The sequence below is a fragment of the Luteibacter sp. NPDC104163 genome (genome assembly GCF_055584245.1).
The window spans coordinates 57,672-114,244 of sequence record NZ_JBVJMK010000012.1 but is presented as its reverse complement, the minus strand read 5'-3'; the positions used below and the strand labels follow the sequence as shown (position 1 = coordinate 114,244).

General features: G+C 66.1%; 53 protein-coding genes (2 of these 53 cut by a window edge). 17 read left to right on the top strand and 36 right to left on the bottom strand.

Annotation, left to right across the window (positions count from 1 at the left end):
* Together ACZ6YI_RS15270 and ACZ6YI_RS15265 are read right to left on the bottom strand one after the other, a co-directional pair.
* A protein-coding gene (locus ACZ6YI_RS15270) for a copper chaperone PCu(A)C (RefSeq protein ID WP_465779407.1) crosses the window boundary here: on the bottom strand, positions 1–295 show its 5' portion. The gene continues 152 nt to the left of window position 1, outside the view; only the first 295 of its 447 coding nucleotides appear in the window; it begins with the start codon at positions 293–295; its stop codon lies beyond the left edge, outside the window.
* A 4-nt stretch (positions 296–299) separates the two neighbouring features.
* Complete coding sequence (locus tag ACZ6YI_RS15265; RefSeq protein WP_465779406.1) at positions 300–911, bottom strand: SCO family protein; 612 nt, start codon at positions 909–911, stop codon at positions 300–302.
* 81 nt (positions 912–992) lie between these two features.
* Between ACZ6YI_RS15265 and ACZ6YI_RS15260 the strand changes: the two genes are divergently transcribed.
* Positions 993–1,382 (top strand): DUF423 domain-containing protein, encoded by a 390-nt coding sequence (locus ACZ6YI_RS15260; RefSeq protein ID WP_465779405.1) that lies wholly within the window; start codon positions 993–995, stop codon positions 1,380–1,382.
* A gap of 130 nt (positions 1,383–1,512) precedes the next feature.
* Here the strand turns inward: ACZ6YI_RS15260 and ACZ6YI_RS15255 are convergent, their stop codons facing one another.
* The 3 genes from ACZ6YI_RS15255 to ACZ6YI_RS15245 are packed head-to-tail and all read right to left on the bottom strand — an operon-like array spanning position 1,513 to position 4,134.
* A complete protein-coding gene (locus ACZ6YI_RS15255) occupies positions 1,513–1,701 on the bottom strand; it encodes a type II toxin-antitoxin system antitoxin (protein ID WP_465779404.1) in 189 nt (62 codons plus the stop codon).
* A 3-nt stretch (positions 1,702–1,704) separates the two neighbouring features.
* Entirely contained in the window at positions 1,705–2,574 is an 870-nt protein-coding gene (locus tag ACZ6YI_RS15250) for an SPFH domain-containing protein (RefSeq protein WP_440326375.1), read from the bottom strand.
* A gap of 54 nt (positions 2,575–2,628) precedes the next feature.
* Complete coding sequence (locus tag ACZ6YI_RS15245; protein ID WP_465779403.1) at positions 2,629–4,134, bottom strand: transglutaminase-like domain-containing protein; 1,506 nt, start codon at positions 4,132–4,134, stop codon at positions 2,629–2,631.
* A 125-nt stretch (positions 4,135–4,259) separates the two neighbouring features.
* Here ACZ6YI_RS15245 and purT point away from each other — a divergent pair, with 125 nt between their 5' ends.
* The 5 genes from purT (at position 4,260) to ACZ6YI_RS15220 (ending at position 10,999) form a co-directional block, all read left to right on the top strand.
* Positions 4,260–5,441, top strand: a complete 1,182-nt coding sequence (gene purT, locus ACZ6YI_RS15240) for a formate-dependent phosphoribosylglycinamide formyltransferase (protein WP_465779402.1) — start codon at positions 4,260–4,262, stop codon at positions 5,439–5,441.
* Between the two features lie 65 nt (positions 5,442–5,506).
* Positions 5,507–7,219, top strand: a complete 1,713-nt coding sequence (locus ACZ6YI_RS15235) for a hypothetical protein (protein ID WP_465779401.1) — start codon at positions 5,507–5,509, stop codon at positions 7,217–7,219.
* A gap of 6 nt (positions 7,220–7,225) precedes the next feature.
* Positions 7,226–8,059 (top strand): SDR family oxidoreductase, encoded by an 834-nt coding sequence (locus tag ACZ6YI_RS15230; RefSeq protein WP_465779400.1) that lies wholly within the window; start codon positions 7,226–7,228, stop codon positions 8,057–8,059.
* 88 nt (positions 8,060–8,147) lie between these two features.
* The gene (mrcB, locus tag ACZ6YI_RS15225) at positions 8,148–10,484 is read left to right on the top strand and encodes a penicillin-binding protein 1B (RefSeq protein WP_465779399.1); all 2,337 of its coding nucleotides are present in this window, start codon (positions 8,148–8,150) and stop codon (positions 10,482–10,484) included.
* Positions 10,485–10,486: 2 nt separating this feature from the next.
* Positions 10,487–10,999 (top strand): tetratricopeptide repeat protein, encoded by a 513-nt coding sequence (locus ACZ6YI_RS15220; RefSeq protein WP_465779398.1) that lies wholly within the window; start codon positions 10,487–10,489, stop codon positions 10,997–10,999.
* An 87-nt stretch (positions 11,000–11,086) separates the two neighbouring features.
* Here ACZ6YI_RS15220 and hemE read toward each other — a convergent pair whose 3' ends face one another.
* The 4 genes from hemE to ACZ6YI_RS15200 form a co-directional block, all read right to left on the bottom strand.
* Entirely contained in the window at positions 11,087–12,160 is a 1,074-nt protein-coding gene (gene hemE, locus ACZ6YI_RS15215; protein WP_440327401.1) for a uroporphyrinogen decarboxylase, read from the bottom strand.
* On the bottom strand, positions 12,150–12,413 hold the full coding sequence (locus ACZ6YI_RS15210; RefSeq protein WP_247334218.1) for a WGR domain-containing protein: 264 nt from the start codon (positions 12,411–12,413) through the stop codon (positions 12,150–12,152). The genes hemE and ACZ6YI_RS15210 overlap by 11 nt, the downstream gene beginning before the upstream one ends.
* A 198-nt stretch (positions 12,414–12,611) precedes the next feature.
* A complete protein-coding gene (gene aroB, locus ACZ6YI_RS15205) occupies positions 12,612–13,685 on the bottom strand; it encodes a 3-dehydroquinate synthase (protein ID WP_465779397.1) in 1,074 nt (357 codons plus the stop codon).
* Positions 13,685–14,215 (bottom strand): shikimate kinase, encoded by a 531-nt coding sequence (locus ACZ6YI_RS15200; RefSeq protein WP_465779396.1) that lies wholly within the window; start codon positions 14,213–14,215, stop codon positions 13,685–13,687. The genes aroB and ACZ6YI_RS15200 overlap by 1 nt, the downstream gene beginning before the upstream one ends.
* 7 nt (positions 14,216–14,222) lie before the next feature.
* Between ACZ6YI_RS15200 and ACZ6YI_RS15195 the strand changes: the two genes are divergently transcribed.
* A complete protein-coding gene (locus ACZ6YI_RS15195; RefSeq protein WP_465779395.1) occupies positions 14,223–15,068 on the top strand; it encodes an NAD-dependent epimerase/dehydratase family protein in 846 nt (281 codons plus the stop codon).
* An 87-nt stretch (positions 15,069–15,155) separates the two neighbouring features.
* Here the strand turns inward: ACZ6YI_RS15195 and ACZ6YI_RS15190 are convergent, their stop codons facing one another.
* Complete coding sequence (locus tag ACZ6YI_RS15190; protein WP_465779394.1) at positions 15,156–15,965, bottom strand: kinase; 810 nt, start codon at positions 15,963–15,965, stop codon at positions 15,156–15,158.
* 24 nt (positions 15,966–15,989) lie between these two features.
* Between ACZ6YI_RS15190 and pdxH the strand changes: the two genes are divergently transcribed.
* Together pdxH and ACZ6YI_RS15180 are read left to right on the top strand one after the other, a co-directional pair.
* Entirely contained in the window at positions 15,990–16,577 is a 588-nt protein-coding gene (pdxH, locus tag ACZ6YI_RS15185; protein ID WP_440327396.1) for a pyridoxamine 5'-phosphate oxidase, read from the top strand.
* A gap of 7 nt (positions 16,578–16,584) precedes the next feature.
* The gene (locus ACZ6YI_RS15180) at positions 16,585–17,025 is read left to right on the top strand and encodes a secondary thiamine-phosphate synthase enzyme YjbQ (protein WP_440327395.1); all 441 of its coding nucleotides are present in this window, start codon (positions 16,585–16,587) and stop codon (positions 17,023–17,025) included.
* Positions 17,026–17,182: 157 nt separating this feature from the next.
* Here ACZ6YI_RS15180 and ACZ6YI_RS15175 read toward each other — a convergent pair whose 3' ends face one another.
* The 9 genes from ACZ6YI_RS15175 to ACZ6YI_RS15135 all read right to left on the bottom strand — a co-directional run bounded on the left by ACZ6YI_RS15175 (position 17,183) and on the right by ACZ6YI_RS15135 (position 26,134).
* On the bottom strand, positions 17,183–17,809 hold the full coding sequence (locus tag ACZ6YI_RS15175; RefSeq protein ID WP_465779393.1) for a response regulator: 627 nt from the start codon (positions 17,807–17,809) through the stop codon (positions 17,183–17,185).
* Entirely contained in the window at positions 17,806–19,380 is a 1,575-nt protein-coding gene (locus tag ACZ6YI_RS15170; RefSeq protein WP_465779392.1) for a sensor histidine kinase, read from the bottom strand. Before ACZ6YI_RS15170 ends, ACZ6YI_RS15175 begins: the two co-directional genes overlap by 4 nt.
* Before the next feature lie 197 nt (positions 19,381–19,577).
* Positions 19,578–20,483 carry a tetratricopeptide repeat protein gene (locus ACZ6YI_RS15165; protein WP_465779391.1) on the bottom strand — a complete coding sequence of 302 codons (906 nt, stop codon included), beginning with the start codon at positions 20,481–20,483 and terminating at the stop codon, positions 19,578–19,580.
* A 133-nt stretch (positions 20,484–20,616) separates the two neighbouring features.
* Entirely contained in the window at positions 20,617–21,411 is a 795-nt protein-coding gene (locus ACZ6YI_RS15160; RefSeq protein ID WP_465779390.1) for a cobalamin-binding protein, read from the bottom strand.
* 40 nt (positions 21,412–21,451) lie between these two features.
* Positions 21,452–22,153: an arginyltransferase gene (locus ACZ6YI_RS15155; RefSeq protein WP_440327387.1), complete on the bottom strand. Its 702-nt coding sequence runs from the start codon at positions 22,151–22,153 to the stop codon at positions 21,452–21,454.
* A 37-nt stretch (positions 22,154–22,190) separates the two neighbouring features.
* Positions 22,191–23,768 (bottom strand): GAF domain-containing protein, encoded by a 1,578-nt coding sequence (locus tag ACZ6YI_RS15150; RefSeq protein ID WP_465779389.1) that lies wholly within the window; start codon positions 23,766–23,768, stop codon positions 22,191–22,193.
* Positions 23,761–24,405, bottom strand: a complete 645-nt coding sequence (locus ACZ6YI_RS15145; RefSeq protein ID WP_465779388.1) for a biliverdin-producing heme oxygenase — start codon at positions 24,403–24,405, stop codon at positions 23,761–23,763. The genes ACZ6YI_RS15150 and ACZ6YI_RS15145 overlap by 8 nt, the downstream gene beginning before the upstream one ends.
* Positions 24,406–24,798, bottom strand: coding sequence for a hypothetical protein (locus ACZ6YI_RS15140; protein WP_465779387.1), 393 nt, complete (start codon positions 24,796–24,798; stop codon positions 24,406–24,408).
* An 88-nt stretch (positions 24,799–24,886) separates the two neighbouring features.
* Complete coding sequence (locus tag ACZ6YI_RS15135; protein ID WP_465779386.1) at positions 24,887–26,134, bottom strand: alkaline phosphatase family protein; 1,248 nt, start codon at positions 26,132–26,134, stop codon at positions 24,887–24,889.
* A gap of 63 nt (positions 26,135–26,197) precedes the next feature.
* Between ACZ6YI_RS15135 and ACZ6YI_RS15130 the strand changes: the two genes are divergently transcribed.
* Positions 26,198–26,593, top strand: coding sequence for a hypothetical protein (locus ACZ6YI_RS15130; RefSeq protein ID WP_465779385.1), 396 nt, complete (start codon positions 26,198–26,200; stop codon positions 26,591–26,593).
* Between the two features lie 80 nt (positions 26,594–26,673).
* On the top strand, positions 26,674–28,347 hold the full coding sequence (hutU, locus tag ACZ6YI_RS15125) for a urocanate hydratase (RefSeq protein WP_465779384.1): 1,674 nt from the start codon (positions 26,674–26,676) through the stop codon (positions 28,345–28,347).
* A gap of 54 nt (positions 28,348–28,401) precedes the next feature.
* Here hutU and msrA read toward each other — a convergent pair whose 3' ends face one another.
* Complete coding sequence (gene msrA, locus ACZ6YI_RS15120) at positions 28,402–29,076, bottom strand: peptide-methionine (S)-S-oxide reductase MsrA (protein ID WP_465779383.1); 675 nt, start codon at positions 29,074–29,076, stop codon at positions 28,402–28,404.
* Between the two features lie 140 nt (positions 29,077–29,216).
* Between msrA and ACZ6YI_RS15115 the strand changes: the two genes are divergently transcribed.
* Both ACZ6YI_RS15115 and ACZ6YI_RS15110 read left to right on the top strand, forming a co-directional pair.
* Complete coding sequence (locus tag ACZ6YI_RS15115; RefSeq protein WP_465779382.1) at positions 29,217–30,464, top strand: HD-GYP domain-containing protein; 1,248 nt, start codon at positions 29,217–29,219, stop codon at positions 30,462–30,464.
* Positions 30,461–31,714, top strand: coding sequence for a putative bifunctional diguanylate cyclase/phosphodiesterase (locus ACZ6YI_RS15110; RefSeq protein ID WP_465779381.1), 1,254 nt, complete (start codon positions 30,461–30,463; stop codon positions 31,712–31,714). The genes ACZ6YI_RS15115 and ACZ6YI_RS15110 overlap by 4 nt, the downstream gene beginning before the upstream one ends.
* 116 nt (positions 31,715–31,830) lie before the next feature.
* Here the strand turns inward: ACZ6YI_RS15110 and coaE are convergent, their stop codons facing one another.
* The 4 genes from coaE to pilB form a co-directional block, all read right to left on the bottom strand.
* Positions 31,831–32,430, bottom strand: coding sequence for a dephospho-CoA kinase (coaE, locus tag ACZ6YI_RS15105; protein ID WP_465779380.1), 600 nt, complete (start codon positions 32,428–32,430; stop codon positions 31,831–31,833).
* Positions 32,427–33,296 carry a prepilin peptidase gene (locus ACZ6YI_RS15100; RefSeq protein ID WP_465779379.1) on the bottom strand — a complete coding sequence of 290 codons (870 nt, stop codon included), beginning with the start codon at positions 33,294–33,296 and terminating at the stop codon, positions 32,427–32,429. The genes coaE and ACZ6YI_RS15100 overlap by 4 nt, the downstream gene beginning before the upstream one ends.
* 80 nt (positions 33,297–33,376) lie before the next feature.
* Positions 33,377–34,642: a type II secretion system F family protein gene (locus tag ACZ6YI_RS15095; protein WP_465779378.1), complete on the bottom strand. Its 1,266-nt coding sequence runs from the start codon at positions 34,640–34,642 to the stop codon at positions 33,377–33,379.
* A gap of 142 nt (positions 34,643–34,784) precedes the next feature.
* Complete coding sequence (pilB, locus tag ACZ6YI_RS15090; protein ID WP_465779377.1) at positions 34,785–36,512, bottom strand: type IV-A pilus assembly ATPase PilB; 1,728 nt, start codon at positions 36,510–36,512, stop codon at positions 34,785–34,787.
* Positions 36,513–36,661: 149 nt separating this feature from the next.
* On the opposite strand from pilB, the gene ACZ6YI_RS15085 reads away from it, so the two are divergent.
* From ACZ6YI_RS15085 to ACZ6YI_RS15075, 3 genes are read left to right on the top strand one after another with little or no spacing between them, the layout of a single operon-like run.
* On the top strand, positions 36,662–37,519 hold the full coding sequence (locus tag ACZ6YI_RS15085; protein WP_465779376.1) for a glycosyltransferase family 2 protein: 858 nt from the start codon (positions 36,662–36,664) through the stop codon (positions 37,517–37,519).
* Positions 37,520–37,545: 26 nt separating this feature from the next.
* On the top strand, positions 37,546–38,664 hold the full coding sequence (locus ACZ6YI_RS15080) for a glycosyltransferase family 4 protein (protein WP_465779375.1): 1,119 nt from the start codon (positions 37,546–37,548) through the stop codon (positions 38,662–38,664).
* On the top strand, positions 38,661–39,392 hold the full coding sequence (locus ACZ6YI_RS15075) for a class I SAM-dependent methyltransferase (protein ID WP_465779374.1): 732 nt from the start codon (positions 38,661–38,663) through the stop codon (positions 39,390–39,392). The genes ACZ6YI_RS15080 and ACZ6YI_RS15075 overlap by 4 nt, the downstream gene beginning before the upstream one ends.
* On the opposite strand, the gene ACZ6YI_RS15070 is transcribed toward ACZ6YI_RS15075, so the two are convergent.
* The 10 genes from ACZ6YI_RS15070 to ACZ6YI_RS15025 form a co-directional block, all read right to left on the bottom strand.
* Positions 39,373–40,335: a glycosyltransferase family 2 protein gene (locus tag ACZ6YI_RS15070; RefSeq protein WP_465779373.1), complete on the bottom strand. Its 963-nt coding sequence runs from the start codon at positions 40,333–40,335 to the stop codon at positions 39,373–39,375. The two genes, ACZ6YI_RS15075 and ACZ6YI_RS15070, sit on opposite strands and share 20 nt — an antisense overlap.
* A complete protein-coding gene (locus tag ACZ6YI_RS15065) occupies positions 40,332–41,558 on the bottom strand; it encodes a CDP-glycerol glycerophosphotransferase family protein (RefSeq protein WP_465779372.1) in 1,227 nt (408 codons plus the stop codon). Before ACZ6YI_RS15065 ends, ACZ6YI_RS15070 begins: the two co-directional genes overlap by 4 nt.
* Positions 41,555–42,289: an FkbM family methyltransferase gene (locus tag ACZ6YI_RS15060; protein ID WP_465779371.1), complete on the bottom strand. Its 735-nt coding sequence runs from the start codon at positions 42,287–42,289 to the stop codon at positions 41,555–41,557. Before ACZ6YI_RS15060 ends, ACZ6YI_RS15065 begins: the two co-directional genes overlap by 4 nt.
* 9 nt (positions 42,290–42,298) lie before the next feature.
* Positions 42,299–43,660, bottom strand: a complete 1,362-nt coding sequence (gene ispD / locus ACZ6YI_RS15055; RefSeq protein WP_465779370.1) for a 2-C-methyl-D-erythritol 4-phosphate cytidylyltransferase — start codon at positions 43,658–43,660, stop codon at positions 42,299–42,301.
* A complete protein-coding gene (locus tag ACZ6YI_RS15050) occupies positions 43,653–44,936 on the bottom strand; it encodes a lipopolysaccharide biosynthesis protein (protein ID WP_465779369.1) in 1,284 nt (427 codons plus the stop codon). Before ACZ6YI_RS15050 ends, ispD begins: the two co-directional genes overlap by 8 nt.
* Positions 44,933–46,888 (bottom strand): hypothetical protein, encoded by a 1,956-nt coding sequence (locus ACZ6YI_RS15045; RefSeq protein ID WP_465779368.1) that lies wholly within the window; start codon positions 46,886–46,888, stop codon positions 44,933–44,935. Before ACZ6YI_RS15045 ends, ACZ6YI_RS15050 begins: the two co-directional genes overlap by 4 nt.
* Positions 46,885–48,747 (bottom strand): tetratricopeptide repeat protein, encoded by a 1,863-nt coding sequence (locus ACZ6YI_RS15040; RefSeq protein ID WP_465779367.1) that lies wholly within the window; start codon positions 48,745–48,747, stop codon positions 46,885–46,887. The genes ACZ6YI_RS15045 and ACZ6YI_RS15040 overlap by 4 nt, the downstream gene beginning before the upstream one ends.
* Positions 48,748–48,898: 151 nt before the next feature.
* Positions 48,899–49,375, bottom strand: a complete 477-nt coding sequence (locus ACZ6YI_RS15035) for a pilin (RefSeq protein WP_465779366.1) — start codon at positions 49,373–49,375, stop codon at positions 48,899–48,901.
* Positions 49,376–49,685: 310 nt separating this feature from the next.
* The gene (locus tag ACZ6YI_RS15030) at positions 49,686–50,120 is read right to left on the bottom strand and encodes a pilin (protein ID WP_465779365.1); all 435 of its coding nucleotides are present in this window, start codon (positions 50,118–50,120) and stop codon (positions 49,686–49,688) included.
* Between the two features lie 74 nt (positions 50,121–50,194).
* Positions 50,195–51,550, bottom strand: a complete 1,356-nt coding sequence (locus tag ACZ6YI_RS15025; RefSeq protein ID WP_465779364.1) for a hypothetical protein — start codon at positions 51,548–51,550, stop codon at positions 50,195–50,197.
* Between the two features lie 158 nt (positions 51,551–51,708).
* On the opposite strand from ACZ6YI_RS15025, the gene ACZ6YI_RS15020 reads away from it, so the two are divergent.
* On the top strand, positions 51,709–53,805 hold the full coding sequence (locus ACZ6YI_RS15020) for a dipeptidyl-peptidase 5 (RefSeq protein WP_465779363.1): 2,097 nt from the start codon (positions 51,709–51,711) through the stop codon (positions 53,803–53,805).
* Positions 53,806–53,843: 38 nt separating this feature from the next.
* Here ACZ6YI_RS15020 and ACZ6YI_RS15015 read toward each other — a convergent pair whose 3' ends face one another.
* Together ACZ6YI_RS15015 and ACZ6YI_RS15010 are read right to left on the bottom strand one after the other, a co-directional pair.
* On the bottom strand, positions 53,844–55,718 hold the full coding sequence (locus tag ACZ6YI_RS15015; protein ID WP_465779362.1) for an acyltransferase family protein: 1,875 nt from the start codon (positions 55,716–55,718) through the stop codon (positions 53,844–53,846).
* Between the two features lie 42 nt (positions 55,719–55,760).
* Positions 55,761–56,573 carry the end of an acyltransferase family protein gene (locus tag ACZ6YI_RS15010; RefSeq protein ID WP_465779361.1) on the bottom strand. 1,083 nt of this gene lie beyond the right edge of the window, so the window shows 813 of its 1,896 coding nt (coding positions 1,084–1,896); its start codon lies off the right edge, out of view; it ends in the stop codon at positions 55,761–55,763.

Here is a 56,573-nt window from a genome sequence, read left to right as displayed (position 1 = left end):
CGACTTTCCCGTTCGCAGGCACCGGCACCTTGTCGACCATCTCCATGCGGCCCATGCCGGTCTCGGTGCTGCTCTTGTGGATCATGGCGTCGCCGTAGTCGGCGCTGGCCGCGCCCGTCACCGCGACGCCCGTGCCGGACGTGTTCTCCAGCGTGACGTAGCCACCGGCGGGCAGGTTGCCCGGCAGCACGCGGATCCAGGCGTCGCTGGCTTTCACGCTGGTGCTGTCAGCGGCCTGCGTGGCGCCGGCACCCATGGCGAGCAGCGCGGTAAGGATGAAGAGGGACGGCTTCACGGGATCAGGGCTCCATGGAGGTGAGCAGATGCAGGTCGTGGACGATATCGTCCTGCGATGCCGACGGCGTGGCGAGCAGGCGGGCCTTGCCGTTCGCGTCGAAGATATAGATGGCCGAGCTGTGGCTCACTTCGTAATTGCCGTCCGCGCGGTCCGGCTCGCGGGTGAAGGCCGAGCGGTAGCGCTTGGCCAGCGCCTCCACATCCGCCTGTGAACCGACAAGGCCGACCGCGCGTTTGTCGAAAGCATTGACGTAGGTGTGCATGACCTCCGGCGTATCGCGAGCCGGATCCACGCTTACGAAGAGGATACGTACCTTGTCCGCCGGCGCGCCCAGGCGATCCAGCACCACGTGCAGCTGGGTCAGCGTGAGTGGGCACACATCGGGGCAGTGGGTATAGCCGAAGTACATGATCGCGACCTTGCCGCGGTAGTCGGCGCCGGTGACGGCCTTGCCGTTATCGTCGGTCAGGCGGAACTCGAGGTCCGGCAGGTGGCCGGCGACGTCGTTGAGCCGCCATTCCGGCTGCGGTTCGCGCTGGCAGGCAGCAAGCGGGAGCAGGGCGGCGAGGGCGAGCAGGGCCAGGAAGGCCCGGCGGCACGGGGACGGCTTCATGCGACACTCCGGGGATCGATCCGCCGAAGCATACGCCACCCGGTTGCGTGCACGGCATGGCCACCCCTGGGAAACGCCTGAATGCGACAACCTGTCAGTACCACCACCGCGCTACTCACGGGCCTGGCGGGTGCCAGCGCCGTGGTGTTCGGTGCCTTCGGCGCCCATGCCCTGCGCGGCCACCTCGATGATGCGGCGCTGGCGACGTGGCACACCGGCGTCGAGTACCACTTCTGGCATGCGCTGGCGTTATTTGCCGGTGTGCTCGGACTACCCGCGGGGCGCGCCCGGAACACGGCGCTGCTGTTGTTCAGCGCGGGCATCGTGCTGTTCTCGGGGAGCCTGTACGCGCTGGCGCTGGGCGCGCCGCGCTGGGTCGGCGCGATCACGCCGCTAGGCGGCGTGGCTTTCATCGTCGGCTGGATCGCTGCGGCGATGGCGCTCAGAAAAATCGCAGCCACATCGCCGTAGGAGCCCACCCTGTGGGCGACATCTTTCGCGATGCCGCCGCAGGTCCAGTTGCTTTTTCGCGAACGGCACCGCCTACGGGGTGGGCTCCTACGCGATCGCGCGCAAGCGCGCTCCCACAAGTGCCGGGGGGTCAGTCTTCCGGGTCTTCGACTGGCTCGACCTTGCCAGCTTTCATCCGCCCCGAGCGCCGTAGCGCATCGCGCAACACGTATTCGATCTGCGCGTTCACCGAGCGCAACTCGTCGTCGGACCATTTCTGCATGGCCTCGAGGACGGCTGCGCTGATGCGCAGCGGGTAGGCTTTTTTCTCCGCCGCCACGCGTCAGCTATACAGCGACCCGGTGTTCACCACCGGCTGCGTCGAGCGGTCGCCGCAAAGCACGACCAGCAGGTTGGACACCATGGCGGCCTTGCGCTCTTCATCCAGTTCCACCACACCTTGCTCACGCAGCTGCTCAAGGGCCATGGCGACCATGCCGACAGCACCTTCCACGATACGGTTGCGCGCGGCGACGATGGCGCTGGCCTGCTGGCGCTGCAACATCGCCTGGGCGATTTCCTGCGCGTACGCAAGGTGGCTGATGCGCGCCTCGACCACCTGCACGCCGGCCTTCTGCAGGCGAGCCTCGATTTCGCGGCCGAGGTGGTTGTTCACCTCATCGCCATGGCTGCGCAGGGAAGGGCGGCCATCATCGTGGGTGTCGTAAGCGTAGCTCTGCGCCATCTGGCGCAAGGCCGATTCGCTCTGGATCTGCACGAAGTTCTCGTAATCGTTCACGCAGAACACGGCTTCGGCGGTATCCACCACCTGCCAGACGACGATGGCGGCGATCTCGATGGGATTGCCGTCGTTGTCGTTGACCTTCAGCCGGCTGCTTTCGAAGTTGCGCACGCGCAGGCTCACCGGGCGGCGCGAGTAGAACGGGTTGGTCCAGCGCAGGCCCTCGCGGCGCTCCGTGCCGCTGTAGCGGCCGAACAGCTGCATCACCTGGCCCTGGTTGGGCTGGACCTGGAAGAAGCCCTTGGCGAGGAAGGCCAGCAGGCCCAGGAACAGGGCGCCACCGAACGGCATCATCGGCTGCCCGTGCATGTCGGCGCCCTTGAGGATGAAGGCGACGGCGGCGAGGCCGGCCAGGAAAAGGACGACAAGCGACGGAATGCCGGGTAGCGACGCGGCAGGACGTTCGTTCATGGCGATGGGCCCCTTGGGATGTAGGGGCGATGATATCTAAGTGATATCAGTTATTCAATCGGCGCCTGCCGCGCCCTTTCCACCGGAACCGCCCGCGGCGCCAAAGTCGCCGCCCGCTGGCGGCATATCCATGAGTGCCGACGCCGGGGTGGCCCGTTCCATGCGGATGTTGCCCAGCACGCTCATGGAGCGGAAAAAGCGCCACGGGTCGCCGCTGCCGGTACCGAGGGCGATATGGGTGGAATCGAACCGGCGTTCGGCCGAATCGAAGCTCACCCAGCGGTTGCCCAGCCAGGCCTGGGTCCACGCGTGCGGGATGAACACACGCGAGGCGCCGCCGAAGCGGTCCACGTACACGATGCCGGTGACTACGCGAGTCGGGATACCGAGTGACCGGGCCAGCGCGGTCAGTAGCACCGCATGCTCCGTGCAGTCGCCGCGGCGGCTGTTGATCGTCTCGAGCGCCGAGGCATAGCCGACATCCAGGCCCTTCTCGGTGATGTAATCCGACATGAATGAGCGCAGGCGACGCATGCGCTGCAGGTCGCTGGTGGCGTCGCCGACCACGCGTTTCGCCAGCGCGATGACCTCGGGCGCATCGGATTGCACCCAGGGGTTCGGTGCGGTGTCCTCCACGCTTGGGCCGGGCTCGTCACTGCGCGGCACGGCGAAGCCCACATCGACCTGGTAGAGGTCGTCGCCCATCTCGTGGACATGCTGCTCGTCGGTTTCGATGAACGGATTGAGGTGATTGCCGCGCACGCTGATCAGGTAGCGCACCGGTGCGAGCCTCAGGTTCGCCATGGGGCGCGGCGCGCCCACCATGGCCGCGCGCAGCAGGTCGACATCCTGGTCGGGCGCGTTGGCGCAGGTGGCGTCGCAGGCGGCCATTTCCAGGCGAAAACCAAGGAGCGGTGCGATGCCCCGGCGGACATCGCCATGGTCATTCACCCAGATGTCGACGTACTGGGTGTTCTTCGAGCCGGCAAGGGTCTGGCGCAGGTGGTGCAGTGTCTCGCGCCCTTGCGGCAGGTCGATGGTTTCATCGCCCACGACGACGACATCGACCGTGGCGACCTGTTGTTTCACCGGGTCGAAGTTCCGGGTCTGGTAGGTGGTGCCGGGGCGGAAACCCTTGCGGACCATGTTCAGCCGCTGGCCCTCGACGAGCGCCGCGCCCGTCGGCCAGATCAGCAGGTTCACCCTGGACTGGCCGCCGACCGTGTTCGCGACCTGGAACGCGCCGTCGTCGCGGACCTCGCCCTGCACGGAGTTTTCCTGCGAGGACATCGAAGATCTGGCGTAGAAGGCGAGGGGGGTGCCGCCGGAGGACTCGACCGAGCGAACCTCGGTACGCATGGCCAGCGGGGTTTTGATCCGGGTGAGGCGGAAATCCAGGACCTGCGACGTCGTGACCTTGTCCTGGTCCGGCTCGCGTTCGATTTTCAGCTTGCCGACCTTGCGACCGTCCAGCATGACGGTCATCCAGGTTTCCGTGGCCAGCACGCACGCCGGGGCCAGGCACAGCAGTACGGCGAGAACAGCGCGTGAGCGTCTCATGGGCGTACTTCCGGATTGTCGGGGACAGCTGCATCACACCACGTTCACCGCCCGAGTCAAGCCCCCCATTCGTAGGAGGCCCGGACCGCTAGAATGGCGGCTCTCCCGACCGGATCCGACCACCCATGCATACCTTCGGCACGCCCCGCTCCCACAACGCCCTCAAGGTGCTCCTGCTCGGCTCGGGCGAGCTCGGGAAGGAGGTCGCGATCGAGCTGCAGCGGTTCGCCGTGGAGGTCGTCGCGGTGGATCGCTACGCGAACGCGCCGGCCATGCAGGTTGCCCACCGCAGCCACGTCATCGACATGCTCGATGGCGCCGCGCTACGCGCGCTTATCGAAGCGGAAAAGCCGAACCTCGTCGTGCCCGAGATCGAGGCCATCCACACGCCGACGCTGGTTGCGATGGAGCAAGAGGGCCTGAAGGTGATTCCCACCGCGAAGGCTGCGTGGCTGACGATGGATCGCGAAGGCATCCGCCGGCTGGCCGCCGAAGAGCTCGGTCTTCCGACATCCCCTTACCGCTTCTGCGACACGCGCGAAGCCTTCGATGAAGCGATCGCGGCGCTCGGCACCCCGTGCGTCGTGAAGCCGGTGATGAGCTCCTCGGGCAAGGGCCAGAGCGTGGTGCGCACGCCCGCCGACGCCGACCATGCATGGGACTACGCGCAGTCCGGTGGCCGCGCGGGCAAGGGGCGCGTCATCGTCGAAGGCTTCATCGATTTCGACTACGAGATCACCTTGCTCACCGTGCGCCACCGCGATGGCGTGTCGTTCTGCGCGCCGATCGGCCACCGCCAGGAAGACGGCGACTACCGCGAATCGTGGCAGCCACAGCCGATGAGCGATGCCGCACGCGCGGCCGCGGAGCACCAGGCCGATGCGATCACCGCCGCCCTTGGCGGCTGGGGCGTGTTCGGCGTGGAGTTCTTCGTGCGCGGCGATGAAGTGATCTTCTCCGAGGTCAGCCCGCGCCCGCACGATACCGGCCTGGTCACGCTCATCTCGCAGGATCTTTCCGAGTTCGCCCTGCATGCGCGCGCCATCCTCGGCTTGCCCGTGCCGGAGATCCACATGTTCGCCGCCGCCGCCTCCTGCGCCGTGCTGGTCGAAGGGGAGGGCCATGCGCCGACCTACCACGGCATCGCCGAGGCACTGGCCGAGACCGGCACGATGTTGCGGATCTTCGGCAAGCCGGAAGTGCGCGGCCGCCGGCGCATGGCGGTCACGCTGGCCCGGGCCTCGACGGTGGACGAGGCGCTGGAAAAAGCGAAGCGGGCGGCCAGCCGCATCCGCGTCGAGCTTTAAGCGCCTACAACGTCCGTTCACGCCCGAATGCTAAGCTGGCCCGCTCCTATGGACGATGCATGGCCATGAGCGGACGCCGCGACCCCCACGAACGCACCGAGCCGACGCTCGGTCGCCTGGATGACCTGGACAAGCCGGCGCCGCCGGTGGACGACGGCTTGCCGCACATCGTCGTCGACGAACGCCGTCCGGGCGGGGCCATGCCGCCGCCGCGCTCGCGTAACCCGCAGGGGCCGCGCAAGCGCGGCTGGCTGATCCCGGTCCTGGTGCTCGCCCTGATCGGCGTCGCGACCGCGCTATACCTGCAGCAGGATCGCCTGCGTAATCTGGTGCCAAGCACCGAGCTCAACGACACCCTGTCCCAGGCCAATGCGGCGCTCGATGCCGGCAAGCTCGACGGCACGCAGGGTGATAGCGCGCGCGAACTGTTCGAGAAGGCGCGTGACCAGCAGCCGGACAGCGACCAGGCGCGCGATGGCCTGCGCCGCGTGGGCCAGGCGGAAATCAGCCGGGCGGATGCGGCGCTGACGGCCGGCCACCTCGACGAGGCCGAGGCCGCGCTCAACGTGGCGCGTGAGCTGCTCGGCGGGGGCAACGATGTCGAACAGCTCTCACAGCGGCTGTCGCAGGCGCGGAATCCGCAGCAGCAGACCGACTCCCTCGTGGAGCGCGCCCAGCAGGCCCTGGCCGCGGGCAAGCTCGATGGCGACGACGGCGCGGGTCCCCTCTATCGCCGCGTGCTCGATGCCGACCGGAACAACGCCGTGGCCGCACGCGGCCTGGACAAGGTCGGCGACGGTCTCGCCGCGCAGGCCCGGCAGGCGATTTCCGATAACGACCGCGCGAAGGCCAATGCCATCGTCGACCGCATCGCGATCCTCGTGCCCGGCTATGGCGACCTGCCGTCGCTGCGCGCCGCGCTCGCGGAGAACCGCAAGCAGGATGACCAGGCGGTGGCCACGCTGGTACAGCAGGGCAACGAGGCCATGCGCGCCGGCCGGTTCACCGGGGAAGGCGATGACAATGCCCTGGCCCGGTTCCGGGCGGCACTGGCGGCGGATCCGGACAACGCCGATGCGAAGGCCGGTCTCGGCCAGGTCGCGCAGGCGCTGATCGTCCAGGCCAACGCGGCGATCGACAGCGAAGACGACGACCAGGCCAATCGCCTGCTCGACCAGGCGGCGAAGCTCGCGCCGAAGTCCGCCGAACTCGCCGCCGCGCGCGCACGCATCGCGGGCGGCGGCAAGTCATCGGCGCCGGCCTCCGCCGGTGGCGGCAATCGCCTGCCGGTCGCGGGCGATGACACGCCGGCCGAAGCGTCCATGGCGGTGAGCCCCGAACAGAAGGCCCGCGTCAACGCGCTGGTCCGCCGTGCGCAGCAGGCCGCCGCGCGCGGCGACATCATGGACCCCCCGGGCGATAGTGCGTACGACCTCTACCGCAACGCGCTTTCGATCGACGGCAACGATGCCTCGGCGCGTGCCGGCCTGCAGGGGCTGCCAGGCCAGGTGGAGACGCAGATGCAGCAGGCCGTCGCGAACGGGAACGTGCGCCGTGCGGAAGACCTGTACGCCACGCTCTCGGACCTCGCGCCTGGCGATGCCGCGCAGGGCGACCTGCGCCACAAGCTTGGCAGCGCATGGATTGATAACGCCGTGCAGCGCGCCGCACAGGGTGATCGCCAGGGCGCCTTCCAGTCGCTGGACCGCGCGCGCCGTTACGCGCCCGACGATCCGCGCCTGCAGAGCACCTACGAACGGATCGCGACGGGCCGCTGACCGGGCATGAAGGTTTTCGTTATCGGCGCCACCAGCCAGATCGGTCGCTTCCTGCTACCCCGACTTGAAGCCGCGGACGTCGCGTGGATTGGCCTGAGCCGGTCGGCAACCGAGGGGGACCCGCACTGGCTGCGCGGTGGGCTCCCCGACGCGATGCCGCCGATGCCGCCGGTCACTGCCATCCTTTCGACCGGGCCGCTGGATCACCTCGCCACATGGCTGGCGCACACGCGGCTGGAGGGGACGCCGCACATCATCGCGACGTCGTCGATGAGTGCGGAATCCAAGCGTGAATCGCAGGTGCCGCACGAGCGTGAACTCGCCTCGCGCCTGCGTGCTGCCGAGACGCGGCTCATCGCGACGTGTGCATCGCGTGGAATGCCCTGGACGCTGTTCCGGCCGACGCTGGTCTACGGCATCGGCATGGACCAGAGCATCACCCCCATCGTCCGCGCCGCGATACGGCGCCGGGTGTTTCCCATTCCCGCCGCGCGCGGACTGCGCCAGCCGGTCCATGCGGACGACATCGCGGCGGCGTTCGTGGCTGCGCTGGTCAACGCGCGGGCCCGGGGCAAGACCTTCCCGATCGGGGGTGGCGAACGTCTCAGCGTGGCCGAGATGTACCGCCGAGCCCGCCGGAGCGCAGGTTCGATCACCGTGCCCGCGCCGGTACCACGGATGGCCCTCGCACTGGCAGCGGCCTGCCGCCCGGATCTTCGCGGTGCGCTGGAGCGGCTCGATAGCGACCTGATCGCCGACAATACCGAGCTGGAATCGGTGCTCGACGTGCATCCACGCCCGTTCCGACCCGACCCCGCCACCTGGAGCGACGGCCCCTAGCCATCGCCTTGCCCCTTTCCGTTCAGATGTCCGCCGGGATCGTGCCCCTATCATCCGGTGACGTCCCTTTCCCCAGGATCCTCCCGCGTTGGCATTCCTGCACCGTCTCGGTTCCCTCCTGCGCGCCAGCTGGCCGTGGCTGCGTATTCCCTTCTGGCTCGTCATGGGCCTGCTGTTCGGGTTCCTGCTGCCGTACACGCTGATCCTCAATGCACGCCTGCAGGATCGTTTCAACGACCTGGTGTTCGCGGTGCCGACGCGCGTCTACGCGCGCCCGTTGCTGCTCGAACCGGGCAGGGCGATGTCGCCGGCCGCGCTGGAACTGGAACTGACCTTCGCGGGCTACACGGCTGACGGCGCCGGCAAGGTCCAGGGTAGCTATTCGAAGAACGGCTCGCGCTTCATCATCAACTCGCGCGGCTACGCGGGCCCGGATGGCGGGGAGCTCGCCCACCGCCTGCGCGTCGCACTAGCCGATGGGCAGATCGCGTCCGTCGTCGATGACGCGAATGGCAAGCCGATCAAGGCGATCCACCTCGACCCGGCGCGCATCGCCACCTTCTACGGCGCTGAGCAGGAAGAGCGCCGCATCGTGCGCCTGGAGAACGTGCCGCCGCTGCTGGTGCAGGGCCTGCAGGCCGTCGAAGATCGCGACTTCAACCACCACATCGGCCTGGATTTCTCGGCGATCGCGCGCGCGAGCTTCGCGAACATCCGCGCCGGCCACACCGTGCAGGGCGGTTCGACGCTCACGCAGCAGCTGGTACGCAACCTCTTCCTCGATCGGAGCCAGAACTACCTGCGCAAGGTCAACGAGGCGATCCTGTCCTTGCTGATGGAGGCGCATTACCCCAAGCACCGCATCCTCGAGGCGTATGTCAACGAGGTCTTTCTCGGCCAGCAGGGCAACCAGGCCGTGCATGGTTTCGCCGCCGGCGCGGAGTTCTTCTTCGGCCGCCGGATGGAGGAACTGCGCCCGCAGGAGATCGCGTTGCTTATCGGCCTGGTGAAGGGCCCGAGTTATTACGACCCGCGCCGTTATCCGGAGCGGGCCCTGCAACGGCGTAACCTGGTGCTGCAGCAGTTCAACGAGACCGGGCTGATCGATGAGGCCGCCATGAAGGCGGCGCAGGCCGCGCCGCTCGGCATCGCCGCCAACGCCCAGCTGCCGCATAACCGCTTCCCGGCATTCATGCAGCTCGTGCGCTCGCAGGTGCAGGCGGACTTCGACGAAGACGCGCTGCGCAACGGCAGCCTCAGCATCTTCACCACGCTTGACCCGGCGGCGCAGCTCTACACGGAGCAGGCGATCCTCACGACCACCAAGGCGCTGGGCAAGCGCGGCGCCGCGGCGCAGGCCGCCGCCGTTGTCACCGATACCACCGATGGCAGCGTGCTCGCCGTGGTCGGCTCGCGCGAGCCCGGCGAGCAGGGCTTCAACCGTGCCCTGGATGCGCGCCGTTCGATCGGTTCGCTGGTCAAGCCGTTCGTCTACCTGGTCGCGCTGTCGCAGCCCTCGAAATGGTCGCTGGCCTCCACGCTGGATGACTCACCGATCAGCATGCGCCAGCCGGATGGCACGCTGTGGACGCCGCAGAACGATGACCACCAGATCCACGGCCAGGTGCCGATGCTGGATGCGCTGGTGCATTCGTGGAACCTGGCCACGGTGAATCTCGGCCTCCAGGTCGGCCTGCCGCGCATCAAGGGCTTCCTGGAATCGTTCGGTCTGGAAGGCGTGAACCCGAGCCCCTCGCTGCTGCTCGGCGCGGTGGACCTCTCCCCGCTGCAGGTGGCGCAGATGTACGAGTACATCGCCGCCGATGGCCATGCGCTGCCGCTGGTCTCGGTGCGCGGCGTCATGGACAGCAAGGGCCAGGCGATCAAGCGCTATGACGTGAAGACGGGCGAGGGTGAGTACCAGCAGCCGACCCGCCTGGTCCGCTGGGCCATGCAGCAGGTGGTGACCCGGGGCACGGCCGCCGCGATCGGCAACTCCAGCCTTGGCTCACTCCACGCTGCCGGCAAGACCGGTACCAGTGACAGCCAGCGCGATAGCTGGTTCGCGGGGTTCACCGGTGAGCACCTCGCCGTGGTCTGGATGGGCCGTGACGACAACAAGCCCACGGGCCTGTATGGCGCCACCGGCAGCATGCGAGTGTGGCAGGAGCTGTTCCGCAAGCTACCCACCCAGCCGCTGGCCGCACAACCCGGTGAGGGACTGGACCTGGCCTGGATCAATACGCAGACCGGCAAGCGCACCGACCCCTCGTGTGAAGGCGCGCGGCAGTTCCCGTTCATCGATGGCTATGTGCCGGAAGAAGAGCAGGGCTGTTTCTGGCAGCAATTCAAGGGTATGTTCGGCGGCGGCGACAACAGCCAGCCACCGGCCGAGCCGCCCGCTCCCAGTAATCCTACGGATTGACCATGCTTCGTCTTCGTTATGCCGCCCTAACCGCCGCCGTGCTCGTCGCCGCGTGCAGCCAGCCCGCCCCGCCGCAGGCCACCCGTCCCACCGCACCCACCTACGACATCGTCGCGCAGATCCGCGCCGCCGGTGAGCGCGAGAAGTCCGCGATCGAAGTGGCGCCCCTGCGCGACCCGGGCGTGAAGGGCCTGGAGCAGGCCGCCCAGACCGATGAACGCGCCGGCAAGTACGACGATGCCGATGCCAAGCTCCTCCACGCCCTGAAGCTGGCGCCTGAGGCCCCGGAACTGATCCAGGACCGCGCGGAGATCGCGGTGCGCAAGCAGGATTACGCCACGGCTGAGAAGCTGGCGAAGCAGTCGTACGAGATGGGCCCCAAGTCGGGCAGCCTCTGCGCGCGCAACCAGCAGACCATCTATGAGATGCGCATGCAGGCCGGTGACCAGCCCGGCGCCATGGCCGCCCGCGCCGAGCTGGGCAAGTGCCACATCGCCGGCCCGAACCGGTTCTGATGAACCCGTGGGAGCGCGCTTGCGCGCGATGAGGGTGCCGCAAGCCCCATCGCGCGCAAGCGCGCTCCCACAACGTCTGGTCTGCGGTTAGCCGCCGCGGATCTTCCGGCCGTGCGCATGCACGGTATCGACCAACACCTTCACGTTCTCCGGGTCCACTTCCGGCGTGATGCCGTGGCCCAGGTTGAAGATGTGGCCGGGGTGGTCGCCGAAGGCATCCAGCACCGCGCGGGCTTCGCGAGCAACGATTTCGGGTGAAGCGCGCAGCACCGCGGGATCCAGGTTGCCCTGCAGCGCCACCTGGTCGCCCACGCGCTGGCGCGCCTCGCCGATATCGATGGTCCAGTCGACGCCGAGGCCATCGCAGCCGGTATCGGCAAGCGCCTCGAGCTGGCCGCTGGCCCCCTTTGAGAACAGGATGACGGGGATATCGCGGCAGTCCGGGTCGGCCTTCAGCGCATCGACGACCTGCGCCATGTAGTGCAGCGAGAACTCACGGAACGGCGCCGGGCCCAGCAGGCCACCCCAGGTGTCGAACACCATCAGTGCCTGCGCGCCAGCGCGAGCCTGGGCCATGAGGTAGGCGGCGACGGAGCGCGCGATGGTATCGAGCAGCTTGTGGGCCAGCGCCGGCTCGTTCCAGGCGAGCGCCTTCACCCGCGCGAAGTCGCGCGAGCCTTCGCCTTCCACCATGTAGCAGGCGAGGGTCCACGGGCTGCCGGAGAAGCCGATGAGCGGCACGCGGCCGCCGAGTTCCTTGCGGATGAGGCGCACCGCGTCCATCACGTAGCGCAGTTCGCCATCCATGTCGGGCACGGCCAGCGCGTGGATGGCGGCGGCGTCGCGCACGGGCCTCGCGAAGCGCGGGCCTTCGCCCGCTTCGAACGACAGGCCAAGGCCCATCGCATCGGGAATGGTGAGGATATCGGAGAACAGGATCGCCGCATCCAGCTCGAAGCGCTCGAGCGGCTGCAGGGTGACTTCACAGGCGTATTCCGGGTTCGTGGCCAGGCCCATGAAGCTGCCGGCGCGCGCACGGGTCTCGCGGTATTCCGGCAGGTACCGGCCTGCCTGGCGCATCACCCAGATCGGCGTGGTGTCGGTGTGCTGGCGGCGCAGTGCGCGGAGGAAGAGGTCGTTGCGGAGTTCATCAGCGGCCATGCGCCGACTCCTGTCCCTGGCTGAACATGACTTTGAAACCTTTCTTGATCTGGGCGTCGCGTGCTTTTTCGAAGGCGGCGAGTGCGGCGTCGCGCTCCAGGTAGACATCGCGCTTGAGCGAGGCCTTGCCACCCTGGGTGCCGCTCTCGCGGTACAGGGTCCAGCCGCCGAGCAGGTCCTGCTCCAGCGTGATCTGGACGTAGCGGGGCGCTTCGCCGCCCGCCGCGGGCATGGTTTGCATGTAAATCCGCATCGCACCAACCTGGGATAACGCGTGAACCCGTCATTCTAAGCGATTCGTGGCCTGCACTTGTGGGACCGCGCTTTGGGAGCCGGCTGTGGGAGCGTGCTGTGGGAGCGTGCTTGCACGCGATGGGTGTTCGCGCAATCGCCCGATCGCGCGCAAGCGCGCTCCCACAGGGGCTGCAAGGGCTGCAAGGGCTCCGGGGGCTCAGGGGCCCGTGAGGACGCCCAGCACATCTTCGTCAGCCACGCCCGGTACGATCTCGGCCTTGCCTACGCCGCGCCACAGGATCAGGCGCAGCGTTCCGGCGGTGTTCTTCTTGTCCAGGCGTATCAGGTCGAGGATGCGGCTGGCTTCGTGCGCCCGCGAGGGCTCGGTGGGGAGGCCGAGGCGGGTGAGCAGGGCCAGCAGGCGCTGCGTATCGGCATCGCTGGCCATGCCCAGCCGTGCGGAGAGCCGTGCCGCCAGCACCATGCCGATGGCGACGCCTTCGCCGTGCAGGATCTCGCTGTACTGGCCGGCCGTTTCGAGCGCATGGCCGAAGGTGTGGCCCAGGTTGAGCAACGCACGCTCGCCTTGCTCGGTTTCGTCACGTGCGACGACGCCCGCCTTGTACCGGCATTTGCGTGCAATCGCTTCGATCAGCACGGCGGGTTCGCGTGCTGCCAGGGCATCGGCATTCGCTTCGAGCCAGGCAAAAAACGGCTCATCGCCGATGGCGGCGCCCTTGACGATCTCGGCCACGCCGGCGAGGTATTCGCGCTGCGGAAGCGTGCGTAGCACGTCGATATCCGCCACCACCGCGCGCGGCTGGTGGAACGCGCCGACCAGGTTCTTGCCCGCGGGCAGGTTCACGCCGGTCTTGCCGCCGACCGACGAATCGACCATCGAGAGAAGGGTCGTCGGCACCTGGATGAAATCGATGCCGCGCATCCAGCACGCCGCGGCGAAACCGGCGAGGTCGCCGACCACGCCACCACCCAGGGCGATGACGCAGGCATCGCGCGTGGCGCCGAGCGCCGCCAGCGCGTCGAGCACCTTGCCGACGTTCGCGAACGTCTTGTGCGTCTCGCCATCATCGAGCAGCCAGTGGGCATGGCGAAGGCCGTCCAGCCCTTGCTCCAGCGCCTTGAGGTACAGCGGCGCGACCGTCGTATTGCTGACCACGAGCACGTGCCGGCCGCGGATGCGAGCGCGCCAGCGTGCGCTGTCGGCGATCAGGCCCGGGCCGATCCAGACCGGGTATTCGCGGCCCGCGAGTTCGACATCGACGGTTTGCATCAGGCGCGCCTCCAGTGGCGATCGAGCAGCGCGACCGCGCGGGGCAGGGCATCGTCCACGCTTTCGTGGCAGCCGCGGAAAATGAGGTCGGCGACCTCTTCGTACACGTGGTTGCGCGCGTCGGCCAGCGATTCGAGGCGGCCGCGGCGGTCGTCGCCGGCGATCATCGGGCGAGCCGTGTCGTGCTGCAGGCGGTCGAACTGTTCGTCCACCTCCACGGCCAGCATCAGCACCGTGCCGCGGGTCATCAGCGTTTCGCGGTTCACCCCGGCCATGACCGCGCCGGCTCCCGTGGCCAGCACGATGCCCTGGTGGAGGCTAAACTCGTCGAGGTGCGCGGTCTCCCGCGCGCGAAAGGTAGCCTCGCCCTGCGTTTCGAACATGTGCGCGATCGTGACGCCGTAGCGTTTCTCGATCTCGACATCCAGGTCGACGAAGGGCAGGCCGTAGTGCGCCGCGAGGCGCTGGCCGATCGTGGTCTTGCCGGCACCCGTGGGGCCGACCAGGAACAGGTTGGGCGAAGGATTCATCGCTCCCATGCTAGCAACAAGCCAGACACCCATGCATGCCACCGTGCTCATCGCGGGCGCCGGCGACGTCGGCCTGCGCGCCGCGCGGCGTTTCGCCGCGCTCGGTCACCCGGTGCTGGCGCTGCGCCGCCACCCGCCAGGGGAGGCGCCGGAGGGCGTCGCCTGGGTACGTGGCGACCTGACCGACCCGGCGACGCTGCGGGGCCTTCCCGAGGTGGCGACCGTGGTGTTCGCGCCTACGCCGGCGGCGCGCGACGAGGCGGCGTACCGTGCGGTGTTCGTCGACGGCCTGCGGCATCTGCTTGAAGCCTTGCCGGCACCGCCGTCGCGCACGGTATTCGCGTCGTCATCCGCGGTATATGGCGAGCATGCCGGCGCCTGGGTCGATGAAACGACGCCGACGGACCCACCGGGCTTCAACGGCCGCGTGCTGGTCGAAGCCGAGGACTCGCTGGCCGCGGCCGGCGTGGGCGGGATCACCGTCCGCCTCGCCGGGCTCTACGGCCCGGGGCGTACGCAGTTGCTCGACCGCCTGCGCGAAGGCAAGGCGGCCGCGCCGCGCGGGCAGGGCGTGTACGCGAACCGGATTCACGTCGACGACGCCGCCGCCGCACTGGTGCACGTGGCGCGGCTCGAGCATCCCGCCGGCATCTACATCGGGGTCGACGACACGCCGTTGCCGATCGACGAGCTGTACGCACACCTCGCGAAGCTGGTGGGTGGCCCGCCGCCAGCGGACGGCCCTGCTCCCGCGGGCGTGGGCAACAAACGCCTCAGCAACGCCCGCCTGCGCGAAAGCGGCTTCCGCTGCACCTGGCCCGACGCCCGCCAGGGCTACGAATCCCTGCTGTAGGTACGCGTCGTGGGAGCGCGCTTGCGCGCGATGGGTGCTCGCGGCAAGGCCTATCGCGCGCAAGCGCGCTCCCACAGAGGTTCGGCCCTAAATGCGGGGGATGCGCTGGTCATCCAGTAAGACCACGACATCCGCCTTCGCCGGCAACGTGGCCAGCGCATGCCGGCTCAGGCGTTCGTAATGCTGGAGGAAGCGCGCCAGCGCGGCGGCATCCATGGCGCGGGGTTCGCCGCGCTCGCGCAGGGGCTGCTCGGCCTCATCGCGCCAGCGTGCCACCACATCCCACCCCGGGGCCTGCAGCACGACCAAGGCATGTAACGCGCGCCACAGCGGCAGGTAGCCGCGGAGCTGCGCGTTCACCAACCGGCGCCAGCGACCGTCCGCATCCTCGTCACGCTCCAGGGCGTTCACAGGTGCGGCCAGCGCCGCTTCGTCCTGCGGTTCGACACCCAGGCACCAGCCTTCGAGCACCACCAGCTTCGGCACCTCGGCCTCGGTGGGCCACAGGGCCTCGGCGTAACGATCGTCCTGGCCTTTGTCGAAGCGGGGCACCGGCACGGGCCGTTCGGGCGAAGCTTTCGCCAGCGCATCCAGCGTGGAGATCAGCAGCGCAAGGTCGTGCGTGCCCGGCACGCCACGCGTGCGCAGGAGCGGGTGCACCTCGCGGGCGAGCCGCAGGCGCTCGTCGCGCGACAAGTAGGCGTCATCCAGCGAGAGCGTCACGGCGCCCCAGCCGCGTGCCGCGGCGGCCTGGATCAGTTCCGCGCCGAGGGTGCTCTTGCCGCTGCCCTGCAGGCCCGAAATGCCCAGCAGGAAGGGCCCTTCGGCCCGCTCGATGGCCGCGGCGAAACGCCCCAGGACGCGCTCCGCGAGCGTGCTAGCATCGTTCGATTCCATGGTGCACGAGCATACCCCACCCTCATGCTGACCCCAGAGATCCTCACCACCTTCCGCGGCCTGCTCGACGAGGCGAAAGCCAGCGGCGACCGCGAACCGACGGCCATGAACCTCGCCACGGCGGACGGCACCGGCCGCGTGCATTCACGCATCGTGCTGTTGAAGGCGATCGACGAGCACGGCCTGCAGTTCTTCACCAACTACGAGAGCGACAAGGCCGCGCAGATCGCCGCGCACGACCAGGTCGCGCTGTGCTTCCACTGGAAGGACATCCGCGAAGGCATCCAGGTGCGCTTCGAAGGCCGCGCCACGAAGACCTCGGCGGCGATCTCCGATGCGTACTTCGCCAGCCGCCCGCGTGGCAGCCAGATCGGCGCGTGGGCCTCGAAGCAGAGCCAGGAGCTGCCCGACCGGCAGACCTTCGAGGACCGTGTCGCGCACTTCGAAAAGGAGTTCGAGGGCCGCGACGTGCCGCGCCCGGCGCACTGGGGTGGCTACGTGGTCTCGCCCGACCGCATCGAGTTCTGGTACGGCGCAACCTTCCGCCTGCACGAACGCATCGTGCACAGCGACCACGGTACAAGCTGGACCACCCGCCTGCTTTATCCCTGAGGTCGCCATGAGCCGTGCCCAGCCCGTGCAGCACATCGCCCAGACCACCTTCACCGTGCATACCCGCGGCCGCTCGCTCAGTGAAGTGACCGATCGGATAGCCGAGGCAGTGGCGGCCAGCGGTGTCGGCACCGGGCTGGCCAATGTGTTCGTCCAGCACACCAGCGCGTCGCTGCTCATCGGCGAGAACGCCGACCCCACCGTAGTAGCGGACCTCGAGCGCTTCTTCGCCCGCCTGGTGCCGGATGGCGATCCGCTGTTCCGCCACCAGGACGAGGGCCCGGACGACATGCCCGCGCATGTCCGCTCGGTGCTGACCGGCGTATCGCTCTCGCTGCCCGTGCACGGCGGCAAGCCGCTGCTGGGCACGTGGCAGGGTGTGTTCCTCTACGAGCACCGGCACGAAGCGCATCAGCGCAAGATCACCGTGACCATCACGGGGCACTGACAAAAAGGAGCCCGCCCGCCGTGGTGGCCACCGGGGGTGGTGGTGGGCCATACATGTCCATAGCGCGGCGGGCGGGGTAAACGCTCGCCTGCATCGTCGCGCGTGGCGCACCCGGGCGCATCAGTACATCTACGGCACGCGGGTGCCGGTGAACCCCTTAAAACAGCAGGCCGAGGTCCTCGGCGCGGCGCACCAGCTCCAGCGTGCTGTGCACGTCCAGGATCTGCATGATGCTGTACTTGTGCGCCTCCACCGTCCGCACGGACAGGCCCAGCCGCTCCGCGATCTGGCGCGAACGAAGGCCCGCGCCGACGAGGCGTAGCACCTCCAGCTGCTTGGGCGTGAGTTCCTGCAGGCTGAACGTCTTTGCGTGCAGCACCTGTGTCCCCAGCGAAGGGGTGACATAGGTGGATCCGGCAAACACATGGCGCAGCGCCGTGAGCAACTCTTCCCCCGCCGATACCTTGAGCACGTAGCCGTTCGCGCCCGCCCGCATGGCGGTGGCCGCCAGCGCCGGCTCCGCATGCATGGTCAGGAAAACGAACGGGGTGTTGTTGCCTTCGGCACGCAGCGTCTTCAGCACATCCAGGCCGCTGCCGCCGGGCATGTTCACGTCGGAGAGGATCAGGTCAGGCTTCTTGCTGTGGACCAGGTCGAGCAGGCCGGGGCCATCCTGCGATATCGCGACGAGCTCGCACGTGCCCGCGAGCAGGCGCTCGATGCCTTCGGCCACCATGCGGTGGTCGTCGGCGTACACGACGCGTGGAAGATTGGCGGTCGTCATGGCGGATCCAGCGGTATATGCATCCATAGGTCCACGCCCTTGCCGGGTGCGCTGCGCAGTTCAAAGCGGCCGCCGAGGAGCTTGGCGCGTTCATTCATGCTGATCAAGCCGAGCCCGGGCCGGGCGTGTTCACTTTCGGCCGGATCGAAGCCGCGGCCGTTGTCGAAGATCCACAGGGAGGCGCCGTCCACGTCCACCGACGCCTTCACGGTGAGGCGCGTCGCGCCGGCGTGGCGGAGGGCGTTCGCGATGGCTTCCTGGGTGACGCGGTAAAAGCACAGCGCGACGTCATGCGACAGGCGGTCCACGCCGCGGTCCGCGATCAGCACGATTTCCAGCGAGCTCGCGCGCCGCGGCGCGCTGCACAGGGTCTCCAGTGCGTCGCGCAGGCCGGCATGTTCCAGCACGCTCGGGTGCAGTTGCCGGGAGAGCTGGCGGACATCCTCGGAAAGCGAGACCAGCAGTTCGCGCAGGTGGTTGACCTCGCCATGCAGGGCGGGATCGACCTGGCGGCGCAGCGCCGACAAGCCGATGGAGGAGGCGGCCAGGCGCTGGTTGATGTCATCGTGCAGGTCGCGCGCGAGACGGGCGCGTTCCTGCTCCTGGGTCGCGATGAGCCGGCCAGCGAGCTCACGCAGGTCTTCGTGCGCGCGGCCCAGGGCGCGCCGGCTCGCGTAGCGCTGCTCGACCACCACCGACAGGATCAGCGCGCACAGCGCGGCCAGCAGGCTCCAAAGCTGCACGGCCAGCGTGCTGTTGGGCGCGGTGTCGGCGATGTAGGGCCCGTACCCGTGCACGCTGAGGTGCGCTGCGAGCAAGGCGATGATGAAGATGGTCACCGCGCTGCCCGACATCTGCGTGCGCACGATGGCGAAGATCACGACCGGTGCCGGCGCGAGGCACATCACCGGCACGAGGCCCGGGCGGTCGCCGAGCGTGTACCAGAGCACGCCGAGGGCGGTGAGCCCGAGCGCCATCAGCACGATGAAGGTAACGGACAATGTGCCGGGCTGGCGCACCGCGGCATCGGGATTGCGCAGGGTGAGCCAGACGGGGAGATACAGCACGTATCCCAGCGAATGGGCCATGGCGATATTCGCCCAGTCGCTCAGTACCGTGCCGCGAAACGCGGTGAAGCGGCTCGCGTACTCGACCAGGGCCGCGGAAAGCGCGGGGAGGGCGGTTACGACCACCACCACGAGGGTGGCCAGCCGGGCGAAGTCATCGAGGTGGGCTAGCGCGGCGGGCATCTGCCGTAGCAGCCACGCGGCGAGGGGCACGAGGAGCAGGGCGGAGGCGATGACCAGTGCGGTGTCGCCCGCCGGCAGCCCGAAGGCGACGCCGGTGGCGAACAGGCCCAGGAAGGCGCTGATTGCCAGGAGCGGCCAGCGGCGAACATCGTTCGCAAGCAATGCGCCAAGCAGGACGGCGCCGGGAAACCAGACGATATGCGTGCCGTACTGGTGGTTCCACAGGGCAGCCGAGAGCACCTGGGCGACGCTGACACCCGCAAATACGCCGCCGCACCACACCGTGGGGCTTCGTGACGAGTACGCCGGGTTGTCCGCCACGGTGCCTCCCGCGTCGCCGATACCTGCCTTGTCGGGACGGCCTGCGGTGAAGCCGGGGACGACCCCCTCGGCGTCCCGCGACGACTATACGGTGCGGCACGTGCGCGAAACGGCTGGAAAGCGTGATCCATATCACACTTTCACATAAGTGAAGATCTGTTTTGCCGATTCCGCGCTACGTCCAACCGGGTTATGGGCTACCAGCTGTTGTCGTCGGATGATCCGCCGTCGTCCGAGGACGAGCCGCTATCCCAGGAACTATCGTCGTTGCCCATGTCGATAGGGTCATCGCGCAGGTCGTTGTAGGCATCCGATGAAGGGTCGCGCGTGTTGTCCGCACCCGGCGTGGGGCCGAGGCCACCGCCAAATGCCCCGGCGTCCCGCGGCGTCTCACTCGTGTTGTGGGAGCGGAGGGCCTCGTCGAGCAGGACACCCGCCGCCAGGCCACCCACGCCAGCGGCGATCGTCGAGCCCATGCCCGAGGAGGGCGGCGGGGCATAACCGGGATAGCCGCCCGGGGCCCCGTTGTAGCCCGAGGGGCCGTTGTAAGGGCCGCCCTGCTGCGGCGGGGGCACCGAGCCGTAGCCCTGGTAGCCGGCAGGCTCCGGGCGGCGACGGCGCGACCAGACGAAGGCGATGCCGCCGATCACCGCGACGATCAGGAGGATGCCACCCACGTTCAGGCCGCTACCCGCGCGGGCCGGCACGGGTGTAAGGGCAGGAGTGCTTGCCGGGTGCTGCGGCGCATAACGCACGGGCGTGGACCCACGGTCGGCCTGTGCGAGCGCCAGCGCCTGGCTCAGCTTCTGCTGGAAGGCCTGGAACTTCGCTGGGTCCGTGAACCGCGTGCTGGGATCGAGCACGGCGGCCTTGTTGGCCTCGGCCTGCGCTTCGCCGATGTTGCCCTCGTGCGCGAGGACCTCGGCGAGCACGTAATGGGCCTTGGCGCTCTTCGGGTGCTCCGTGATGGCCTCGCGCAACGCGGCTTCCGCCGCCGGGTAATCGCCGCGGGCGATGAGCGCCTGCACATCCTTCGGCGAATCCGCTGCGCTGGCGGCCGCCGAGGCGACGAGCAGGATCAGGGAAAGCAACAGCTTCTGCATGGGTGGGTTCCTGCTCCAGGGGTGCGGTGGTGGGGACCACCGCGGACACCCACACTCTGGGGCGGCGCAAGGAAGCCTTCAAGAGACATCTGTCACGCGGCGCGGGGCAGGTTTTTACGAGTTAACCATCGGTTTAGGCGTGGCGGGCCGCCCAGCCGTGGATAATCCGGACGAGTTCCGCCAGGCCGTCGGTCAGGGCCGCCGGCCCCGGCTGCAGGATCAGCGGCGACTTCACCTCGTGCAGCTCACCGTCACGCACCGCGGGGACGTTCCCCCATCCCGCGCGCGCCGCCACCTGCTCGGGACGGAAGCGCTTGCCACACCACGAGCCGATGATCACATCGGGTGCCGTGGCGATGATTTCGGCAGGGTCGGCGATGATCCGGTCTTTCGCCAGCGAGTGCACGGCACGATGCGGCAGCGCCTCGTTGCCACCCGCGATGCCGATCAGCTCCGAGACCCAGCGAATGCCCGAGATTAGCGGCTCATCCCATTCCTCGAAGTAAACCGTCGGCCGGCGCGCGAGCCGCGCCGAGCTTTCGCGCACGGTATCGAGGCCTCGCTCGAGGTCATCGGCGAGCGTGTTGGCCTTCGCCGGCACGCCGACCAGCGCGCCGAGGCGGCGGATGTAGTCGAGGATCTGTTCGACGCTGCGGTGGTTCGAGATCCACACCTCCACGCCCGCCTTGATCAGTGCCTGGGCGATGTCCGCCTGGATATCCGAAAAGCCGATGGCGATATCTGGCTCGAGCGCGAGGATGCGATCGACCTTCGCGCTCGTGAACGCGCTGACCTTCGGCTTGTCCCTGCGCGCGGCGGGCGGCCGGACGGTGAAGCCGCTGATCCCGACGATGCGCTCCTGCTCGCCCAGCAGGTACAGGGTCTCGGTGGGCTCTTCGGTGAGGCAGACGATGCGGCGCGGACCCATGGCTAACCCAGGCGGAAGGGGAGCCCCCGATTGTCGCCGCTCAGGGCATTTCGATCCAACGGCCGTGGCGGCGGACTTCCAGCGGGTGGAAGCGGCGCTTGTAGTCCATCTTCGCGTGCCCGGCGATCCAGAAGCCCAGGTACACATAGGGAATGCCGCGACGGCGGGCCAGCTCCACCTGCTGCAGGATGCCCCAGGTGCCCAGGCCGCGGTCCATCTCATCCGGATCGTAGAACGTGTACACCGCCGAGACGCCGGCGAGCGCCACGTCGGTCACGGCCACCCCCAGCAGGCGCTCGCCCTGGCGCAGCTCGAGGAACAGCGTGGGGCTCCACGGCGCGGCAAGGAAGCGCTGGAAGTCGTCCGCATCGGCCGCATCCATGCCACCGCCGCTGTGTCGCGCGTGGAGATAGCGCTCGTACAGCGCATGCCGTTCGTGGGTGAAGCCCGGCGCCGCCTCGACCACGTGGAGATCCGCGTTGCGGGCCATGCAGCGGCGCTGGCTGCGATCGGGCTTGAAGCGCCCGGCATCGATCCGGCACGGCACGCAGGCCTGGCACGCGGCGCATTGCGGCAGGTAGAGATGGCCGCCGGCGCGGCGGAAGCCCTTCGCCAGCGCGGGGCCGTACAGCTTGTCGAGGTTGGGTGCGCCCGGATCCACCACGAGGTTCTGCGCCGTCCGCTCGGCGAAGTAGCCGCAGGCGTGCGGCAGGGTCTGGAACAGGCGGACGCGGTCGGTCATGGCCCCATGTTATAGCTCGCCGGAGGCGACGGGTGCGTCATCCGCCGGATGGCGTATCCAGCGAGGCGCGCAGCTGTTCGAACTGTTGCTGGTAGTGCTTGCGCTCCATCATCTCGATCAGCACGCGCAGGCTGCGCGCGGATTCGAGGTGCTGGCGCGACCAGGGCCGCGAGCGGCCACGCACGGTTTCCTGCCAGGATTCGAAGCTCTGCCGCGGCGAGAGGCGCGCACCAGGGATGTTCTCCAGCTTCGCGAGCGCGGGGTTGCCCGCCCAGCGCACGTTGCGTACCTGTTCGGCACGGGTCCACACCACGGCGTTGTGCGCATCGGCCTGCAAGGGCATGTAGATCGCGCCAGCGGCCAGCGCGGCGACTGAGGGATCATCCAGTGCCGGAAACGCGCGGCCGATCTCGTCGGTGTGCACGACGCCGGCGATGCCATCGGCCGAGGCGTTGCTCTCGTGCGCACCCACGGTATCGCGGATGCGCAGCAGCGCCGCGGCATCCGGCAGGTTGCCATGGCGCATCACGCGGTCGCCCGCGAAGATCGCCACGCCATCGGCGTCCACCACTTCGAGTAGTTCGGGGGCGAGCGACGCAAGCAGGTCGGCATCGATGTGATCGCTCTCGTTGAACGCGGTGATGAGCTTTTCGCGCACGGTGAGCAGCGTGGATTCCACCTCGATCTTCGCGAGTTCCTCGATCGCCGAAACGCGCGACGCGAACGCGCGCGCCATCGCGTCGGTGACTTCGCGCATCTGGTGGTCGGCGAAGAACGGGCTGTAGTGATGGCAGGCGATCAGCCCCCACAGCCGCCCGTTGGTCACGATCGACGCGACCAGCGTGCCGGTGACGCCCATGTAACCGAGGTACTCGAGGTGCACGGGCGATACGCTGCGCAGCGATACGTCGGAGAGGTCCGTCGCCTCGCCGGTTTGCGGGTCGAGGCCCGGCACGATGCGGGCAGGGATGTACTTGCAGTCGCTGATCTGGCGCACGCGGTTGCGCAGGTACAACGCGCGAGCCTGCACCGGGATATCCGTCGCGGGGTAGTGCAGGCCCAGGTACGCCTCGAGCATGTCATCACGCGCCTCCGCCACGACCTCGCCGTGCCAGTCATGGTCGAAGCGGTAGACCATGACGCGGTCGTAGCCGAGCAGGTTGCGAACGCCGCGCGCGACGCGCTGCGCCGCGCGCTCCACGCTGGCGTCATTCTCCAGCTTGTGGGTCAGCTCGTAGGCCACGCGGATCGGATCGTCCTCGAAATACCCTTCGCGCGGCTCGATCTCCACCATCCAGCGGGTGTCGTAGGCATGCACCGAGGCATGCCATGTGCCGCCGCGCTGGCCGAACGGGAAGCTGACCGCGGCCCAGGCGCTGTGCGCGGGGCGCTCCTCGTCGTCGAAAAGCTTTGCCGGCAGCGTGACCACCTCGTGCAGCGTGCGGCCGAGCAAGGCATCGAGGTCAAGGCCGAGCAGGTCCACCGCGTTCTCACTAGCCTGCAGCACCCGCATCGTCGACGCATCGGCCACGAGCAGCACGCCGTGCGGCTGAACCGAGCCGGGGATGTGGATGGGTTCGCGATCGCACGCGGTGAGGTCGGGCAGGTCAGACATGGCGGCGAGGATCCTGGAGTGTCTGTTGAAAGCGCGCGAATATCCCCTGCGCGCCGGCGATGGCATCGTGCTGGCGGGACGCATCCGGCAGCGCCGCATCGAGCGCGCCCTGGAACTTCCGCCAGCGCCCCGGGGCATGTTCGCCCATGGCGTAATAAGCGTGTGGAAGGCCGGGAAAGCGTTCGCGCAGGTAACGCACGATCACCTGCCCACCCAGCGCGGAACCCTCGATGACGTAAAGCTCGCCCCAGAACACAGCCATGCCTCGCGCACCCCCCTGTAGGAGCGCGCTTGCGCGCGACATCTTTTCGCGAGGCGCTACCGGATCACCGGCATTTTCGCGACCTTGTATCGCGCGCAAGCGCGCTCCCACAACGCCGAGGTCGTCTTCGAGGCGGGGGATGCGGGATGCGTAGGACCAGACGTCGTCGATCGCGGCGATCTCCGCCGCACGCTCGGCTTCCCACGCACGGAACAGGCCGAGCTGTGCCGTCAGCAGCGCGCGGTAGCCCGCCTCATCCAACGCCCCGGACAGCAACGCGCGCATGCCGTCGCTCGCCTCGGCGGCGTCATGCGCTGCGCGGGTGTGCTCGCGGAGCTGGAGATGGGCGGACGGTTGCGCTGCGGCACCGTCCATTCAGAGGACCTGGGTAGACTTCAACACCCACACCAGCACGACCCCGGCGACGATGGCCAGGGCCATCATGCGCACGCGTGCCGCGGTGCGCTGCTGCGGCGGCTGGTAGCCCGGCGTGCGGTGCACGCGCAGTTCTTCCTGGAAGCGCACGAGCGGCTCGATGCCGATGTCCTTCAGCAGGCCACGCGCCTTCGTGAAGTCATCCGCGTGCTTGACCCATACCTGCGGCCACGCCGAGCGATCGGTATTCCGTTCGGAATAGCTGAAGCGCTGGTAGGTCGGGCGGTTGAAGGTGGACCGGTTCGTCACCGTCGTATCGATCGCGTGCTCGGAGAGCAGCGCGACCACGCGGTCGATGTTGTCCTGGCGGGGGGAGGTATAGATCTGGCGCATGGCCCGATTCTACGGCATCCCCCGCCCGGGTGCCGGACGTGGCGGGTAACCGTTTACCCGCCGCCGCCCCGGCGTGGCACCGGGATGCTCAGGGCTGCGCCAACGCGGCCTTCACATCTTCCAGCTTGCCGTCGTTGGGCAGCGGCGCCAGGCCCAGCAGGTGGGCCAGCAGCGGGCACACGTCGACGTTCTGGAACGGCGGCACGGTGACGCCGCGAGCGAACGCCGGGCCATGCGCCACGAACAGGGCGCGCATGCTCGGGTCCTGGTTGTCATAGCCGTGCTCGCCGCGGGACATCGGGTCTTTCCGCTTCGCGAGATCCGCGTGGCTGATGATCGACCAGCCTACGTCGGCCATGCACAGGTACGGCGGGACGCGCGGGTTCTTGCCGTAATCCAGCCGTGCCGGAACATCCTGCTTGCGGTAGCAATGCATGTGCGCGTGCGGACCCAGCAGCCGGGCGACGGCCTGCGTGGCGTCGTGGCCTTCGCGCGGGGCGAACGTGGCCATCACGCCATAGGACACGGTGTCGAGGTCATCGAGGTTCGTCTCTTCGTCCGAGAAGATGATGTTGCCCTTCGGCACGTCTGCCATGCCGTGGTCCGACACGACGACGATATTCATGGCGTCGTAGAGGCCACGCTGGCGCAGCTGCGCGACGAGGTAAGCGAGCGCGTCATCCACTTCGCGCAGCGCCGCGTCCACTTCCGGTGAATCCGGGCCGTGTTCATGGCCGGCGTGGTCCACGGCATCGAAGTACAGCGTTTCGAACGAAGGCTTCTGGCCGGGTTCGTCGATCCAGGAGAGCAGCTTGTCGACACGGGCCTTCGAGCTCAGCGAATCGTCGAACGGGATCCAGTGGTCCGGCCGCACGCCGTGGATCTCGGCCTCCGTGCCGGGCCAGAACATCGTGGCCGTGCGCAGGCCATGCTTCTGTGCCGTCACCCAGATCGGCTCCGCCTCGGCCCACCAGCGGCCATCGCTGGTCGCGGCATGGTTGCCCAGGCTGAACCTGCCGAGCGCAGGATCGCGCATCGTGTTGTTCACGATGCCGTTGCGGTCCGGTACACGGCCGGTCACCAGCGTGTAGTGGTTGGGGAAGGTCAGCGAGGGGAACGAGGGCCACATGTAGGTCGCGTGCGCACCATCGTCGGCGAGGGCCTGCAGCGTCGGGGTGATGTGGCGGTCCATGTAATCGGCGCGGAAGGCGTCGATCGAAACCAGCAGGACAGGGTGGGGCGGGATCGCGGGCGTCGGCGCGGCGGGGCGCGTGGCGCAGCCCGCCACGACCACGAGCAACAGCGCCGTGAAAAGGCGCGGCAGGCGGGAAAACATGGCATTCATGGGGGAGGGGATAGGCTCTGGTTCAAGACAATCCTTTCATGATGGACGAGTCAGATGACCAACGCATCACGCAAGTTCATGCTGATCCTTCTCGCCGCCGCGCCTGCCCTGGCCTTCGCCCAGGCCGCTAAGCAGCCTGCGCCCCCGCCGCAGCCGGCGGCCCGCCCCAAGGTCTACACACCGGTGGCCACGCCGAGCCAGCGCTGGCAGCGCCAGGCTGACCAGCAGCAACTGATCAACCGGCAGAACCAGAACGCCGTGCAGGAGCAGCTGCGCCAGAACAACCTGAACCAGCAGCGAAACAACGCCACCGACCCGGCCATGCGCCAGCAGCTGGACAACGCCAACAGCCAGCAGCAACAGCAATACCGGGCACGCCAGGACAACGCCGCGCGCCAATACCAGGACAAACAGACCACCCAACCCGCCAACACCACGAGCCGGCCGTGACATGCTGCGTCGCACATGGCCCGCGGCGGGGCGCGGCGCCATAATCGGGAATTCGCTTCCACACCCCTACGGAGCCCCCGATGACCGCCGCCACGCGCATCGACACCACCCGCACCGTCCGCGCCCCGCGCGGCACCGAACTCTCCTGCAAAAGCTGGCAGACGGAAGCCCCGTTCCGCATGTTGCAGAACAACCTCGACCCCGAGGTGGCGGAGAACCCCGCCGAACTGGTGGTGTACGGTGGCATCGGCCGCGCCGCGCGTAACTGGGAGTGTTTCGACGCGATCCTGCGCAGCCTGCGCGAACTCCGTGACGACCAGACCCTGCTCGTGCAGTCCGGCAAGCCGGTGGGCGTGTTCCCGTCGCACCCGGACGCGCCCCGCGTCCTCATCGCCAATTCCAACCTCGTGCCGGCGTGGGCCAACTGGGAGCACTTCAACGAGCTCGATCGCAAGGGCCTGATGATGTACGGCCAGATGACCGCTGGCTCGTGGATCTACATCGGCTCGCAGGGCATCGTGCAGGGCACCTACGAGACCTTCGTGGAAATGGGTCGCCAGCATTACGACGGCAAGCTTGCCGGCCGCTGGATCCTCACCGCGGGCCTCGGCGGCATGGGTGGCGCGCAGCCGCTCGCGGCCAGCCTCGCCGGCGCGAGCTCGCTAACCATCGAATGCCAGCAGAGCCGCATCGATTTCCGCCTGAAGACGCGCTACGTCGACGAGCAGGCGACGGACCTGGACGACGCGCTGGCGCGCATCGAGCGTTATACGAAGGAAGGCCGTGCCGTCTCCGTCGCGCTGCTGGGCAACGCCGCCGATGTACTGCCGGAACTCGTCCGCCGTGGCGTGCGCCCGGATGCCGTGACCGACCAGACCAGCGCGCACGATCCGGTGAACGGCTACCTGCCCGAAGGCTGGACGGTCGAGGAATGGTTCGAGCGCCGCAAGAGCGACCCGACTGGCACCGCGAAAGCGGCGAAGGCATCCATGCGCCGCCACGTCGAAGCCATGCTCGCGTTCCACGAGCAGGGCGTCCCGACCTTCGATTACGGCAACAACATCCGCCAGATGGCAAAGGACGAGGGCCTTGCTGAGGCGTTCGCCTTCCCCGGCTTCGTGCCCGCGTTCGTCCGCCCGCTGTTTTGCCGCGGCATCGGTCCGTTCCGCTGGGTCGCGCTTTCGGGCGACCCCGAGGACATCTACAAGACCGATGCGAAGGTGAAGGAGATCATCGCCGATGATCCGCACCTGCACCGCTGGCTGGACATGGCCCGCGAGCGCATCAGCTTCCAGGGCCTGCCGGCACGCATCTGCTGGGTCGGCCTGGGCCTGCGCCACAAGCTCGGCCTGGCGTTCAACGAGATGGTCCGTAACGGCGAGCTGAAGGCGCCCGTGGTGATCGGCCGCGACCACCTGGATTCCGGTTCCGTCGCCAGCCCGAACCGCGAAACCGAGGCCATGCGCGACGGCAGCGACGCGGTCAGCGACTGGCCGCTGCTCAACGCCATGCTCAACGTCGCCGGTGGCGCCACCTGGGTCAGCCTGCACCACGGCGGTGGCGTGGGCATGGGTTACAGCCAGCACAGCGGCGTGGTGATCGTCTGCGACGGTAGCGCCGAAGCCGACAAGCGCATCGCCCGCGTGCTCTGGAACGACCCGGGCACCGGCGTCATGCGCCACGCCGATGCGGGTTATGAAGACGCCATCGCCTGCGCGAAGGAGCAGGGCCTCGACCTGCCGATGATCGGCTGAGCCCTCGCATCCGTTGTGGGAGCGCGCAAGCGCGCTCCCACAACGTCCGACGGCTTAGCGGCCGTTAGCCCAGCCCGGCGTGTACATGTCGGGATAGATCCGCGCGAGGGCCAGCACCTTCGGCCGGTCGTTGATGGCGATGTACATGGCATCGGGGTTCAGGTGCATGTAGTCCTGGTGCTCGTCCTCGGCCTGCCAGAAGCCCTTCAGCGGAACGACCTGGGTCACGATCGGGTCCGTGAAAGCGTGGGCCGCGCCAAGCTGGGCGACGTACGCCTTCGCCAGCTTCTCCTGCTCGGGCGTGGCGTAGAAGACCGCCGAGCGGTACTGGGTGCCGCGGTCCGGGCCCTGGCGGTTCAGCGTGGTCGGGTCCATGGCCACGGAGAAAAACACCTGCAACAGCTGCCCGTAGGTGACCTGGGCCGGGTCATAGACCACGCGGACCGACTCGGCATGGCCGGTGTCGCCGTCGCTGACGTCGTCGTAATTGGCATGAGCGGCGTCACCACCGGTATAGCCGGCGCGCACGCTCTTCACGCCCTTCACGTGCTGGAAGACCCCCTCGACGCCCCAGAAGCATCCGCCGGCGAAGACCGCCGTGGCCTCGCCCGGGGCCTTCGCGGCATCCACGGTGGGCGCGGGCAGCTTGAGCCCCTCATCGCGGGCGGCGGCCGCGGAGCAGGCGGTGAGGGCGGCGAGGACGAGCGGGAGCAGGACAGGGCGGCGCATGGCGGTTCTCCGGCGGGATACAAGCCAATAGACCGGCACCGGCATGGTTTTATTACGCCGGTACCCCTACAGTACGCCGCCCGCTGGCCGATACATACCGAACGGCATGGGGATTCCCCGCGAGAAGGAGGCAAGGGAAGGTGGCGTACGACCTGGTAGAGCGACGTGTGTTCGTGTCCGATCTGCAGATCGGCATGTTCGTCAGTCGCCTGGATTGTGAATGGTCGGATACCCCGTTTCCGTTGCAGGGGGTGCCGATCACCTCCCGCGAGGATATCGACACCCTCGCGAAGTTCTGCAAATACGTGTTCGTGGATACCCAGCGCCAGGTGGTGCCCTCCCGGCTCGCCCCGGCTTCGGTCGTGAAGCCCGCTGCGGCGCCCGCCCGGCCGGCTCGTCCCGTGCTGAACACCCGGCTGATCACGCAGCACGCCTATACCGATACCGCATCGTTCGAGGACGAGATGCCGCGCGCCCGCGAGGCGTTCGAGACGGTTTCGAAGTTCGCCGAGCAGATCGTCGCCGACATCCACGCCGGCAGGCCGATCGACGCCAGCTCGCTCGACGAGGCGGTGCGGCCCATGGTCGCGAGCGTCCTGCGTAGTGGCGATGCGTTCTTCTGGATCGAAAGCCTGCGCCGCCACGATAGCTACACCTTCCAGCACGCCGTCGGCTGCAGCACGCTGGCGGCGAGTTTCGGCCGGCACATGGGCTTCAACGGCGAGGCCATCGTGAGCCTCGCCGCCGGTGCCCTGCTCATGGACGTGGGCAAGGCCCAGTTGCCCCGGGAACTGCTCGAACGCAACGGGCCGCTGAACGACATGGAATGGGACATTGCCCGCCACCACGTGGAAGAGGGCGGCGCGATCCTGGATGCGGCCGGCGTCACCGACCAGGAAGTCCGCGACATGGTGCTGACCCACCACGAGCGCTTCGACGGCACGGGCTATCCCGAAGGCCTGGCGGGTACCGAGATTCCGCTGGCCGGGCGCATGGCCGCCATCATCGACACCTACCACGCCATGTGCACGCCGCGGCCGTACCGGCCAGCGGTGTCGCAGCACCTGGCGCTTCGACAGCTCTACCAGGGCCGCGAACGGGAATTCCAGGGCGAGCTGGTCGAACAGTTCCAGGCCTGCCTGGGTGTTTACCCCACCGGCTCGCTGGTGGAGCTCAACACGGGCGAGGTCGCCGTCGTCATGGTGCAGAACCAGTCGCGCCGGCTGCAGCCACGGGTCGCCATCCTCACCGGCTCCGACAAGGTCCAGCTGGATGACTTCCGCATCATCGACCTGATGCGCCAGTCCGAGGGCGTGCATCGCGAAATCCAGCGCACGCTGCCGGCGGGTGCCTACGACATCGACCCCGTGGAGTACTTCCTGGCATGAGCGAGCGCGCCCACCTGCTGCCCGCCGTGCAGAGCCGCCTGGATCGCGCCCGCCAGGAACCGGGCCTGTGTGCCCTGCTCGTGGTGCGCCTGCGCGGCATGCGCGAAGCGCAGTTGCGCTACGGCTATGAATTCGGCGACGAGGTGATGCTGGCCGCGCGCGAGCGGATCGTCGCCGTGATGCGTCACGTCGACATGGTGTACCTCGCCGGTGACGACAGTTTCGTCGTGTTGCTGCCCACCATCCGCAACCGTACCCATGCATTGCTGGCCGCCACGCGCCTCGTCGGTGCCTTCGACGAAGTCCCGCTGATGCACGGCGACCGCAACTGGCACGGCCGCGCGGTCGTCGGCGTCGCGTTGTGCCCGGATCACGGTACCGACGCCGAATTGCTGTTCCGCCGCGCGGAGCTGGCCCACGACGAGGCCTTGCGCATCGGCGAGCCATTCGCGATGTACAAGCCGGAATCGACCCCGGTCGAAATCCTTTACGGCGAACTGCGCGACGACATCGCGGCCAACAAGCTCGATGTGATGTTCCAGCCGCTGTACGACCTGCGCCGGGGCAAGGTGGTGAGCGTGGAGTCGCTGGCGCGCTGGACCACCTCGGCCTTCGGGGCGGTGCCTCCGTCGGATTTCGTGCCCTTTGCCGAGCGTAGCGACCTGATCGTGCCGCTCACCCGCTGGAGCCTCAACGCCTCGCTGCGCCATGCGGCCGCGTTGCACCGTGGTGGCGCGCCGCTCGATGTCGCCATCAATCTTTCGCCGCGCGTGTTCGCCGAGCACGGCTTCGCGGAGCAGCTGCTTGGTGCGCTGGAGATCTGGGGCGTACCGGCCGATTCGGTGATCGTCGAGATCACCGAGACGGCGCTGCTCACCGATCTGGACATGAGCGTCCGCGTGCTACGCCGGTTGCGCGATTGCGGCGTCCGCGTAGCGATCGATGACTTCGGTACCGGCTACGCGTCGTTCGCCTACCTGCGCCATTTCCCGGCCACCGAGCTGAAGATCGACCGCAGCTTCGTCGATGGCATGCTGGCCGACCCGCGGACCGAGCAGGTCGTGCGCGCCATGATCGAAGTGGCCCACCGGCTCGGCCTGGAAGCCGTCGCCGAAGGCGTCGAGAATGCGGAAACCCTGCGCCGCCTCGATGAGATGAACTGCGACATCGCGCAGGGCTACCACATCGGCCACCCGACGCTGGCCGAGACATTCGTGGCCGAGCGGCTCGCGGCTAGCAGCGCCGCCTGAGGCACCACCCATCGCGCGCAAGCGCGCTCCCACAAACGCGCCGCACCTGTGGGAGCGCGCTCGCGCGCGATGGGGCTAGCACGAGCCGTGTGGGAGCGCGCTTGCGCGCGATAGCTCTAGCGACTGAGCTCGAGATACCGCGCGTGCAACCGCTCAATCTGCCCGGCAAGGGCTTCGACACCGCCATCATTCACGATCACATCATCCGCGATCGCCAGCCGCGCCTCGCGCGTGGCCTGCGCGGCGATCATCTTCTTCGCCAACGCCTCGTCGACGCCGTCACGCTTGATGAGCCGCGCGATACGCACTGCTTCCGGCGCATCGACCACCAGGATCCGGTCCACCCACGCGTAATGCGCATGGTTCTCCACCAGCAGGGGAATGGAAAGCATGCAGTACGGCCCGCGATCGGCGGCGACCGCATCACGCAGCCAGGTGCGGATCCGCGGATGCAGGATACCTTCGAGCGTTGTCCGCGCCGACGGATCGGCGAACACCCGCTGGCGCATCGCCGCCCGGTCGAGGCGGCCTTCCACGTCCAGTGCATCGGCACCAAACACGCGGGCCACATCGGCCAGCGCCTCCGAACCCGGTTCGACCACGGCGCGCGCCGCCACGTCAGCGTCGTAAGCGCGCACACCCAGCGCCTCGAAGCCGCGCTCCACCGCGCTCTTGCCCGCGGCCACGCCACCGGTCAGCGCGACGACGAAGCTCATCGCAGCCCCGTGAGGTGCAGGTAGGCGTCGAAGATCCGATCGCCCCCCATCAGCCAGACCCAGCCCGCCGCCGCGATGTACGGACCGAACGGGATGGGTACGTCACGCTGGTGCTTGAAGAACAGCATCATGGCGCCACCGACCAGCGCGCCGATCAGCGAGGACAGCATGATGATCGGAAGCAGGGCGATAGGGCCCATCCAGGCCCCGAGCGCGGCAAGCAGCTTGAAGTCGCCGTGGCCCATGCCTTCCTTGCCGGTAAGAAGGCGGAAGCCCTGGTACACGCTCCACAGGCTCAGGTAACCGATCAGGGCCGCCAGGATCGCCGACGACGGTGAAACGGGCAGGGGCTGCCAGCCCGGCAGCAGGGTCAGGCCCAGGCCGATCCACAGCAGGGGGTAGTTCAGCTCATCCGGCAGCAGCTGCGTGCGCGCATCGATGCCGGAGAGCGCGATCAGGAACCAGGTGAAGACCAGCGCGGCAAGCGCGCCGATGCCCGGCCCAAACCGCCACACCACGGCAGCGCTGGCCAGGCCGCACAGGAGCTCCACCAGCGGATACTGCTTCGAGATGGGCTCGTGGCAGTAGCGGCAACGCCCGCGCAGCAGCAGCCAGCCCAGCACGGGGATGTTGTCGTGGGCGGCCAGCGGATGCTTGCACCTGGGGCAATGCGAACCCTCCACGACCACCCCAGGCGGGCGGGTCTCTTCCACCTCGGGCAGCTCGAGCACCTCACGGGCCTGGCGGCGCCAGTCGGCCTGCATGCGCGCGGGCACGCGCAGGATCACGACATTGAGGAAGCTGCCGACGAGGAGGCCAAGCACACCGGCGAAGGTTGCCCAGAGGGCGAGGGGCAAATCAGGCATGGAGAATCCGTGGTCCCAAGAAAAAACCCTCCGCCCGGGGGCGAAGGGTTCTTATTGTGCCTTGCAGGGCGGGGCGGTGCTTAGACCGTGCCGGCCAGCTTGAAGATCGGCAGGTAGAGCGAGATCACCATGCCGCCGACGAGGACGCCGAGGATCACCATGATGAACGGCTCGAGCAGGCTGCTCAGCGTATCCACCGCGGTGTTCACCTCTTCCTCGTAGAACTCGGCCACCTTGAACAGCATGTGGTCGAGCGAGCCGGATTCCTCGCCGATGGCGGTCATCTGCACCACCATGTTCGGGAACAGGTTCACCTGGCGCATGGATAGCTGGAGCTGGTGGCCGACGGAGATGTCGTCGCGCATCTGCTTCACGGCTTCACCGTAGACGATGCTGCCGGTAGCGCCCGACACGGCGTCCAGGGCCTCCACCAGGGGAACGCCGGCGTGGAAAGTCACGCCTAGCGTACGGGCGAAGCGCGCAATGGCCGACTTGTGCAGCAGGTCGCCGATAACCGGGATCTTCAGCGAGAAGCGGTCGAGGAAGTGGGCGAATTTCTGCGAGCGCTTCTTGAAGAAGATCAGCGCGAAGATCGAGCCGACGATGATGCCGATCACCGCCCACCAGTAGGACTGCATGAACTTGGAGGCGGCAACGACGAACTGGGTGGGGGCCGGCAGCTCGGCCTTCGCCTCGGCGAAGGTCTGCTGGAACACGGGCACCACGAACAGCAGCAGGATCATCGACACGAGCAGGGCGACCACGAGCACCATGATCGGATAGAACAAGGCCTTCTTGATCTTGGCCTTGATGCTCTCCATGCGTTCCTTGTAGGTCGCGACGGTATCGAGCACGGTATCGAGCACACCGGCCGATTCGCCCGCGTGGACCAGGTTGCGGTAGAGCTCGTCGAACTGGACCGGGTAGAGGGCCAGGGCCTCATGCAGGGCGGAGCCGCCCTCGATGCTGGCCTTCACGTTGACCAGCATGTCCTTGAACTTGGGGTTCTTCTGGCCGTTCGCGATGATGTCGAAGGCCTGCACCATGGGCACGCCGGAGGCCATCATGGTGGCGATCTGGCGGCTGAAGATGGCGACATCGCGCGGCTTGACCGTCTTGCCGCTTGAGCCGAACAGCGGCTTCGCGCGCTCGCGGACCTGCTGCGGGTTCATGCCCTGGCGGCGCAGTTCGGCCTTCACGAGCGAGGCGTTCTTCGCCTGCATCTCGCCCTTCATGCGCTTGCCGCGCTTGTCCAGCGCGGTCCAGTCGTACATCGTCAGCTGGCTGACGGCAGCGCGCGCGGCACCAACGGCGCGCGCGTTCTTGGTAGCGGTGGCGGTAGCCATGACGCGGTGTTCCCCCCGGGTGAATACTAAGGGGCCAGCCCCGGCTGGCTCCCCCTGTCTCTTATTCTAGTGTGAAGCTTTGGTCTACGCCTTTCTGCCGTCTGGCGCACAAGATCAGTGCGCCACAGGCCGACAGGGGGCGTCAGTCCTTGGTGACGCGGTTGATCTCGGCCAGGCTGGTGACGCCGTTCCTGACCTTAAGCAGGGCCGAGGCGCGGAGGTCGTTGATCCCGGCCTTCTTGGCCACCTCGGCGATCTGCATGGCGTTACCGCCCTCCAGCACGATCTTCTGGATCGGCTCGAGCATCGGCATGACCTGGTACAGGCCGACACGTCCCTTGTAGCCCTCGTTGCAGCCATCGCAGCCGACGGCTTCGTAAATGGTGATCCCGGCGTCGATCTCTTCCTGGGTGTAGCCCTCCGCCAGCAGGGCTGCCGGGGGAAGGGTGATCGCCCGCTTGCAATCGTGCAGGCGGCGGGCCAGGCGCTGGGCGATGATCAGGGTGACCGACGAGATGATGTTGTAGGGCGCGATGCCCATGTTCATCAGGCGGGCGACCGTCTGCGGCGCATCGTTCGTATGCAGGGTGGAGAGCACCATGTGGCCGGTCTGGGCGGCCTTCACGGCGATCTCGGCGGTCTCCAGATCGCGGATTTCGCCAACCATGATCACGTCCGGATCCTGGCGCAGGAAGGAGCGCAGGGCGGCGGCGAAGGTCATGCCGCGCTTCACGTTCTGCTGGACCTGGTTGATACCCTCGACGCGGATTTCGACCGGATCTTCCACCGTTGAGATGTTTCTTCCCTCGGTGTTGAGGATGTTCAGGGCCGTGTACAACGACACCGTCTTACCGGAGCCGGTCGGACCGGTGACCAGCACCATGCCGTAGGGCTTCTCGATGGCGTCGAGGTAGAGGTTCTTCTGGACCTCCTCGTAGCCGAGCTTGTCGATGCCCAGCTTGGCCGAGGAGCCATCGAGGACGCGGAGCACGATCTTTTCACCGAACAGGGTGGGCAGGGTGCTGACGCGGAAGTCGATGGCGCGGGTCTTGGTCAGGTTGAGCTTGATACGGCCATCCTGCGGGACGCGGCGTTCGGCGATATCCAGGCCGCTCATGACCTTCAGGCGCGAGGCGATACGGGTGCCCAGCTTGATCGGCGCCGAGGCCACGATGCGCAGGATGCCGTCCATGCGCAGGCGCACCCGATAGACGGTTTCAAACGGCTCGAAGTGGATATCCGAGGCGCCGCGCTTGATCGCGTCCACCAGGATCTTGTTCACGAACTTGACGATCGGGGCGTCATCGTTGGCGTTGGCGTCGATGCCGGTGGTGCCGTCACCGTCGTCCGGGCCGGCGTCCAGGGCCAGTTCGTCGAGGGCGCTGTCATCGAATGCGGGGACGCCCGCGTTGGCGGCCGAGAGCGCGCTGTCGATGATCCGGCGCAACTGGCCGCGCTCGACCAGTACCGGCTCCACCATGTGGTTGGAGTGGAACTTGATCTCATCGAGCGCATGCGACTGCATGGGGTCGGCGATGCCGACGAACAGGCGCTTGCCGCGCTTGAACAGGGGCAGGGCCTGGTGCTTGGTGATCAGGGCCTCGGTGACCAGATCCAGCGGCATGTTGCCCGGGACCATGTTGCCGATATCCATGAGCGGCATGCCGAACTCGGCCGAGGCCACCTGGGAGAGCTTGGAACTGTCGACCAGATGGTGGTCGACCAGCCAGGCGGACAGGGAGGTACGTTTCTCGGCGGCATCCTGCACGGCCTTGCGGACTTCGGCCTCGCCGAGCACGCCTTCGGTAACGAGGCGCCTGGCCATGCCGGTCAGGCCCGCGAGCGTGGGCTGGTGCATTTGTGTCGCCATGGTCGATCCGATCCCCGAGTATGGTGCTGAATCTACTCCAGAATGTGCCCTTGGTCACGTCGAAATCGTGAAAACTGCGCATTGGCGCCGTGTTCCCGCCCCGAGGCGTGATCCATGCCTTATGATGCAGCGGCTAACGGGGACAAACCTTGAGTCGTATCAGCATTATCCTGCCCGCCAAGAACGAGGCGGCCGCCCTAAAAGACCTCCTGCCACGCCTGACCGCCGCCCAGCCGGGTGCCGAGATCATCGTGGTGGACGATGGGTCGACCGATGACACCCGGGCCGTTTGCGCTTCGGCCGGGGTACAGTGCCTCTCGTCGCCGTATTCCATGGGTAACGGGGCTGCGATCAAGCGTGGTGCGCGTGCAGCCAGCGGTGAGATCCTGGTCTTCATGGATGGGGACGGCCAGCACGACCCCGCCGATATCGGCCGACTGGTTGCCCGGCTGGAACAGGGCTATGACATGGTGGTGGGCGCCCGTGACTGGGAAAGCCAGGCAGGCGTGGGCCGCGGCGTGGCTAACACTGTCTATAACTGGCTGGCCAGCCGCATGACTGGCCAGGTTGTCGCCGACCTGACCTCCGGTTTCCGCGTCGCCCGCGCGACACGGTTTCGCGAATTCATCCACCTGCTGCCGAACGGCTTCTCGTACCCAACCACCAGCACCATGGCGTTCTTCCGTAGCGCTTACGGCGTGGCGTACGAGCCGATCAAGGCAGCGCAACGCGTGGGCAAGAGCCACATCAAGCCGTTGAAGGATGGCGTGCGCTTCCTGTTGATCATCTTCAAGATCGCCACGTTGTATTCGCCGTTGAAGCTGTTCTTCCCGGTCAGCTTCGTTTTCTTTGCGCTTGGCTGCCTGAATTACCTCTTCACGTACGTTTCTTACGGCCGCCTGACCAACGGCAGCACGCTGATGTGGAGCGCTTCGGTCATCGTGTTCCTGATCGGCCTTGTGTCCGAACAGATCACTTCGCTGACCTATCGGCCCACCGACAAGTGAGCGAGGCGCGGGGCGCGCTCCTGCTGGTGACGCGCAACCTCCCGCCGCTGCGCGGTGGCATGGAGCGGTTGAATCTGCATATCGCGCTCGGTCAGGCCCAGCGTCGCCGCGTCATCGTGGTCGGGCCAGCGGGCTGTCGCCAGGCGCTCCCCGCGGCCATCGATGTCCATGAGTGCGGGAACGGCGGACTCGCGTCCTACCTTACGGGCGCTTTCGTCGCAGCCCTGCGCGTTGCGCGCGAGCAGCGGCCAGCATGGGTGCTTGCCGGCAGTGGCCTGACGGCACCTATCGCGTGGTTTGCCGCACGCGTGGCCGGCAGCCGCGCGGCGGCCTACGTGCACGGGCTCGACCTCGTCGTGCGACAGCCGGTTTACCGGGCGGGCTGGCTCCCGTTCGTGCGGCGCATGCACGCGTGCATCGCGAACAGCGCGAACACGGCACGCCTGGCGGAAGGCGTCGGTGTGGCCGCTGACCGCGTGACGATCATCCCGCCCGGCGTCAGCCTGCCTGGCCATGAGGCCGAGGTCGCAGACGGTCGCGCCTTCCGCGCGCGGCATGGTCTGGGCGACGGGCCCCTGCTCCTCTCTGTCGGTCGCCTCACCCCGCGGAAGGGGCTGCGCGAGTTCGTCCTGGAGATGCTCCCGCTTATCCTGCACGACCAGCCAGACGCCCGGCTCGTCATCATCGGCGATGAAGCACCCGACGCCCTGGCGGGTGCCGGTACGGGCGCCTGGCCGCGGTTGCGTGCGGATGCGGCCAAAGTGGGCCTGGTGCATGCCGTGCATCACCTCGGGCCACTGCCCGATGCGGAACTGGCCGCGGCGTACGTCGCCAGCGACGTGCACGTGTTTCCGGTGCGCGAGGTGGTGGGCGACGTCGAAGGTTTTGGCATGGTTGCGGTGGAAGCCGCGGCATGGGGCACGCCCACCGTGGCGTTCGCCGTCGGGGGGGTACCCGACGCCGTGGAGGAGGGCGTATCGGGTACGCTAATCGCCCCCGGAGACACGGCCACCTTCGCTCGCGCGGTGGTCGATGCGATCACACGCCGGCCATATCAACGAGATGCCGTCGCCGCATTTGCCGCTCACTTTGCGTGGCCACATTTCGACGAGCGGCTCGCCGCAGTGTTGGACATGCACGCATGACAATGGAACGGCAGGGCCATGTCGTGCGCGACCTCGATTCGCGCAGGCACAAAGCGCTTAAGATCGAACGCCTGCTCGGCCTTCGCCCGGCACCGCGCAAGCGTCGCCTGCTGGAGATTGGTTGCGGTTCGGGGGGTATCTCGCACTACTTCGGCACCCACGACACCCTGGACCTGGCGGTGGATGCGGTGGATGTGACGGACTCGCGCGGGGTTATTGAGGGCTATCGGTTCCATCAGGTAAAGGGAACGCTGTTGCCTTTTGATGACCAAGCTTTCGATATCGTCATCACCAACCACGTCATCGAGCATGTCGGTGACCTTACCCAACAGCTCGATCACCTCGCTGAAGTGCATCGAGTGTTACGTGATGACGGCGTCTGCTATCTCGCGGTGCCAAACCGCTGGATGCTCGTCGAGCCACACTATCGCCTGGCTTTCCTCAGCTGGCTGCCACACCGCTTGCGGACGCCATGGTTGAAGCTCTGGAAACGAGGCTCTTTCTACGATTGTGAGCCGTTTTCACTGCGCGCGCTTGAGCGCCTGCTGGCGGAAGCGGGCTTTCATTTCGAGAACGTGTGCGTCGAGGCATGGCGAGAGACACTGAGGATCGAACGACCCGGAAGCACGATGTCACGTTGCATCGATGCGTTGCCGACGACGTTGCTGAACATGACAAGGCCGGCGATTCCGACCTTGATCTACGTACTCACGAAGGTCGCTTCCTAACGGCGAGGAAGGAAGACCCCCCATTGTGGATGCTCCCGTGCACGTAGCTCGCCGCGGTGAGCCCGCGGACGAGCCTGCGCTTGATGGAGAACGGCAGCCACCAAGCTTCGAGGCGGCTCTCAAATAGCGGGACCAGGATCCGCACACTTAGCGTACTTAGCGGTTCCACGAAGCGCAGAGCGCGGCTGCGCCGGCCATCGAGGCGAGCGTAACCGAGTTTCACGTACGCTTCCGGATGCTCGGCGGCGAAGCGCACGGCGGATGAGCCGCCAGCCTCCGCCATCTTCCGGCATACGGTGCGCAAGGCGAGCTGGTCGCGGTGGATCACTGCGGCGTCGGGTGTTGCTACGCTTTCGACTCCCGCCGCCGCGAGCCGCAGGAAGAGATCGCGGTCCTCGAACCCGTAACCTCGGTAGGCCTCGTCGAACCCACCCTGTGCGATGAAAGCGTCGCGGCTGACCATGAAGTTCTGGGATGATCCGTAAAGCGCCGTACCACCGGACTGGGCCGCACGTTCCCGGCGAGAAGCCGCGGACGCTTGGTAGTCATGCCAGAAGCCGTCATTGGCGCCGATGACGGCACCCATCGAAAGCCTGGATCCGCTGCCGACTGCCCGTAGGTGGGCTAAAACAAATCCTGCATCCACGGGCTCACAATCACTATCAAGAAATAGCAGCCAGTCGGTCATCGCCTCGCGCGCGCCGCGGTTGCGAGCTGCACTGCGGCCACTATTGACGGACTGAGTGAGGATCCGTACCTGGGAAAGGCCCAGCGCAAGTACGCGATCAGCGCTTCCGTCATCCGAGCCATCGTCGACGATCAGAATTTGCAGCTCGGTCGCAGGTGGCAGGTGGCATCGCGCTAGTGCCGCTACGACCGAAGCGGTCACTTCGCCGCCGCGATACATGGGGATGACACACGTGACCGCATGAAGCGAATTCACGATGCACCCTTGGGTGCGAGGGCGCGAAGGATCCGGCGCGTGGCATCGCTCGGCTCGTTTTCGTCAAAAGCTTTCGTACGAAGGCGGCGGCGTGCGTCTGAATGTGAATCGCAGGCGAGCTCAAGGACAAGCGACTCCATGAGCTCCGACCAGGTGGTTGCCCTCGCACCCGGTGTCATCGCGTCGAAGTCGAATTGAAGTTCACGGTGCGCTACGTACGCGGCAATGTCGGGTACATAGAAAAGTATGGGGCGGTCGAGCACCAGGTAATCCATGTAGATCGACGAATAGTCGGTCACAAGGGCGTCCGCATGGCGGAGCAGTGGGTAAACATCGCTTCTTGCGGCGCAAACGACTGCAATTTGGTCGGAAAGTGCGATCTCGCTCGTGTCATTCGGGTGGAGTTTGAAGACGAGCCGAATCTGGCATTCCTGGCAAAAGGCTTCAAGCGCGCGCCGTTCGTCGCTCGTCATCGGTAGGCAGTGGCGGCCATCGTCCCGGAAAGTGGGTGTGACATACACGACGCGGCAACCTTCGGCTTTCCAGTCCAGGGTTTGCCTGAGCGCGACGGGGTCGACGCCATGCAGGGCCAACGGCGATGCCGGGCTTTCCGTAAGGCCGAACCTGTTTCTCGGATAGTTAGCAAGCAGCAGCCGTTTTGAGAGGAATGCCTTGCTGAAAAGTTGGTCGGCGTAATACCGCGATGTGGCGAGCACCAGATCGTATCGGACGAGCCGCCCTGATAACCGGTAGAGCCAGATACGGAGCCAATACGCGGTGTCACTGCTCCGCTCGTGCCACCATCGGTCCATTTCGATCCGTTTGAAGCCGACCCCGTGCCATAGCTGGACGAGGCGACTACCCGTAAGCAGTTCGCGCCGCCAGCGTCGCGACCATTCCGTGGTGTCGACGACTGCGCCGCCGCAACGGAGCAGGAACCATGCCGCTCGCCATCCGGGATAGCGCAGCACGGGCTGCGATGCAGCTTGTAGCGCGTCGATGACCGCGTCGTGGGATGTGATAAATACGACGCGCCATGATGCGTCGGCTTGGGCGTCAATATAGAAATACTTGCAGTTGTCCGAAAAGTGCCCATCGGCACGTCCGAGCACTGCGACCCAGCGCCGGTTGCGGGGCACAACGAGCCTCGGCACAAGCAGCGCTAGCCAAGCTAACGTCCCGCGCACCGCCTGTGCCACGAGTGTGGCGATGGGCCACGTCATGTTCCGCGACGGACCAGGAGACCATCCATTTGCATGAGGCGGCCATTGTCAAGGTTGACGAAACCCGCCTCGACACCTGCGAGATCAAATCCGAGTGTGTGAAGGCGGTTGAGTAATGGGAGGTATGTCGTCTGTCCCGTGTACAGCGACTGCAACGACAGCTCCAGCTGGATGCAAGCGACTTTCTCTAGAGTTTTGGTTGCGCCTGCGAGCACTTTGTCCTCAAGGCCTTGTACATCGATTTTCAGCCACACGCGCTGTTCGCTGTTCCAGCGGCCGGCCATCACCTGGTCCAGCGTCGTGACTTCGATTTCTTCTTCCGCCACATAGGCGGAACCCGGTGCAAGGGACTCATGCAAGCTATCCATGTCCAGCATGGAGCTGCTGATTGAGTTCCCTGCGATATGGAGGCGCGCTTTCGAAGCGATATCCGATAGACCCATGGGCACTACCTCCCACCGACCATCGGTGCGCGCGAGCGGCTCGAGCGACGAAAGCGCCTTTCTCATAGGCTCGAACGATATGATCCGTCCCCTGTACCCGAGTCGCCGCATGCCCTCGCCGTATTGCCCGACGTTGGCTCCGATGTCGACGAGCAGGTCGATCTCAAGGGATGCCAGCAACTTACGCCGGCGCTCCAGCTCAAAGCCATTCTGACCTTTGAGGCGGAAATAGCCCTTCTTCTCTAGGATTCGCTTGAGCGCGTTATCCGCGAAACGGGGAAGAATCATGGTGTTCTCTTATTTCCGCACATCGAGGACTTCGCCCGTCACCGGGCTGATGGCGAGGGCAAGCGTGGCGTGCGCGACCACGCTGGCATCCAGCAGTTGATCAGGCGGTTCGACGCCAAAGTTCTCACTACGCATGGGCGTCGCCGTCCGTTCCGGATTGACGACATTGATTCGAACCCCGGGGCCTGCGAACTCCTGCGCAAGGCCCTGGGCGAGGTTGACGACCGCGGCCTTGGTCGCGGAATAGATAGCCGACCGGGCACGCCCGCGGGTATAAGAGCTCGAAGCGAACAAGATCAATGCGCCATGGCGCTCGGCGAGAAACGGAAAGCTTTCCTTCGCCACGACAATCGAACCGGTAAGGTTGCTGGCCACTTGCTCGCCAATGTCGGCATAGGAAGTACCTTCCAGAAGACCCTGGCGTAACACGCCTGCCGTATTGATGACGATGTCGATGGCGCCAGAGGACCCGGCGGCCTGGGCAAGCGCCTCACGCACCGCAGCCGGATGGGCTACATCGATGCCGCCGCCGCGAGAAAATGCGTGTACCTCCGCGCCCGCATCCCGGGCCATCGCGACGATGGCGGCTCCAATGCCCCGGCTGCCACCGAACACCACGACGCGCTTGCCCGTGAGGTTGATCTCGCCCACCGTCTCCGCCGAGATCCGGGACCGAAGCTGGAAGAGGCGGTCTGCAAGGTAGATATCGGAGGGGTAGGTGATCTTGATGTTGTTGACGTCGCCATCGACGATGGCGACCGGTGCGAGGGCATACGACACCACCAGACCACAGTCGTCGGTGACCTTGATGGCGCGGTCGGTAGCGGCCATCGCGTGAGCCCTTCTCAACAAACCTGCCCGGAAGGCCTGTGGCGTCTGCCCGAGCCGGAGTGTCGAACGGTCCGGAATGTGCGCGATCGTGCCCTCGGTTGTGCGTTCGATGATCGTATCTGCCGAGGGGATCGCCGTATCGACCGCGTCGTAAGCATCAAGTGCATCTATGCAGCGGTCGATCGTGGCGCTATCGAGCAAGGGGCGCACGATATCGTGCACAAGCACCTTGGCCCGGTCATCAGGGATGGCGGTCACTCCGGCGGCAGAACTTTCGCGACGCGTTGATCCGCCCAAGACGATCTTGTGGACCTTGCCGTAGCGACCACGTACGACGAGTTCTTCCGCCATCATCCGGGTCTCAGGGCTCACGACAAGCACTACGCCATCGATACGGTCATGCGTCTCAAAGACATCGAGCGTGTGTTCAAACACGGTCTTGCCCGCAACCTTAAGGAACTGTTTGGGGATCGAGAGCCGAGCGCGTTCGCCCGTACCAGAAGCAAGAAGAATGGCGATGGTCGGGGGAAGCTCAATCATGGTTCCGGCTTGTCGAGTGTGTGGGAGATCGGCTGCGGAACGCGGCCCACCAAAGCAGTGCAGCGGTGGTACCCAGCGCACCCTGAAGCATAACCGCCGCCCCTGCGATCCCAAAGGGCGGGATGAGCGTGAAGCCCAGAACGGCGAGAACGGCCAGGCCGGCCGCCTGCGCCATCATCCGCAGCCGTCGGCGATCGCTGGTTACGAGGACATTGGCGCCGGTCGAGCATAGGCCTATGAGGAAAGGAGTCAGGCACAGGTACCGAGCCGCCTGCGCAGAGCGGGCGAAATCGTCGCCGAGAAGCCACGGGAGTGCCCATGATGCCGCGATCATGCCGGCGCTCGCCACCCCACCGCCGATCAGGGATGACATCAGCAGGGTGCGCGCCATTCGCGCCGACTGATCGCCGCCACGCGCCCGGAACAGTCGCGGCAAGGCGGCCATGGCCAGGGCGGAAACCGGTATGGCCAGTACGGAGGCGAGGCGGAAGGCGGCCGTGTACCAGCCGGCGGATGCGGGGTCGGCGAGGCGAAGCACCAGCGTTTTATCGATGGACACCAGTGCGGTATCGATGACGCGCATCATCGAGTAACCGAGGCTCTCACCGACGTCGCGGCGAGTGACAAGGAAACGCGCTGGACCAGGCCGAAGGATGCGAGAAACAGCAACGTGCCCGGCGAGAGCCGCGCCGAGCGAGCTCGCGACATGCCAGGGAACGTAAGCACCCAGGGTTCGCTCGTTCGATAGCCATAGAAAGCATGCGGCGGCAACAAGGTTTCCCATGGGGACGAGCGCATACATCCACCCCGCCATACCCATACGCTCTCGTGTCTGGAACGCATAGCTCGCGAGGATGGTTTGCGGAAAAAACACGACCTCGGGGAGTCCGATGGCCGCGTATTGCCAGGCCGGCGTGCCGGTTGGAAGCAATGGCAATGCGCCCAGCACAAAAATCGCCCAGAGTAGGCCTCCGCTAGCCAGAAAAGCGATATTGGCCCGCCTCCACGCCGCTGGGAAAATGTCAGGGCGCCTTGATACGTCCTGCAGCATCAGGAGGCCGAACCCTACGCCCGTCAGTGAGCCAATAGCGCCGGCGAGGCCTGCCGCCCCTGCAAACGTGCCATACCCGGATGGCCCGATGGCTCGCGCAATAGCCACCATCCAAAGCGCCTGCGCGCCGACGCGAACGCCTTGCCACAGCGTCGCCGCGAGTGCGCCTCGAGCGAGGCGACCGCTCAGCCAGTGGCGGGGATCGATGAGTCGGCGCGCGATCATGGTTGCCGTTTTGCCGTATCCAGGCGACGACGTAGGGCGGCGATATCGCCATCGAGCGCACCAGCGACGTTTTGGGTCTGCAATATCTTGAGTTGATCTTCAGCCCCGGCATAGTCACCCGTGGCGATGAGTAATCCGGCCAAGGATTGGCGATATGCAGGTTCACGGGGCGCCGCTTCCGTCGATCCGCGAATCATGCGTACCGCAAGCGTCAAGTCATGGAGTGTCACGGATGCGTAGTCCGAGTACATCGCCTGGAGGCGAGCGGTCGGGTTCGGATGCGACAGGCCCACAATGAACGCATGCGTCAGTCGCTGTGCGTCGAAATGGCAAAGGCCCTGGCCAAGGCAGTTGGCGAGCGAGCCTAGGGCACTTTCATCCTGGACACTGGGCTTCCTCACAGCAAGTTTGGCATCGATGCTGTCCCACCAGGACGGTTTGCTTGCCCGACCGGTTCTCGCGTTGAAAAAAATGAGTGCCTGCTCGGGGAGGATCGATGCGCCGGGGACCTCCGCGGCGCGCTCAAGCGGGGCGTACACGCGGCGAGCGAACGGCGAGTCGAGGTGGTAGCCGGAGAGAATGATATAGAGGCGACCTAGCTCGTATTGCGCACGGCCGGACTTCGGCGCGCGAGCGGCGAGCTCTTCCGCGAGGGAAAGAGGTGACGACCAGGCCGTCGCCGTCACGGCAGTCTGCCCGGTCCAGTAAAGCAACACCGCGCCAAGGGTGGCCCAGCGCGGCACCACCAGCCTCGGACTTGAACCGGACGCCAAGGGTATCGGCACAAGTAGGGGGACGACCGCTACAAGCAGTCCGAAGCTAGAGAAGTAATTCCGGTGTTCGTAAACGAGTTCCAGCGGAATGATAGTCGCCGTCATTACATGCGCTGCGAAATACAGGGCAATGCCCAGCGCCAGCAATGGCAATCGCTTGCGTGCCCAGATCGCGAGAGCGACAAGTGCAGTGATGATACCCGCCGAGACGATCGTCGTTGGAGGTTCGAGCCAGCCTACGGAGACTCGGAAATCATCGTGATAGAAAGATAAGTCGTTTGCCGATGGCACGAGGGTCCATCCGATGTAGTCGACCACAACGCGCAACTCGCTTAGCAGGCGCGTTGAAAGGGTGAAGTCACGACGGGCCCAGGAGCGGCCGCTCAGCACGCCGGGAAGCAGCCAGGCGAGCCCCGCGATGAAAGGCAAGAGGAGCAGGCAGGTATAAATGGCGGCGATGCGGCGATCACGGGCAATCTCGCCGATACGATTCATGGATCGCCCGCGAAACACCATGAGCTCGATGAGAAACGCATAAAGCGGCGCCATGACGGCGTTCTCTTTTGAGAGAAGACCGATCAACGGCAGGACGGTAAGGCTTGCGAGGGCGGCGACCAGGTCTCGCGTAAGACGCCGTGCGCCCATGCGTTCACGGGCCACTACATAACCCAGCAGTGAAAGCACGACGAATAGATTGGCCAGGCTCTCCATGCGCTGAACGATGTAGAGCACCGACGTAAGATTGATCGGCAGCAGGAGCCAACTCGTGGCAACGATCGCGGCGAGTAGCGCCGGTCGTCGCGACACCTCACGATGCACGGGCGTGAGTCGAAACAGGCGTAGCGCCAGGAAGTAGAATGCTATGCCGTTCAGCAGGTGTATCGCCAGGTTTACCGTCTTCATCTCGGACGGGTCACCATCGGCGATAAGCCAGTCGACGGCAAATGTGAGCGATGCCAGTGGGCGCTTCAGGTCACTTGAAGGTGACGACATCGCGGCGCGTACCAGGGTGGGTGTGGTCGCCTCGCGGACATGGAGATCGGCGTTGTCCACGATGTTCGGGTAATCGTCGAACAGGAAGCCACCGGTCAGGCCTGGTCGATAGACCAGAAATGTGGCGAGCACGGCAACAAGCATCACCAGGGCGGCGATGCGTCCATCGGAAAGGCGGACCCTCACTTCGTCAGTGCCCTTTGATCTGTTTCGAGCGCGCGGCGCAGATGCGCCATTTCGTTTGGCCAATAATCCTGCGCTTCAAGCACTTTCGCATGAAGCCATGCCATACCTTGGGTCGGCCGCACGGGATCTACCTCCAGAGTGTCGAAATAAGCGAGGTGGGCTAGGCCCTCCCGAGGGTGACCGCGCCGGCCCAGCTCGGCCGCCTGTGCCAACGCCACGGCAGGGCCTGGCACGCGGGCCAGGCCCTCATTGAACCACGTCAAGGCCGAGGCCGGGTCATCCTGTGCCAGGGCGAGCTCACCACGCAGGTGGGCGATATCCTGCATTCGCCCTGGCAGGGCGCTTATCGCTGGATTTGCGGCAGCGGCATCGAGCAGATGAGCCAGGTCGCCGTATGTCATGCCTGCGCACGTGCGCCTGGCCACGAGGTCCATCGCGGATTGCGTCCACGACGTAAGCAGCGGGCCAGGGTCACGCGATCCCTGACGTAGCGAAAATTCGGCGGCCTCCCAGTTCTCAGCATTCGGGCCTCTGCCATGGCATGCGACGATGATCGTGGTGAGGGAGATTTGCACCTCCCCGGGGAAGGCTGCACTGGCGGAAGACAGCCGGGCGCTTGCCTTTGCATACTGGCCCGCGTCAAGTTCTTGTTGAGCAGCCCATGCCTGTGCGCGTGGTGACTCCGGTGCCGTAAGGACCCACACTTCGGCCTGTTCAAGCGGACGCGACCAGAGTGCCGCCGCGTAATGAGTGAGCGCCGCACAGAGGACTAACGGTGCTGCGAAAGCAGTCATGCTTAACCAGCGAGTCCGGATGCTGCCGATCGCCACGCCTATTGGCCAGAAAGCCATCATTGCTGGCAGGTAATTGCGGTGCTCGAAATAGAGCTCCAGCGCTAGGGATGATGATTCGAGCAGGTGGCCACCGAGAAAGAATCCGATGGCAAGTGACAGGGATGGCCAGCGACGGCGGAAGCGCCACGCGAAAGCAGCCGTGCCGACCCAGGTAAGTATGACTGGCAGCGTCCACCAGGGGGAAAGTAAGTTGCTGGCTGCGCGATATTGATCGTGGAACAGGCTTCCGTAGTGACTATCAACGAGAAAGAGCAGGCGCAGGTACTCGAGAAGAATGGTCGGCTCGGTAATCACTCGCTGCCATAGCGTGAAGCTTCGCGGCGGCGGTGGCGGATGGCCTAGTGACTTAAGAAGAACCCAGGTAACCCCCGCGATGATGAGTACCGTGCAGGGAACGGCGACGCGCGCGCGCCAGCGGCGGTATTGCGCCACGCGCGCTGGCGAGCCATTCATGGGAAGCGAAGCGTCGATGACGAGCGACAGCAATGGCAGGAGCAGCCCGTTCGGTTTTGCGAGAAAGGCCAGCGCGGTGCACGCCAGCCAGCCCAGTATCAGGAGCACGTTACCGCCACGTCCGGCGAGCATGCGCTCACGGCCCTCGAGCCAGATATGAAGGCCCATCAGCACAACGAATGCGGCAAGCATCGCCTCACGCTGCACGACGTACAGCACGGTGGAAACGAAGAGGGGGTGCAATAGCCAGAGGCTTGCGGCGAAGAGTGCCGCCATGTCGGCCTGTGGCTCGCTGTAGCCCTGCATGCGACCCAACCGGCGAAGCAGCGTGCCGAGGAGCAGGTCGTTTAGAAGATGCAGGGCGAGGTTATGCCACTTGAACGGAAATGCCTGTGCTGGCCAATCGTGGGCATCCAGCAGAAAGCTCAGTAGAGATAGTGGGCGCCCCGTTGGATCCGCTCGGCCCGCCGTGATGTAGCGCAGGAACGTCGAAAGATTATCAACGGGTCCGAATTGCCCCAGCACTGGCAGATTCGCGGCGTCATCGAACATGAAGCCGCCATGCATACCCGGCGCGTATGCGAGTACACATGCTGCGCAGGTGAGTGCAAAGAGTGCTGCGCTACGGATGACAGTCATTTTCACGGGCAAAAAAGAAAGGGCCGCTTGCACGGCCCTTTCCCAACAAGACTGCAGAGCAGGCTTACTTTTCAGCGCGGCAAGCGGTCGGCAGGTACTGCTCGGCCACGTCGGTCTTATTACCGCCCTTGACGGCTGCGGTGGAACGGCAATTCCAGGCGATGGTGCCGCCATTGTCGTACGGCGACAGGCCGACGAACTTGCCATCGATCTTGTCGTTGGCTTCCTGCGGCGTGCCGCTCGCAAATTCAGCGTTGATCACGCCCTTGGTGACCGTCACCTTCTTGACGTACTTACCCTGGGTCGAACCATCCGTGACCGGCAGGCCTGCCGAACCGGCACCCAGCGGGAAGTGACCCTTGTTGTTGTAGAACTCAGCCACGGCGGTCTTGGCGCCGTCAGCCAGGTTCATGCCTTCCGACACCTGGGTGCGGATGATGTAGTTCTGGTACTGCGGGATGGCGATAGCAGCCAGGATCGCGATGATGGCGACCACGATCATCAGTTCGATGAGCGTGAAGCCCTTCTGGACGTTCTTCATGGAGATTCCTCGTTAATGGGTATAACTAACCGAAAAAAAGTGATGCCCCCTGAGCCCTAGCACCTCCCCCTTGCCGAGCAACGGAGAGGAATGCTCCCTCACTTGCTTTGGTCAGGAACGACCAGGAAGCTCGCCGCAGGTCCTGCATTTGCCATGCCATGGGCCTCGCGACCGACATATTCCCTCATATTTGCCGGTGCCGGGATTGTGCACAGGATCACGCTAGCGGATCAACAAGAAAATTTCGCGGATTCAGTGGATTGCGACACATTTTGATGTGACGTTAAATGTCATAAGGTGACGTTCTGCGTCACGCTTTCCGGCACGAAGTCGGTAGGTACTTGGGATCGATCGATCCGCGGCAAGCCCAGCTGATGGTGCCGCCATTGGCGGCGGGAGACATGATCAAGGTCTGTTTCTTCAGCGTGTCGTTGGTGTCGGCTTGTTCGTAACTGATCGTTACGACCCCACCATCGCCCACCGACAGGCTCGACACGTACTTTCCAGCCAGCGATGCGGCCTTCGGTAGCCCCGCAGATTCATTCGACGACGGGAAAGTTCCCTTATTCGTCATGAACTCCCAGATTGCTGCCCGGGCACCCGAGGCCAGTATGAAGCCTTCCGACGCCTGCGTCCGAATGATGTACGTCTTGTATTGCGGCACGGCAATGGCTGCCAGGATGGCAATAATCGCCACGACGATCATCAGTTCAATGAGGGTGAAACCGGAGGAACGCGAGCGCATGGCGAAGGCCCTGGAGGAGATCGAAGCCGACGCAGCACGTTTCGTACCAAGGCTACAGCGGGTGGCTGACCCCCTCAGGATTCTTGAACTCCGTCACGCTTTTGCCGCTGGCGCCACGCGTTGAGGCCGACCGGCACCGCCGCCATGGCGAGCAGCATTTCAGGCCCGCGGAACGGAATCGAGTAGCGCGGCTCCGCCTGCAGGATCGTGTAGACCAGGGTCACGAAGAGGCTGAGGCAGGCAATGGCCTGCAAAGGCGGCGGAGTTTCTCGACGAATCAAGGCGAGGACCGAGGCAATCAACGCGAGCAGCATCAGGATCGGATTCAGCACATAACATGCCCCCGCCATCGCGGCGAGCAGGGATGAGGTCTTAAGCGGCGATTCGCGCGTGGGGTAGACATACACATCGCCCTGGCCGATACGTATGCTCCAGTCCCATAATAGCGCCGGCTTGCTCAGGTACCAGCGCAAATAGGTCCACGGCCTTTCGCCCAATCGACCGAGCATGAGGGCGGCGCCCGCCGAAGGCTTTGCCTGGAGTGTGTCGATTTCTTCCTGCATGGCGTCGATTTCGGCCTGCGCCCCCGCATCGCCATGGCTCGCCAGTTGGTAAGCGAGGTGATAGCTCGGCCACGAACCCTGTACGAGGTTGGTCATCGCCCGGCCTTTCGCGCTCGGCACGTCAGGCAGGGTAAACGACCGTGCGCCCCACGCCATGGGTAGCGCCAGCGACGCGATGAGCAGAGCCGCCGCGGGGCGCGTGCCGAGGCCGCCGCGCCACCACGCGAACAGGGCAAGTACGAGGCCGAAGGGAATCAGTACGGCGTTCGTCAACGCCGCGAGGCCGAACGCGACGCCCGCAACAACGAGGCGACCGGCTCTTGGCCGCGTAGTCGCCCAGCCGTATATGCAGAGTGCGACCGAGCAAAGGAAGGCGAGCAGCGTTTCAGATAGGAGATAGGCCGGGATGGCAATGCTATGCGGCCAGATAGCCATCAAGAGCGCGGCGGCGGCAAGCCACGGAAGCGACAGTACGCGCCGGCAGGCGATCACGAGCAATGCCACTGTCGCCCCGCCCAGGATGGCCTGGACCAGCAAGGTGGTTGCGTAAAAAGGATCGAACGATCCGGTTGCCGCCATGATCGTCCCGAGGAATGCGGGGTATCCCGGATCCCGAAAGCTATCGGGTGCCGCTACGGCGGCCCCGGACCATGCCACGGAGAACGTATGGCGATGGATCAGGTTCCATGCGTACCGGTAGTACTGAACAGCATCGCCACGCACATATTCAAGATCGACGGGCTGTAGCACCTGCGCATGCGTGACAAACCACAGGCGCAGCCCGGTGGCCACAATGCCCGCCACGAGGGCGATGACGAGAGCGATATATGTGGGACGTCGCGGGTGCATGGGGTGGAACGGATGCATGGGTTCTCCTACGGCGCCGGTCGGTGGCGGTCGCCAAGACCGCAGGAGGATACGCTATGGCGGCCACGCATCCCCGCGTGCCGCGTCGCACCTTGCGCCGATGCGCTACCCTCCGTACCGTCCCGTCTCGACGAAAAAAGCCAAACGGAGCTCCACCCATGAAACCCCTCTTCGCCGCGCTAGCCCTGGCGCTGGCCACCAGCCCCGTGCTGGCCGCCGACGCCGACATGGCCTCGCCGCACCCGTTCTCCATCCGCGACCTGGTCATGATGGATCGCGTCGGTGACCCCCAGCTGTCCCCGGATGGCCGCTACGCACTTTTCGCCGTGCGGGCAACGGATTACGCGGCGAACAAGGGTGTTACGTCGCTCTACGTGATGGACCTGGACAAGCCGCCCCAGCCGATCAAGGTGGTCGAGAAGGGCTCCTCGGCCCGCTGGGCACCGGATGGCAAATCCATCTATTACGTCGCCCCCAAGGGCGGTACGGCCCAGGTCTTCCACCGTGCGTTTGACGCCGGCCAGGGCGGCAAGGGCCTGGCCTTTACGGTCAACCCTGGCGAGGCCGTTACCGACGCCCCGCTCGATGTCGGTGCCTACAAGCTCTCGCCGGATGGCTCGAAGCTCCTCCTGAGCTACGAGGTCTTCACCGACTGCGCCGACCTCAGCTGCACCAAGGAGCGCCTCGACGGCCGCGAGAAAGACAAGGCTACCGGTACCGTCTACGACAAGCTGTTCGTCCGCCACTGGGATACGTGGGCTGACGGCCGCCGCGCCCAGCTCTACATCGCCGACGCCAACGCGCCTTCGCAGCCCGTGCTCCTGAGCAAGGGCATCGACGGCGACGTGCCGAGCAAGCCGTACGGCAGCGAAGACGAATTCACCTTCTCGCCGGATGGCAAGACCGTGTACTTCGACGTCCGCATCGCTGGCAACAGCGAGCCCTGGTCCACTAATTTCGACATCTACAGCGTCCCGGCGGATGGTTCGGCCAACCCGACCAACCTCACTGGCGACAACCAGGCGTGGGATGCGAATCCGCTGGTGTCGCCGGATGGCAAGACCCTGTACTACACGGCCATGAAGGAACCGGGTTCCGAGGCGGATCGTTTCGGTATCTGGGCCATGGATCTCGCCACGGGTGCCAAGCACGAAGTCGATCCGTCATGGGATCGCTCCGCGGGCACCCTGCAGATCTCCGCCGACGGCAAAACCCTCTACACGACCACCGACGATAATGGCCAGCATCCGCTGTTCGCGATCGATGCCGCGACGGGCAAGGTCACTACGCTTGTCACCGACGGCAGCGTCAGCGCCTTCTCGGTCGGCCAGAAGAAGATCCTGCTTTCGCGCGATGACCTGAAGCGCCCGGCCGACCTGTATACGGCTGACCTGAAGGGCAAGGGCCTGAAGCAGATCACCCATTACAACGCCAAGCGCATGAAGGCGGCCCAGGTCGGTGAGCCGGAGTTCTTCACCTTCAAGGGCTGGAACAACGAATCGGTGCAGGGCTACGTCGTGAAGCCCGTCGGCTACAAGAAGGGCAAGACCTATCCGGTCGCCTTCATCATCCACGGCGGCCCGCAGGGTGCCATGACCAACAGCTGGAGCTACCGCTGGAACGCGCAGACCTACGCAGGCCAGGGCTTCGCCGTCGTCACGGTCAACTTCCATGGCTCGACCGGCTACGGCCAGGCCTTCACCGAATCCATCTCGGGTGACTGGGGCGGCAAGCCGCTCGAAGACCTGAAGGACGGCTGGAGCGCCGCGCTGCAGAAGTACAGCTTCCTCGATGGCAACCGCGCCTGCGCGCTGGGCGCCAGCTACGGCGGCTACATGGTTTACTGGATCGCTGGCAACTGGAACCAGCCGTGGAAGTGCCTTGTCGACCACGATGGCGTCTTCGATGCACGCGCCATGTACTACGACACCGAAGAGCTCTGGTTCGAAGAGAAGGAAAACGGTGGCACGCAGTTCGAGCACCCGGAAAACTACGAGCGCTTCAACCCGATCAACCACGTGAAGGACTGGCGCGTCCCGATGCTCGTCATCCACGGTGGCAAGGACTTCCGCATCCCGGAGACCCAGGGCATGGGCGCATTCACGGCACTGCAGCGTCGCGGCATCCCGAGCAAGTTCCTGCACTTCCCGGATGAAAACCACTGGGTGCTCAAGCCGCAGAACAGCGTGCAGTGGCATGAGACGGTGAATGCGTGGTTGAAGGAGTGGACCGTGCCTGAAGCAAGCGCGAAGTAAGCGATCAGGAGAAACGGCGGCCAAAGGTCGCCGTTTCTTTACTCGGGTCGGGTTGTCGGATGCTGCAGCTTGTCGCTATCCACGAATGCGTCTCCAAACGCCGCGGCGGCGCGTGACGCGATGTGGTTATCATCCCAATAAAGTGCCATGCCATCGCGAACGCCTGGGCAGCGGGCTGCATCGCAGAAAAAATCTACGGGCTCCACGTAGGTGACATTGGCATGTCGCGCGGGCAACGCTGACAACGTGGCACGGATCGGCGCGGAGCGCTCCATGAAAACATCCCGTGACACGTCGCAGGCGTTCGCAATGTTCCGTCGCAGGCAGTCAGGCACTGACGCGGGCATGTCGGGGGTGGCACCAATAATAATGACCCTGCGCACATGCGGTGCCAGCGCGTCGACGGTTGCGATGAGTCTTTCGGCGAAATACCGGTCCGTCGGCCTGGGCCAGCGTGATGCCAGGATCACGGTATCCATTGACTGCGCATGCCGCAGGGCAACTGCATTGAAGGCCTTGCAACCAGCGGCGAACACGGGGCTTTCGCCATTGTCGTACTCCACGGCAGGCGCGCATGCGTCTCGCGAGTATTCCGTGAAAGCATTTCCTTGTGCGCGTGCCAAGGCAGCAGCGAAGGGACGGAAGGCGAACGCATGCGAATCACCCCAGATGGCGATGCGTGGGCTGCCCTTCCTGCCAAGCACGCAAGAGGCTTGGTCAACTGCGTCGGCCGGGATCAAGCGATTGAAGTGACAATCGGGAAGATTCGCCGGCCTGTCCTGGGCTGCGGCTTCGGCAGGATCTTCGGGCGGTGGGGACCGCATCGCAGCGGAAGCGCCCGCGAGCGAGCCCATGGCTATGACCAGCGATACGGCGAGCGTCACACCCACGACGCGGTGGGCCTTCATCACACGCATTCGGCGTAGCGGACGCTCGACCCATCGCCAGGTTGCGACAGCCAGCGCGAACGAGGCGATCACCAGGGACATCCGCGTCATGGCCGGGAGCTCGCCTGGAAGGGCGACCGTGGCAAGGGCAAGGAGGGGATAGTGCCAGAGATAGAACGGATATGACACGCGGCCGATCGATACGAGTGCCCGCGAGGAGAGTAATCGCCACACGACACCCCGCGTTGTCGATGCATGCACGAGCAATGCCGCGCCGAGCGTCGCGGGGAGGGCGCCGAAGCCCGGGAAGTGCGTCGTCGGGAAAGTCATGGCGGCGATGAGCAGTGCTGCGCCAAGGATGCTTTCCCGGTGGCCGTTGCGTTCGCTAGCGCGCGGTGCCCAGGCAACAAGGGCGCCCAGTGAAAGCTCCCACCACCGGGAGGGCATCGCGTAAAACGCGGCTTGGCTTCCGCGATAAAGTGCCCATTCGGCAAACGCGAACGACCCGGCCGCACAAGCAGCGAACGCCACGAACCGGGCAGTCGGTGAGTGTCGACGAGCCAGCAGGAGCGCGATGGGCCATATAAGGTAGTACTGCTCTTCCACACCCAATGACCACAGGTGCAGCAACGGCATGCGGTCTGCATTAAGGCCGAAGTAGTCACCCGTGGTGTACTGGAAGAGGACGTTGGCGCTGAAGACGCTCGAGGCGGCGACCGAACGCAGCGCTGCTGAGAGTTCGCCGTATGGAGAGAGGATGGCGAAGCACCCCGCGACGGTAGCGGCAAGCACGATGCCCAACGCGGGAAGCAAGCGCCGGGCGCGCCGGGCGTAGAAACCGGCTAGGTCGATTCGGCCCGTACTCGCCAGTTCGGCCTCGAGCAGCGATGTGATCAGGAAGCCCGAGACGACAAAAAAGACGTCCACACCGGTATAGCCCGCTGGTATACCGAAACCCGCGTGGTAGAGGACTACCCCGAGCACGGCGATGGCCCGAATGCCGTCGATGCCGGGTCGATACGCCATGCCATGTGTCGCCGTCGTCATATCCCGCGACCGCGCCACTCGTCAGAGTTCGCCGTCAGTGGCCGTCGCGACGAACGTTCGCCCGAAAGCGGCGGCCGCGGTGGACGAGATGTGGTTATTATCCCAATACAGCGCCATGCCGTTGCGCACGCCCGGACAGGTCTCTCTGTTGCAGAAGAAGTCCGCGGGCTCGACATACACCACGTTGGGGTGTCGCGCGGGCAATGCGGAGAGCACGGCACGGATCGGCGCGGAGCGATCGATGAACGTTTGGCGCGCGATCTCGCAGGCTTTCAGGGCATGACGGAACATGCACTCAGGCACGGCGGACGGGAGGTCGGGCGTGGCACCGATGATGTAGATGCGCCGGACATGGGGTGCAAGCGCGTCGACGGTGGCCGTAAGGTCCGCACCGAACTGCCTGTCGTCCGGCTTTGGCCAGCGAGAGGCGAGAATGACGGTATCCATAGTCTTCGCACGGTCAAATGCTGCCGCATTGAACGCCTTGCATAATGCCGAGGTTTTTGGGCGCTCGCCATTATCGTAAGCCACCGCTGGCGCGCAGGCATCGCGCGAGTAGGCGATGGCCACCTTGCCTTCACGTTGCGCAATAGCAGTGGCGAATGGCTGGAATGCCAGCGCATGTGAATCGCCCCAGATGACAATCTGCGGTGAGCCTTTGCCACCAAGCGTACATTTCGACTCGTCAGGCAACACGGCAGGGGCGAATGAGTTCGCATGGCAGGCGGCCATGTTCGCTGGCATGTCCTGCGAGGCTAGCGCGGCGGGGTCATGCGACGGTGGCGATGCCTTGACCGCATCGGCGACCTGCACTGACAGAATGGCGATCGCGAC

Bases quoted from the DNA above. Each gene is read 5' to 3' on its own strand.
- ACZ6YI_RS15265 (WP_465779406.1), bottom strand. From the start codon at position 911: ATGAAGCCGTCCCCGTGCCGCCGGGCCTTCCTGGCCCTGCTCGCCCTC.
- ACZ6YI_RS15260 (WP_465779405.1), top strand. From the start codon at position 993: ATGCGACAACCTGTCAGTACCACCACCGCGCTACTCACGGGCCTGGCG.
- ACZ6YI_RS15250 (WP_440326375.1), bottom strand. From the start codon at position 2,574: ATGAACGAACGTCCTGCCGCGTCGCTACCCGGCATTCCGTCGCTTGTC.
- ACZ6YI_RS15245 (WP_465779403.1), bottom strand. From the start codon at position 4,134: ATGAGACGCTCACGCGCTGTTCTCGCCGTACTGCTGTGCCTGGCCCCG.
- purT (WP_465779402.1), top strand. From the start codon at position 4,260: ATGCATACCTTCGGCACGCCCCGCTCCCACAACGCCCTCAAGGTGCTC.
- ACZ6YI_RS15235 (WP_465779401.1), top strand. From the start codon at position 5,507: ATGAGCGGACGCCGCGACCCCCACGAACGCACCGAGCCGACGCTCGGT.
- ACZ6YI_RS15230 (WP_465779400.1), top strand. From the start codon at position 7,226: ATGAAGGTTTTCGTTATCGGCGCCACCAGCCAGATCGGTCGCTTCCTG.
- ACZ6YI_RS15220 (WP_465779398.1), top strand. From the start codon at position 10,487: ATGCTTCGTCTTCGTTATGCCGCCCTAACCGCCGCCGTGCTCGTCGCC.
- hemE (WP_440327401.1), bottom strand. From the start codon at position 12,160: ATGGCCGCTGATGAACTCCGCAACGACCTCTTCCTCCGCGCACTGCGC.
- ACZ6YI_RS15210 (WP_247334218.1), bottom strand. From the start codon at position 12,413: ATGCGGATTTACATGCAAACCATGCCCGCGGCGGGCGGCGAAGCGCCC.
- aroB (WP_465779397.1), bottom strand. From the start codon at position 13,685: ATGCAAACCGTCGATGTCGAACTCGCGGGCCGCGAATACCCGGTCTGG.
- ACZ6YI_RS15200 (WP_465779396.1), bottom strand. From the start codon at position 14,215: ATGAATCCTTCGCCCAACCTGTTCCTGGTCGGCCCCACGGGTGCCGGC.
- ACZ6YI_RS15195 (WP_465779395.1), top strand. From the start codon at position 14,223: ATGCTAGCAACAAGCCAGACACCCATGCATGCCACCGTGCTCATCGCG.
- ACZ6YI_RS15190 (WP_465779394.1), bottom strand. From the start codon at position 15,965: ATGGAATCGAACGATGCTAGCACGCTCGCGGAGCGCGTCCTGGGGCGT.
- pdxH (WP_440327396.1), top strand. From the start codon at position 15,990: ATGCTGACCCCAGAGATCCTCACCACCTTCCGCGGCCTGCTCGACGAG.
- ACZ6YI_RS15180 (WP_440327395.1), top strand. From the start codon at position 16,585: ATGAGCCGTGCCCAGCCCGTGCAGCACATCGCCCAGACCACCTTCACC.
- ACZ6YI_RS15175 (WP_465779393.1), bottom strand. From the start codon at position 17,809: ATGACGACCGCCAATCTTCCACGCGTCGTGTACGCCGACGACCACCGC.
- ACZ6YI_RS15165 (WP_465779391.1), bottom strand. From the start codon at position 20,483: ATGCAGAAGCTGTTGCTTTCCCTGATCCTGCTCGTCGCCTCGGCGGCC.
- ACZ6YI_RS15160 (WP_465779390.1), bottom strand. From the start codon at position 21,411: ATGGGTCCGCGCCGCATCGTCTGCCTCACCGAAGAGCCCACCGAGACC.
- ACZ6YI_RS15155 (WP_440327387.1), bottom strand. From the start codon at position 22,153: ATGACCGACCGCGTCCGCCTGTTCCAGACCCTGCCGCACGCCTGCGGC.
- ACZ6YI_RS15150 (WP_465779389.1), bottom strand. From the start codon at position 23,768: ATGTCTGACCTGCCCGACCTCACCGCGTGCGATCGCGAACCCATCCAC.
- ACZ6YI_RS15145 (WP_465779388.1), bottom strand. From the start codon at position 24,405: ATGGACGGTGCCGCAGCGCAACCGTCCGCCCATCTCCAGCTCCGCGAG.
- ACZ6YI_RS15140 (WP_465779387.1), bottom strand. From the start codon at position 24,798: ATGCGCCAGATCTATACCTCCCCCCGCCAGGACAACATCGACCGCGTG.
- ACZ6YI_RS15135 (WP_465779386.1), bottom strand. From the start codon at position 26,134: ATGTTTTCCCGCCTGCCGCGCCTTTTCACGGCGCTGTTGCTCGTGGTC.
- ACZ6YI_RS15130 (WP_465779385.1), top strand. From the start codon at position 26,198: ATGACCAACGCATCACGCAAGTTCATGCTGATCCTTCTCGCCGCCGCG.
- hutU (WP_465779384.1), top strand. From the start codon at position 26,674: ATGACCGCCGCCACGCGCATCGACACCACCCGCACCGTCCGCGCCCCG.
- msrA (WP_465779383.1), bottom strand. From the start codon at position 29,076: ATGCGCCGCCCTGTCCTGCTCCCGCTCGTCCTCGCCGCCCTCACCGCC.
- ACZ6YI_RS15110 (WP_465779381.1), top strand. From the start codon at position 30,461: ATGAGCGAGCGCGCCCACCTGCTGCCCGCCGTGCAGAGCCGCCTGGAT.
- coaE (WP_465779380.1), bottom strand. From the start codon at position 32,430: ATGAGCTTCGTCGTCGCGCTGACCGGTGGCGTGGCCGCGGGCAAGAGC.
- ACZ6YI_RS15100 (WP_465779379.1), bottom strand. From the start codon at position 33,296: ATGCCTGATTTGCCCCTCGCCCTCTGGGCAACCTTCGCCGGTGTGCTT.
- ACZ6YI_RS15095 (WP_465779378.1), bottom strand. From the start codon at position 34,642: ATGGCTACCGCCACCGCTACCAAGAACGCGCGCGCCGTTGGTGCCGCG.
- pilB (WP_465779377.1), bottom strand. From the start codon at position 36,512: ATGGCGACACAAATGCACCAGCCCACGCTCGCGGGCCTGACCGGCATG.
- ACZ6YI_RS15075 (WP_465779374.1), top strand. From the start codon at position 38,661: ATGACAATGGAACGGCAGGGCCATGTCGTGCGCGACCTCGATTCGCGC.
- ACZ6YI_RS15065 (WP_465779372.1), bottom strand. From the start codon at position 41,558: ATGACGTGGCCCATCGCCACACTCGTGGCACAGGCGGTGCGCGGGACG.
- ACZ6YI_RS15060 (WP_465779371.1), bottom strand. From the start codon at position 42,289: ATGATTCTTCCCCGTTTCGCGGATAACGCGCTCAAGCGAATCCTAGAG.
- ispD (WP_465779370.1), bottom strand. From the start codon at position 43,660: ATGATTGAGCTTCCCCCGACCATCGCCATTCTTCTTGCTTCTGGTACG.
- ACZ6YI_RS15050 (WP_465779369.1), bottom strand. From the start codon at position 44,936: ATGATCGCGCGCCGACTCATCGATCCCCGCCACTGGCTGAGCGGTCGC.
- ACZ6YI_RS15040 (WP_465779367.1), bottom strand. From the start codon at position 48,747: ATGTTCGATGACGCCGCGAATCTGCCAGTGCTGGGGCAATTCGGACCC.
- ACZ6YI_RS15035 (WP_465779366.1), bottom strand. From the start codon at position 49,375: ATGAAGAACGTCCAGAAGGGCTTCACGCTCATCGAACTGATGATCGTG.
- ACZ6YI_RS15030 (WP_465779365.1), bottom strand. From the start codon at position 50,120: ATGCGCTCGCGTTCCTCCGGTTTCACCCTCATTGAACTGATGATCGTC.
- ACZ6YI_RS15025 (WP_465779364.1), bottom strand. From the start codon at position 51,550: ATGCATCCGTTCCACCCCATGCACCCGCGACGTCCCACATATATCGCT.
- ACZ6YI_RS15020 (WP_465779363.1), top strand. From the start codon at position 51,709: ATGAAACCCCTCTTCGCCGCGCTAGCCCTGGCGCTGGCCACCAGCCCC.
- ACZ6YI_RS15015 (WP_465779362.1), bottom strand. From the start codon at position 55,718: ATGGCGTATCGACCCGGCATCGACGGCATTCGGGCCATCGCCGTGCTC.